This window comes from Micromonospora sp. RL09-050-HVF-A, assembly GCF_019374995.1.
GTDB lineage: Bacteria > Actinomycetota > Actinomycetes > Mycobacteriales > Micromonosporaceae > Micromonospora > Micromonospora antibiotica.
The window spans coordinates 4035456-4092865 of the sequence record NZ_JAGKQP010000002.1; the positions used below are offsets into that span (position 1 = coordinate 4035456).

49 protein-coding genes and 3 pseudogenes (1 of these 52 only partly in view) are annotated in these 57410 nt (G+C 72.8%); 19 read left to right on the forward strand and 33 right to left on the reverse strand.

The window, feature by feature from the left end; all coding sequences use genetic code 11:
- Positions 1 to 275: the beginning of a bifunctional 2-polyprenyl-6-hydroxyphenol methylase/3-demethylubiquinol 3-O-methyltransferase UbiG gene (locus J7462_RS17645; RefSeq protein WP_208567775.1), read on the reverse strand. Its footprint begins 484 nt before the window's first position; only the first 275 of its 759 coding nucleotides appear in the window; its start codon is at positions 273 to 275; its stop codon lies off the left edge, out of view.
- 46 nt (positions 276 to 321) lie between these two features.
- On the opposite strand from J7462_RS17645, the gene J7462_RS17650 reads away from it, so the two are divergent.
- The 4 genes from J7462_RS17650 (at position 322) to disA (ending at position 4969) form a co-directional block, all read left to right on the forward strand.
- Positions 322 to 1161, forward strand: a complete 840-nt coding sequence (locus J7462_RS17650) for a UbiA family prenyltransferase (protein ID WP_219465050.1) — start codon at positions 322 to 324, stop codon at positions 1159 to 1161.
- Positions 1162 to 1303: 142 nt separating this feature from the next.
- On the forward strand, positions 1304 to 2107 hold the full coding sequence (locus J7462_RS17655) for a hypothetical protein (protein ID WP_219465053.1): 804 nt from the start codon (positions 1304 to 1306) through the stop codon (positions 2105 to 2107).
- A gap of 86 nt (positions 2108 to 2193) precedes the next feature.
- On the forward strand, positions 2194 to 3645 hold the full coding sequence (radA, locus tag J7462_RS17660) for a DNA repair protein RadA (protein WP_208567772.1): 1452 nt from the start codon (positions 2194 to 2196) through the stop codon (positions 3643 to 3645).
- Positions 3646 to 3787: 142 nt separating this feature from the next.
- Complete coding sequence (disA, locus tag J7462_RS17665) at positions 3788 to 4969, forward strand: DNA integrity scanning diadenylate cyclase DisA (RefSeq protein WP_208567771.1); 1182 nt, start codon at positions 3788 to 3790, stop codon at positions 4967 to 4969.
- A gap of 56 nt (positions 4970 to 5025) precedes the next feature.
- Here disA and J7462_RS17670 read toward each other — a convergent pair whose 3' ends face one another.
- The 3 genes from J7462_RS17670 to J7462_RS17680 all read right to left on the reverse strand — a co-directional run bounded on the left by J7462_RS17670 (position 5026) and on the right by J7462_RS17680 (position 7126).
- On the reverse strand, positions 5026 to 5754 hold the full coding sequence (locus J7462_RS17670; protein ID WP_219465054.1) for a hypothetical protein: 729 nt from the start codon (positions 5752 to 5754) through the stop codon (positions 5026 to 5028).
- Positions 5755 to 5874: 120 nt separating this feature from the next.
- On the reverse strand, positions 5875 to 6438 hold the full coding sequence (locus tag J7462_RS17675; protein ID WP_219465056.1) for a peptide deformylase: 564 nt from the start codon (positions 6436 to 6438) through the stop codon (positions 5875 to 5877).
- 175 nt (positions 6439 to 6613) lie between these two features.
- Entirely contained in the window at positions 6614 to 7126 is a 513-nt protein-coding gene (locus tag J7462_RS17680) for a glycine cleavage system protein R (protein ID WP_208567768.1), read from the reverse strand.
- Between the two features lie 96 nt (positions 7127 to 7222).
- Here J7462_RS17680 and J7462_RS17685 point away from each other — a divergent pair, with 96 nt between their 5' ends.
- Positions 7223 to 8128 carry an A/G-specific adenine glycosylase gene (locus tag J7462_RS17685; RefSeq protein WP_219465058.1) on the forward strand — a complete coding sequence of 302 codons (906 nt, stop codon included), beginning with the start codon at positions 7223 to 7225 and terminating at the stop codon, positions 8126 to 8128.
- 113 nt (positions 8129 to 8241) lie between these two features.
- On the opposite strand, the gene J7462_RS17690 is transcribed toward J7462_RS17685, so the two are convergent.
- From J7462_RS17690 to lysS, 3 genes are all read right to left on the reverse strand, one after another.
- Positions 8242 to 10767 (reverse strand): ATP-dependent Clp protease ATP-binding subunit, encoded by a 2526-nt coding sequence (locus tag J7462_RS17690; protein ID WP_219465060.1) that lies wholly within the window; start codon positions 10765 to 10767, stop codon positions 8242 to 8244.
- A 476-nt stretch (positions 10768 to 11243) separates the two neighbouring features.
- Positions 11244 to 11588 (reverse strand): Lsr2 family protein, encoded by a 345-nt coding sequence (locus J7462_RS17695; RefSeq protein ID WP_168222573.1) that lies wholly within the window; start codon positions 11586 to 11588, stop codon positions 11244 to 11246.
- Positions 11589 to 11700: 112 nt separating this feature from the next.
- Complete coding sequence (lysS, locus tag J7462_RS17700) at positions 11701 to 13209, reverse strand: lysine--tRNA ligase (protein ID WP_219465062.1); 1509 nt, start codon at positions 13207 to 13209, stop codon at positions 11701 to 11703.
- A 91-nt stretch (positions 13210 to 13300) separates the two neighbouring features.
- Between lysS and J7462_RS17705 the strand changes: the two genes are divergently transcribed.
- A complete protein-coding gene (locus J7462_RS17705) occupies positions 13301 to 14041 on the forward strand; it encodes a class I SAM-dependent methyltransferase (protein WP_219465064.1) in 741 nt (246 codons plus the stop codon).
- 23 nt (positions 14042 to 14064) lie between these two features.
- On the opposite strand, the gene J7462_RS17710 is transcribed toward J7462_RS17705, so the two are convergent.
- The 8 genes and pseudogenes from J7462_RS17710 to J7462_RS17745 all read right to left on the reverse strand — a co-directional run bounded on the left by J7462_RS17710 (position 14065) and on the right by J7462_RS17745 (position 22690).
- Entirely contained in the window at positions 14065 to 14823 is a 759-nt protein-coding gene (locus tag J7462_RS17710; RefSeq protein WP_208567763.1) for a type III pantothenate kinase, read from the reverse strand.
- 93 nt (positions 14824 to 14916) lie between these two features.
- Positions 14917 to 15813, reverse strand: a complete 897-nt coding sequence (gene nadC, locus J7462_RS17715; RefSeq protein WP_219465066.1) for a carboxylating nicotinate-nucleotide diphosphorylase — start codon at positions 15811 to 15813, stop codon at positions 14917 to 14919.
- A 171-nt stretch (positions 15814 to 15984) separates the two neighbouring features.
- The gene (locus J7462_RS17720; protein ID WP_219465068.1) at positions 15985 to 17682 is read right to left on the reverse strand and encodes an L-aspartate oxidase; all 1698 of its coding nucleotides are present in this window, start codon (positions 17680 to 17682) and stop codon (positions 15985 to 15987) included.
- A 73-nt stretch (positions 17683 to 17755) separates the two neighbouring features.
- A pseudogene (locus J7462_RS17725) lies at positions 17756 to 18639 on the reverse strand (septum formation family protein).
- Between the two features lie 100 nt (positions 18640 to 18739).
- Complete coding sequence (gene panD / locus J7462_RS17730; protein WP_208567759.1) at positions 18740 to 19165, reverse strand: aspartate 1-decarboxylase; 426 nt, start codon at positions 19163 to 19165, stop codon at positions 18740 to 18742.
- 31 nt (positions 19166 to 19196) lie between these two features.
- Positions 19197 to 20042, reverse strand: coding sequence for a pantoate--beta-alanine ligase (panC, locus tag J7462_RS17735; RefSeq protein ID WP_219465070.1), 846 nt, complete (start codon positions 20040 to 20042; stop codon positions 19197 to 19199).
- 163 nt (positions 20043 to 20205) lie between these two features.
- Positions 20206 to 21180, reverse strand: coding sequence for a Rossmann-like and DUF2520 domain-containing protein (locus tag J7462_RS17740; protein WP_219465072.1), 975 nt, complete (start codon positions 21178 to 21180; stop codon positions 20206 to 20208).
- Positions 21181 to 21409: 229 nt separating this feature from the next.
- Positions 21410 to 22690 carry a phytase gene (locus tag J7462_RS17745; protein WP_219465073.1) on the reverse strand — a complete coding sequence of 427 codons (1281 nt, stop codon included), beginning with the start codon at positions 22688 to 22690 and terminating at the stop codon, positions 21410 to 21412.
- A gap of 46 nt (positions 22691 to 22736) precedes the next feature.
- On the opposite strand from J7462_RS17745, the gene J7462_RS17750 reads away from it, so the two are divergent.
- The gene (locus tag J7462_RS17750; protein ID WP_219470424.1) at positions 22737 to 23873 is read left to right on the forward strand and encodes an SAM-dependent methyltransferase; all 1137 of its coding nucleotides are present in this window, start codon (positions 22737 to 22739) and stop codon (positions 23871 to 23873) included.
- On the forward strand, positions 23870 to 25039 hold the full coding sequence (locus tag J7462_RS17755) for an NADH-quinone oxidoreductase subunit D (protein WP_219465076.1): 1170 nt from the start codon (positions 23870 to 23872) through the stop codon (positions 25037 to 25039). Before J7462_RS17750 ends, J7462_RS17755 begins: the two co-directional genes overlap by 4 nt.
- Positions 25040 to 25137: 98 nt before the next feature.
- Here the strand turns inward: J7462_RS17755 and J7462_RS17760 are convergent, their stop codons facing one another.
- The 4 genes from J7462_RS17760 to J7462_RS17775 all read right to left on the reverse strand — a co-directional run bounded on the left by J7462_RS17760 (position 25138) and on the right by J7462_RS17775 (position 30013).
- Positions 25138 to 27069, reverse strand: coding sequence for a hypothetical protein (locus J7462_RS17760; RefSeq protein WP_219465077.1), 1932 nt, complete (start codon positions 27067 to 27069; stop codon positions 25138 to 25140).
- Between the two features lie 204 nt (positions 27070 to 27273).
- Positions 27274 to 28278 (reverse strand): glycine betaine ABC transporter substrate-binding protein, encoded by a 1005-nt coding sequence (locus tag J7462_RS17765; RefSeq protein WP_208567753.1) that lies wholly within the window; start codon positions 28276 to 28278, stop codon positions 27274 to 27276.
- 152 nt (positions 28279 to 28430) lie between these two features.
- Entirely contained in the window at positions 28431 to 29153 is a 723-nt protein-coding gene (locus J7462_RS17770) for an ABC transporter permease (protein WP_208567752.1), read from the reverse strand.
- Positions 29154 to 29326: 173 nt separating this feature from the next.
- Positions 29327 to 30013 carry an ABC transporter permease gene (locus tag J7462_RS17775; RefSeq protein ID WP_208567751.1) on the reverse strand — a complete coding sequence of 229 codons (687 nt, stop codon included), beginning with the start codon at positions 30011 to 30013 and terminating at the stop codon, positions 29327 to 29329.
- A 2-nt stretch (positions 30014 to 30015) separates the two neighbouring features.
- Here J7462_RS17775 and J7462_RS17780 point away from each other — a divergent pair, with 2 nt between their 5' ends.
- Positions 30016 to 31011: an ABC transporter ATP-binding protein gene (locus J7462_RS17780; RefSeq protein ID WP_219465079.1), complete on the forward strand. Its 996-nt coding sequence runs from the start codon at positions 30016 to 30018 to the stop codon at positions 31009 to 31011.
- A gap of 68 nt (positions 31012 to 31079) precedes the next feature.
- Here the strand turns inward: J7462_RS17780 and J7462_RS17785 are convergent, their stop codons facing one another.
- From J7462_RS17785 to folP, 7 genes are all read right to left on the reverse strand, one after another.
- A complete protein-coding gene (locus tag J7462_RS17785) occupies positions 31080 to 31580 on the reverse strand; it encodes a hypothetical protein (RefSeq protein ID WP_219465081.1) in 501 nt (166 codons plus the stop codon).
- A gap of 65 nt (positions 31581 to 31645) precedes the next feature.
- Positions 31646 to 31951, reverse strand: a complete 306-nt coding sequence (locus J7462_RS17790; protein WP_088643875.1) for a hypothetical protein — start codon at positions 31949 to 31951, stop codon at positions 31646 to 31648.
- Positions 31952 to 32058: 107 nt separating this feature from the next.
- Positions 32059 to 33273, reverse strand: coding sequence for an ABC transporter permease (locus J7462_RS17795; protein ID WP_208567748.1), 1215 nt, complete (start codon positions 33271 to 33273; stop codon positions 32059 to 32061).
- A gap of 101 nt (positions 33274 to 33374) precedes the next feature.
- On the reverse strand, positions 33375 to 33896 hold the full coding sequence (locus J7462_RS17800) for a DUF3180 domain-containing protein (protein ID WP_374197533.1): 522 nt from the start codon (positions 33894 to 33896) through the stop codon (positions 33375 to 33377).
- Positions 33897 to 33915: 19 nt separating this feature from the next.
- Complete coding sequence (gene folK / locus J7462_RS17805) at positions 33916 to 34443, reverse strand: 2-amino-4-hydroxy-6-hydroxymethyldihydropteridine diphosphokinase (RefSeq protein WP_219465082.1); 528 nt, start codon at positions 34441 to 34443, stop codon at positions 33916 to 33918.
- Complete coding sequence (gene folB, locus J7462_RS17810; protein WP_208567746.1) at positions 34440 to 34799, reverse strand: dihydroneopterin aldolase; 360 nt, start codon at positions 34797 to 34799, stop codon at positions 34440 to 34442. The genes folK and folB overlap by 4 nt, the downstream gene beginning before the upstream one ends.
- Entirely contained in the window at positions 34796 to 35692 is an 897-nt protein-coding gene (gene folP, locus J7462_RS17815; protein WP_219465084.1) for a dihydropteroate synthase, read from the reverse strand. The genes folB and folP overlap by 4 nt, the downstream gene beginning before the upstream one ends.
- A gap of 356 nt (positions 35693 to 36048) precedes the next feature.
- Here folP and J7462_RS17820 point away from each other — a divergent pair, with 356 nt between their 5' ends.
- Genes J7462_RS17820 through J7462_RS17850 form a run of 7 tightly spaced genes read left to right on the forward strand, consistent with a single transcriptional unit; the run spans position 36049 to position 44888 of the window.
- Complete coding sequence (locus J7462_RS17820; RefSeq protein ID WP_091247662.1) at positions 36049 to 36363, forward strand: hypothetical protein; 315 nt, start codon at positions 36049 to 36051, stop codon at positions 36361 to 36363.
- Between the two features lie 13 nt (positions 36364 to 36376).
- Complete coding sequence (locus J7462_RS17825; RefSeq protein ID WP_067302246.1) at positions 36377 to 36739, forward strand: hypothetical protein; 363 nt, start codon at positions 36377 to 36379, stop codon at positions 36737 to 36739.
- A 49-nt stretch (positions 36740 to 36788) separates the two neighbouring features.
- Positions 36789 to 40586: an ATP-binding protein gene (locus J7462_RS17830; protein WP_255597770.1), complete on the forward strand. Its 3798-nt coding sequence runs from the start codon at positions 36789 to 36791 to the stop codon at positions 40584 to 40586.
- A gap of 2 nt (positions 40587 to 40588) precedes the next feature.
- Positions 40589 to 42547: an MFS transporter gene (locus J7462_RS17835; protein ID WP_219465086.1), complete on the forward strand. Its 1959-nt coding sequence runs from the start codon at positions 40589 to 40591 to the stop codon at positions 42545 to 42547.
- 4 nt (positions 42548 to 42551) lie between these two features.
- Complete coding sequence (locus J7462_RS17840) at positions 42552 to 43100, forward strand: hypothetical protein (protein WP_219465088.1); 549 nt, start codon at positions 42552 to 42554, stop codon at positions 43098 to 43100.
- On the forward strand, positions 43097 to 44272 hold the full coding sequence (locus J7462_RS17845) for a M23 family metallopeptidase (protein WP_219465089.1): 1176 nt from the start codon (positions 43097 to 43099) through the stop codon (positions 44270 to 44272). The genes J7462_RS17840 and J7462_RS17845 overlap by 4 nt, the downstream gene beginning before the upstream one ends.
- Before the next feature lie 13 nt (positions 44273 to 44285).
- On the forward strand, positions 44286 to 44888 hold the full coding sequence (locus J7462_RS17850; protein WP_219465090.1) for a hypothetical protein: 603 nt from the start codon (positions 44286 to 44288) through the stop codon (positions 44886 to 44888).
- A 1-nt stretch (position 44889) separates the two neighbouring features.
- Here the strand turns inward: J7462_RS17850 and J7462_RS17855 are convergent, their stop codons facing one another.
- Positions 44890 to 45450, reverse strand: coding sequence for a hypothetical protein (locus J7462_RS17855; protein WP_219470428.1), 561 nt, complete (start codon positions 45448 to 45450; stop codon positions 44890 to 44892).
- A gap of 223 nt (positions 45451 to 45673) precedes the next feature.
- Here J7462_RS17855 and J7462_RS17860 point away from each other — a divergent pair.
- Both J7462_RS17860 and J7462_RS17865 read left to right on the forward strand, forming a co-directional pair.
- Positions 45674 to 48287: pseudogene (locus J7462_RS17860) on the forward strand (FtsK/SpoIIIE domain-containing protein).
- Positions 48288 to 48417: 130 nt separating this feature from the next.
- Positions 48418 to 49059, forward strand: coding sequence for a hypothetical protein (locus J7462_RS17865; protein ID WP_374197534.1), 642 nt, complete (start codon positions 48418 to 48420; stop codon positions 49057 to 49059).
- Between the two features lie 128 nt (positions 49060 to 49187).
- Here the strand turns inward: J7462_RS17865 and folE are convergent, their stop codons facing one another.
- The 4 genes from folE to J7462_RS17885 form a co-directional block, all read right to left on the reverse strand.
- Positions 49188 to 49850 (reverse strand): GTP cyclohydrolase I FolE, encoded by a 663-nt coding sequence (gene folE / locus J7462_RS17870; protein WP_219470430.1) that lies wholly within the window; start codon positions 49848 to 49850, stop codon positions 49188 to 49190.
- A 35-nt stretch (positions 49851 to 49885) separates the two neighbouring features.
- Positions 49886 to 51892: an ATP-dependent zinc metalloprotease FtsH gene (gene ftsH, locus J7462_RS17875; protein WP_219465091.1), complete on the reverse strand. Its 2007-nt coding sequence runs from the start codon at positions 51890 to 51892 to the stop codon at positions 49886 to 49888.
- Positions 51893 to 52317: 425 nt separating this feature from the next.
- Positions 52318 to 52893 (reverse strand): hypoxanthine phosphoribosyltransferase, encoded by a 576-nt coding sequence (gene hpt, locus J7462_RS17880; protein WP_208567737.1) that lies wholly within the window; start codon positions 52891 to 52893, stop codon positions 52318 to 52320.
- A 100-nt stretch (positions 52894 to 52993) separates the two neighbouring features.
- Positions 52994 to 53131, reverse strand: a complete 138-nt coding sequence (locus tag J7462_RS17885; protein ID WP_219465092.1) for a hypothetical protein — start codon at positions 53129 to 53131, stop codon at positions 52994 to 52996.
- Between the two features lie 150 nt (positions 53132 to 53281).
- Between J7462_RS17885 and J7462_RS17890 the strand changes: the two genes are divergently transcribed.
- Positions 53282 to 54247 carry a GlxA family transcriptional regulator gene (locus J7462_RS17890; protein WP_219465093.1) on the forward strand — a complete coding sequence of 322 codons (966 nt, stop codon included), beginning with the start codon at positions 53282 to 53284 and terminating at the stop codon, positions 54245 to 54247.
- Positions 54248 to 54298: 51 nt separating this feature from the next.
- On the opposite strand, the gene J7462_RS17895 is transcribed toward J7462_RS17890, so the two are convergent.
- Complete coding sequence (locus J7462_RS17895; protein ID WP_219465094.1) at positions 54299 to 55927, reverse strand: gamma-glutamyltransferase family protein; 1629 nt, start codon at positions 55925 to 55927, stop codon at positions 54299 to 54301.
- Between the two features lie 415 nt (positions 55928 to 56342).
- Positions 56343 to 57364: pseudogene (tilS, locus tag J7462_RS17900) on the reverse strand (tRNA lysidine(34) synthetase TilS).
- Positions 57365 to 57410: the final 46 nt, after the last annotated feature.

A 57410-nucleotide genomic window follows, 5' to 3' on the forward strand; every position in this document is an offset into this window, starting at 1 on the left:
TGCTCCAGGGCCGACCGGGTGAGATCCACCCCGACGTGCCGGTAGCCCTTGCCGACCAGGTGCGGGGCCATCAGCCCGGCACCGCAGCCCAGGTCGACCAGGACCGCGTCGGGCCGGGACGCCGGTGGCACCAGTGCGGCGCGGGCCCGGGCCAGCCAGTGCAGCATCGCGAAGGCGCCGTCGGGCCGCCACCACTCGCCGGCCAGGTCGTCGTACTGGCGGGGGTCGTTGGGGGGCAGCACCCGGGCACCGTTGGACACCGGACCGTCACGCATGGCATCGAGCGTGGCACGACCGGCCGGTAACGACCAGACTTCCCTTATGTCGCGGACGGTGTTAGGGCTGGTCAGGGCGAGTCATCCGGAACCCGGCCTGGCGGTGACCACGGTGGCCGGACTGCTCGCCGTCGGGGTCGGCCACCGTCCGTCCGGGACGGTGGCCGTGGTGCTCACCGTGCTGGCCAGTCAGCTCGCCGTCGGCTGGACCAACGACGCGGTGGACGCCGGGCGGGACGCCACGGTGGGGCGTACCGACAAACCGGTCGCCGCCGGGGCGGTGGGTCGCCGGACGGTGGTGGTGGCCGCCGTGCTGGCCGCGCTCGCCACCCCGCTGCTGGCGCTGACCACCAACCCGGTCGCCGCGTTCTGGTTCACCCTCGGCCTGGTCTCGGCGCTGCTCTACGACTGGCCGCTGAAGTCCACCCCGGTCTCGGTGCTGCCGTACGCGGTCTCCTTCGGCTCGCTGCCCGCCTTCGTGGTCCTCGCCCTGCCGGGTGCCCCCGCGCCACCGGCCTGGCTGGTCGTCGCGGGGGCCTGCCTGGGTGCCGGCGCGCACTTCGCCAACGTGCTGCCCGACCTGGCCGACGACGCCCGCACCGGGGTGCGCGGGTTACCGCACCTGCTCGGCGCCACCGGGAGCCGGCTGGCCGCCGCCGGGCTGCTGTTCGCTGCCACCGTCGCCCTGGTCCTCGGGCCACCCGGGCCACCGTCGTGGGTCGGCTGGTCGGCCGTCGCGGCGGCCGTCGCGGTGCCGGCCGTCGGCTGGTACGCGGGCCGCGCCGCCACCCGTCGCGACGGCCGCTCGGCGGCCGCCTTCCGGGCGGTGCTGGTGGTGGCCCTGATCGATGTGGTGCTGCTGGTGGCGAGCGGTCGGGTGATCTGAGCGGCACCCGCCCGGGTGGCGGCACCGGGTCCGTGTGCGGTCCTCGATCAGCCCCAACTACCCTGGAGCGCGGTCTGCGCGGGTATGACCACCCCGCGCCCGGGGCATGCACCGGGTGGGGATCGTGACGAGGAGGACCGACGTGACGCGCTCGATCAGGGGTTCCCGGCGGGCCACCCTGCTGCTGGTCGGCCTGGCGGGGGCGACCGCCCTGCTGGCCACGGGCTGCGGGGCGGGCCAGGTGTCCGAGACCGCCAACAAGCAGCCGTCGGTCCAGGGTGTGAACGTCCAGACGTCGGACAACGCCTACAAGGTGCGCGGCCTCTACGTCGCGTACCCGGGTGACAGCGGCCTCGCCGCCGGTGCGAACGCCGCGCTCAACGCGGTGATCTACAACGACACCCGGGACCCGGTCACCGTCACCGTCACCACCGACAGCGCCCGGCAGATCGTGCTCACCGGGGCCACCGGCTCGGCCAGCCCCTCCGGTTCCGCCTCCCCGGCCGAGAGCGCCTCGCCGTCGGGCAGCGCCTCCCCGGCGGAGACCACCTCCCCGGACGGCAACGCCTCCCCGTCCGAGGGTGCTTCCCCGTCCGAGGGTGCTTCCCCGTCCGAAGGTGCTTCCCCGTCCGAAGGTGCTTCCCCGTCCGAAGGTGCCTCTCCGTCCGCGCCCGCCGGTCAGCCGGCCCGGATCGAGATCCCGGCGCTGAGCTACGTGCAGCTCAACGTGCAGAACGGCCAGCACCTCCAGCTCATCGGGATCAACGAGGCCCTGCGCACCGGCCAGCAGGTCAACCTGACCTTCGACTTCGGCGGCGGTCGTACCGTCAGCACCCCGGTCCCGGTCGGGGTGCCGCTGAGCCCGGCGCCCCCGGCCTCCCCGATCGTGCACCGCGAGGGTGGCGAGGAGAGCGGCCAGGAGGGCAGCTCCGGCCACGGCGGCTGACCCCGCGAGCGAGACACCGGCACCGCCGGCGTGGCGACGACCACGCCGGCGGTGTTTTCGTCACCGGTGAGGGTTAGCGTCCTGGGGTGACCACCCCCCGATCGACTCCCGCCCGTGGCGCGTCCGGCGCGTCCCGGAGCCGGGCCGCCCGTGAGCCCCGCCCCGCCTACGCGTGCGACGCCTGCGGCCACCAGCCACCCAAGTGGGTGGGCCGCTGCCCGGAGTGTGGCGAGTGGGGTTCGGTGGTCGAGTGCACGGTCACCGGCCCGGTCGTCTCCGGTCGGGTGGTCAGCTCCCGGATGCCGGCCGAGCCGGCCCGACCGATCGCCACGATCAGTGCCGCCCCGGCGCGGGCCCGACCCACCGGGGTCAGCGAACTCGACCGGGTCCTCGGCGGCGGCCTGGTCCCCGGCGCGGTGGTCCTGCTCGCCGGGGAGCCCGGGGTGGGCAAGTCCACCCTGCTGCTCGACGTGGCGCAGCAGTGGGCGGCCACCGCCGGCAGCCCGTCGCTGGTGGTCAGCGGCGAGGAGTCGGTCAGCCAGGTCCGGCTGCGCGCCGAGCGGATGGGGGCCCTGCACGAGCAGCTCTGGCTGGCCGCCGAGAGCGACCTGAGCGCCGTGCTGGGCCACCTCGACGCGGTCAAGCCGGGCCTGCTGGTCCTCGACTCGGTGCAGACCATCTCCACCACCGGCAGCGAAGGGGTGCAGGGCGGGGTGACCCAGGTGCGGGCCGTCACCGCCGCCCTCGTCGCGGTCGCCAAGGAACGCGGCATCGCCACCGTGCTGGTCGGCCACGTCACCAAGGACGGCCAGGTCGCCGGGCCCCGGGTGCTGGAGCACCTGGTCGACGTGGTGCTGCACTTCGAGGGCGACAAGCATTCCTCGCTACGGATGGTCCGGGGCGTCAAGAACCGGTTCGGCGCGGCCGACGAGGTCGGCTGCTTCGAGATGCACGAGGGGGGCATCAGCAGCCTGGCCGACCCGTCCGGGCTTTTCCTCACCCGCTATTCCGAGCCCGTCCCGGGCACCTGCGTCACCGTGGCGATGGAGGGGCGGCGGGCGCTGCTGACCGAGGTGCAGGCACTGATCGGCGCTACGGTGGCCGGCTCGCCCCGGCGTACGGTCTCGGGGCTCGACGGGGCCCGGTTGGCGATGGTGCTGGCGGTGCTGCAACGCCGCACCGAGCGGCTGACCCTGCACGACCGGGAGGTCTTCGCGGCCACCGTCGGCGGGATCCGGGTGGTCGAGCCGGCCGCCGATCTCGCGGTCGCACTGGCGGTCGCCTCCGGCGGGCTCAACCTGTCCATCGCGCCCCACCTGGTGGCGATCGGCGAGGTCGGGCTGACCGGTGAGGTGCGCCGGGTCGGAGCGGTCCCCCGGCGACTCGCCGAGGCGGCCCGGCTGGGCTTCCGGACGGCCCTCGTCCCCACCGGATGCGGCCCCGAGAGCACCGGCGCCGGCCCGGACACCATGCGGGTGATCGAGGTCACGGATGTCCGGTCGGCGCTCCAGGCGGTCGCCCGCGCATCCGCTGAGTGACGGACGGTGGCGAAGCGCCGGGGACCGGTCAGGCCATACCGGACAACGCCCGCCAGGTCAGGCGGGTGGGAAAATCCGACGCCGTGGCACATCACAGTAACCACGAGAGCACCCACCGCAGGGCAGTCCGTAGACTGTGCGCGTGCCGACCGACCGCGACGCCGCCAAGCCTGCCGGCGCGACGCCCCACACCCGCGCCGCCGCCGTGGGCTCACCCACCCGTCCGATCAGCGTGAGCGTGGCCGGGGCCACCGGCAGTGCCGGTGATCCGCTGCGGGCCAACCTCGCCCTGATGGCGCCCGGTACCGCGTTGCGCGACGGGCTCGAACGCATCCTGCGCGGTCGTACGGGCGCACTGATCGTCCTCGGCTACGACAAGGTCGTCGACGGGATCTGCACCGGTGGCTTCCCGATGGACGTCGAGTTCTCCGCGACCCGGGTCCGCGAGCTGTGCAAGATGGACGGCGCGGTGGTGCTGTCCAGCGACGGCACCCGGATCGTGCAGGCCGGGGTGCACCTGATGCCCGATCCGTCCATCCCCACCGAGGAGTCCGGCACCCGGCACCGCACCGCGGAGCGGGTGGCCCGGCAGACCGGCTACCCGGTCATCTCGGTCAGCCAGTCGATGCGGATCATCAGCCTCTACGTCAACGGGCAACGGCACGTCCTGGACGACTCGGCGGCGATCCTCTCCCGGGCCAACCAGGCCCTGGCCACCCTGGAACGCTACAAGCTCCGCCTCGACGAGGTCTCCGGCACCCTGTCCGCGCTGGAGATCGAGGACCTGGTCACCGTCCGGGACGCCGTCGCCGTCGTGCAGCGGCTGGAGATGGTCCGCCGGATCGCCGACGAGATCGCCGGTTACGTGGTCGAGCTGGGCACCGACGGCCGCCTGCTCGCCCTGCAACTCGACGAACTGATGGCCGGTGTCGACGCCGACCGTACCCTAGTCATCCGCGACTACCTGCCCACCGGCCGCAAGTCGCGCACCCTCGACGAGGCTCTCGTCGAGTTGGACCTGCTCGGCGCGACCGAGCTGATCGACCTGGTCGCGGTCGCCAAGGCGATCGGTTACCCGGCCGCCTCCGACGCGCTCGACGCGGCGGTCAGCCCCCGCGGGTTCCGGTTGCTGGCCAAGGTGCCCCGGCTGCCGGTGGCCATCGTCGACCGGCTGGTGCTGCACTTCGGCAGCCTCCAACGGCTGCTCGGGGCCACCGTGGAGGATCTCCAGGCCGTCGAGGGGGTCGGCGACGCGCGGGCCCGGGGCGTACGGGAGGGGCTGTCCCGGTTGGCCGAGGCGTCCATCCTGGAACGCTACGTCTGACCGGGGTGGGCCACCCGGGCTGACCGGCTCGTCGGTGCCGGTCGGCACCTCCGGGATCAGCCGGTGACGACCAGCTTGACCGGCTCGCTCAACTTGGTGCCCACCCGGGCGAAGACCTGGTAGGTGCCGGCCGGCGGGTTGGGGCCCGAGGCCACCCCCTGGCTACAGCGGCTGGCGTCCATGCCGTTCCAGGTGAGCTGGTAGGTCCGTTCGAAGCCGGGGGTGAAGGACTGCACGTCGGAGCCTTTGCCGGTGCCGCAGGTGTCCGAGGACCAGACCTTCTCCGCGCCGGACTTGATGAACAACTCCTGCACGTCCGCACCGACGTCCCGGCTACAGGTCCGCTGGGACGTATTTTTGATCTTGAGGGTCAGGTCGACCGGGGCACCCTGGCGCACCTCGGCCGGGAGCGCCACCGGGGTCACCTGGACCTCGCTGTTGGTGCAGGTCCCGTCGTCCGCCCGGGCCGGATTCGTCGGCGCAGGCGGAGCGGCAGACGGCGCGCTGTTCGTGCCCGGCTCGGCGCTCGACGCGGCCGACGAGTCCGGCGCACCGGCCGCACCCGACGGCGACGCGGACCCGGGGGCCGGCGACGCGACCGTCGGGGAGGCCCCGCCCGCCGCCGGGGCCGACGTCGGACCCCCGGCACCCCGTGTGGTGCCGGTGTCCCCCGATCGGGTACACGAATAGAGCAGGACAACCAGGAAGAGAAGCCCCGCTCCGAGTACGACGGCGCGACGCCGCCAGTACACGGCGGAGGGCAGGGGACCGACCGTCAGACGCATGATGCCCCCACCGTAGCGGCGTGACGCACGAGGACCGACCACGACTCGCCGGGCATCGGCCGGCGGCGGGGAAACCGCACTCCACTCACGACAGTCACCCGAAATCCGCCCCGACCCGCGTCACAGGTAGACCTTGCGCTGATACACCGCGTGCGCGCTGGCCACCCGGTCCAGGAAGAGCAGCCCGGCGCAGTGGTCGATCTCGTGTTGCAGGGCACGGGCCTCGAAGCCGTCGGTGACCAGCCGGACCAACGCGCCGCTGCCGGGCAACGCCCCCTCGACCACCAACCGGCTGGCCCGCTTCACGTCACCGGTCAGATCCGGCACCGACATGCAGCCCTCCCGGCCCGGCTTCCAACGGCTCGCCTCCACCACCCGGGCGTTGCAGAGCACGAACGTGCCATGCACCGTCACCGCCTTGGGGTGACCGGTCACATCCACCGCGAACACCTGCGCACCCACCCCGACCTGCGGTGCCGCCAACCCCACACAGCCAGGCGACACCCGCATCGTGGCCACCAGGTCGGCCGCCAGCCGGACGGTCTCCTCGGTGGTCGGGTCGACCTGCGGTCCCGGCCGGCTCAGCACCGGCTCGGGGGCACACACCACCCGACGCACCTCCCCCGGCACCCCCAACGCCGCCGGAGTCCAGCCACCGAGCCCGGTGTACGGTTCCTCGCTCACGGGTTCACCTCGGTTCGCGACTGCGGGGCTCGCAAACCCGGCTCACTCCTCGCGCTCACAACACCCACCCGCGCTCGCGACTGCGGGGCTCGCACAACCCGCTCACTCCTCGCGCTCACAACACCCACCCGCGCTCGCGACTGCGGGGCTCGCAACCCCGGCTCACTCCTCGCGCTCACAGGAGGTCCGGGTCGGCGGGGCGCAGGGAGAACCCGACACCCAGGTCGGCGGCGACCCCGGCGAGTCGGACGGCCAGGTCGTCGGCGCTGCCCGGCGGCAGGTCCACCTCGGCCACCACCACGTAGAGCGGACCGGCCAACCGGGTGGAAAGATCCGTCACGTTGCCGCCGCTCTCGGCGACCACCCGGGTCATCGCCGCCACGATGCCCATCCGGTCCGCGCCGTGCACCGCCAGCACGTACGGCTCACCCGCCGGAGCCGTCGTACCGTCCGGGGTGACCGCGCGTACGGTGGCCAGGAGTTGGCCGTCGGCGGCCAGCGGCGTCAGGGCGGCCTCGACCTCGGCGGCGGCCGGGCCGACACAGATCAACGTCATCGCGAAGTGGCCGCGCAACCGGGTCATGGTCGAGTCGGTGAGGTTCGCGCCGAGCCGGGCGAGCACCTCGGCCACGTCGGCCACGATGCCGGGCCGGTCCCGACCGATGACGGTGATCGCGAGCTCGCTCATCCGGGCATTCTGCCCGATCCGCCCGGCGGTCCGGTGACGCCCCGCCCGGCCCGCCCAATCAGCGGGAAGGCATCGCGTGACATCATCGTCGGCGCGATGACTGAACCGACCTTCACCACCCTGGTCAGCCGGTGGTACGAGCAGAACGCCCGCGACCTGCCCTGGCGGACGCCCGGCATCGGGGCCTGGCCGATCCTGGTCAGCGAGGTCATGCTCCAACAGACGCCGGTGGTGCGCGTCCTGCCCGCCTGGCACGCCTGGCTCACCCGCTGGCCCGATCCCGCCGCCCTCGCCGCCGACACCCCGGCCGAGGCGATCCGGATGTGGGGTCGGCTCGGCTACCCCCGCCGGGCGGTACGGCTGCGCGAGTGCGCGGTGGCGATCGTGGAGCGGCACGGCGGGCGGGTGCCCGACCAACTGGACCAGTTGCTGGCGTTGCCCGGCATCGGGACGTACACCGCGCGGGCGGTCGCCGCGTTCGCCTACGGTCAGCGGCACCCGGTGGTCGACACGAACGTCCGGCGGGTCGTCTCCCGGGCCGTCGCCGGTGCACCGGATGCCGGCCCGGCCACCACCCCGGCCGACCTGGTCGCCTGCGCGGAGCTGCTGCCGGTCGAACCGGCCGCCGCGGCCCTGGCCAGCGCAGCCTTCATGGAACTCGGTGCGATCGTCTGCACCGCCCGTTCACCGCGTTGTCCGGCCTGCCCGGTCGAGGCGGTCTGCGCCTGGCGGGCCTCCGGCCAGGCGGCGCCCACCGGGCCGACCCGCAAGACCCAGCGGTACGCGGGCACCGACCGTCAGGTGCGCGGGCTGCTGCTCGGGGTGCTCCGGGACGCCACCGGCCCGGTGCCGCACCAGCGGCTCGACCAGGTGTGGCACGACGACGTGCAACGGGCCCGGGCACTCGCCGCGCTGGTCAAGGACGGCATGGTGGAGCCGGTCGGCGAGGAGCATTTCCGGCTCATCGGGGATGGTCCCGCCACCCAACCGATTCCCGGCTGACCCGCCCCCGCCGAGGGCTGCGCTGGCCGACGGCAGGCAGAAAGGGCGACGGCCCGGTGGCTCGCGCCACCGGGCCGTCGCCCTCGTGCTCTGTCCTACCGACCCGTCAGGTCCTACTCACCGGCGGTGGCGGTGCCACCCAGGTCGGCCGGGACGGCGTCCGGCACCTCGTCCGGGCGGTCCGAGCCGTGGAAGACCAACTTCGACTTCTCGATGTCCTCCGGGTCCCCCTCGCAGTCCACCACCACGATCTGACCGGGGGTCAGCTCGTTGAACAGGATCCGCTCGGAGAGGTTGTCCTCGATGTCACGCTGGATCGTCCGACGCAGCGGACGGGCCCCCAGCACCGGGTCGAAGCCCTTCTTGGACAGGTACTTCTTGGCGTTGTCGGTCAGCTCCAGACCCATGTCCTTGTTGCGGAGCTGGCCCTCGATCCGCTGGATCATGATGTCCACGATCGAGAGGATCTCGTTCTGCCGCAGCTGGTGGAAGACGATGGTGTCGTCGATCCGGTTGAGGAACTCGGGCCGGAAGTGCTGCTTCAGCTCGTCGTTGACCTTCTGCTTCATCCGGTCGTAGGTGGACTCGGAGTCCTCCGACTGCTGGAAGCCCAACGACACCGCCTTGGCGACGTCCCGGGTGCCCAGGTTGGTGGTCAGGATGATGACCGTGTTCTTGAAGTCCACGATCCGACCCTGGCCGTCGGTGAGCCGGCCGTCCTCCAGGATCTGCAGCAGGGTGTTGAACACGTCCGGGTGGGCCTTCTCGATCTCGTCGAAGAGCACCACCGAGAACGGCCGACGACGGACCTTCTCGGTCAGCTGGCCACCCTCGTCGTAGCCGACGTAGCCGGGAGGGGCCCCGACCAGGCGGGAGACCGTGTAGCGGTCGTGGAACTCGGACATGTCCAGCTGGATCAGCGCGTCCTCGCTGCCGAACAGGAACTCGGCGAGCGCCTTGGACAGCTCGGTCTTACCCACACCGGACGGGCCGGCGAAGATGAACGAGCCGGACGGCCGCTTCGGGTCCTTCAGGCCGGCCCGGGTACGCCGGATCGCCTTCGACACCGCCTTGACCGCGTCCTCCTGGCCGATGACGCGCTTGTGCAGCTCGTCTTCCATCCGCAGCAGCCGGGAGGTCTCCTCCTCGGTCAGCTTGTAGACCGGGATACCGGTCCAGTTGCCCAGGACCTCGGCGATCTGCTCGTCGTCGACCTCGCTGACGACGTCCAGGTCACCGGCCTTCCATTCCTTCTCCCGCTGCGCCTTCTGCCCCAGGAGCTGCTTCTCCTTGTCCCGCAGCTGGGCGGCCCGCTCGAAGTCCTGCGCGTCGATCGCGGACTCCTTGTCGCGGCGCACCTGGGCGATCCGCTCGTCGAAGTCACGCAGGTCTGGCGGCGCGGTCATCCGGCGGATGCGCATCCTGGCCCCGGCCTCGTCGATCAGGTCGATCGCCTTGTCCGGCAGGAACCGGTCGGAGATGTACCTGTCGGCCAGCGTCGCGGCAGCCACCAGGGCGGCGTCCGTGATCGAGACGCGGTGGTGCGCCTCGTAGCGGTCCCGCAGGCCCTTGAGGATCTCGATGGTGTGGGCCAGCGACGGCTCACCCACCTGGATCGGCTGGAAACGACGCTCCAGAGCGGCGTCCTTCTCCAGGTGCTTGCGGTATTCGTCGAGGGTGGTCGCGCCGATGGTCTGGAGCTCACCACGGGCCAGCATCGGCTTGAGGATGCTCGCCGCGTCGATCGCGCCCTCGGCGGCACCCGCACCGACCAGGGTGTGGATCTCGTCGATGAACAGGATGATGTCGCCCCGGGTGCGGATCTCCTTGAGCACCTTCTTGAGGCGCTCCTCGAAGTCACCCCGGTAGCGGGAGCCGGCGACCAGGGCACCGAGGTCGAGGGTGTAGAGCTGCTTGTCCTTGAGCGTCTCGGGCACCTCGCCCTTGATGATCTTCTGGGACAGGCCCTCCACCACGGCGGTCTTGCCGACGCCGGGCTCACCGATCAGGACCGGGTTGTTCTTGGTGCGGCGGGACAGCACCTGCATGACCCGCTCGATCTCCTTCTCGCGCCCGATCACCGGGTCGAGCTTGCCCTCACGGGCAGCCTGAGTCAGGTTACGACCGAACTGGTCCAGCACGAGGCTGGTCGACGGGGCGGCCTCGCCCGGCGCGGTGCCGGCGGCGGCCGGCTCCTTGCCCTGGTAGCCGGAGAGGAGCTGGATCACCTGCTGGCGGACCCGGTTGAGGTCGGCGCCCAGCTTCACCAGCACCTGGGCGGCGACGCCCTCACCCTCGCGGATCAGCCCGAGCAGGATGTGCTCCGTGCCGATGTAGTTGTGGCCGAGCTGCAGCGCCTCGCGCAGGGACAGCTCCAGCACCTTTTTGGCCCGGGGCGTGAACGGGATGTGCCCGCTCGGCGCCTGCTGGCCCTGGCCGATGATCTCCTCGACCTGCTGACGGACGCCCTCCAGGGAGATGCCGAGGCTCTCCAGGGCCTTGGCGGCGACGCCCTCACCCTCATGGATCAGGCCCAGCAGGATGTGCTCCGTACCGATGTAGTTGTGGTTGAGCATCCGGGCCTCTTCTTGGGCCAGGACGACAACCCGTCGCGCTCGGTCGGTGAACCGCTCGAACATGCCCTCGTGCTCCTCACGTGCCGTGCGCCTCGACTGCGAGATCTTGGCGGGGCCGGTGCGCGGACGTCCGGGACGGGCGTCCGCACCTCCTTACTCTATCGCCGCTGACCGACTCCGCTGAGGTCGTGTCTCCTCGTACCGAGCCGTTCCGACGTCGTTTTGACCAACCATCCGCGCTCAGGAGGTGTTCCGGCACCCCAGCCTGTACGCGCAGAGCGAAATTCACCCGGGGTGCGCAACGCCCTCCGGGGGGTCCCGTGGGTTGTCCACAGGCTGTGGACGAAGTCTCCACCGCCTGTGGACAACGCCTGCGGACCCGGAGAACTTCCCGCCCCCACACCGCCCGCAGCCCCACCCACCGGCCCCCGACGGCGGGTGACGTCGGCCGGGCCCGACGGCCGCCGGGCTGCTACCCCGAGACGGCGACGCCGGCCCGGAGGGGTGCTCCGGCCCGGCGTCGGTTCGCCACTGACAGCTCAGCGGGTCGCGTGGTACTCGTCGACGATCTCCTGCGGGATACGACCCCGGTCGGAGATGTCCTTGCCGTTCTTCTTGGCCCACGACCGGATCGCCTTGTTCTGCTCGCGGTCGGCGGTCGCGCCGCCCCGGCCCCGGGCGGCCCGGCCACCCACGACCACGCCGCCCCGGCCGACCCGGGTGCCGGCAGCCACGTACGGCGCGAAAACGTCCCGCAATTTGTCGGCGTTGGAGTTCGACAGGTCGATCTCGTACTGAACGCCGTCGAGGGCGAACTTGACGGTCTCGTCCGCGTCCCCGCCGTCCAGGTCATCGACCAGCTTGTGAATGATCTGCTTGGCCACGTCCCACATTCCTTTCGAGCAGGGTGCTCCTGCAATAGGAGCACGATAACCCCCCCGACGCTTGCCGCGTCAATAGGACGCCGTAACGACCCGGCAAAGGTCTCACCGGAGGCTACTCGGGGCGGACCAAGGGGAAGAGGATGGTTTCCCGAATTCCCAGCCCCGTCAGCGCCATCAACAGCCGGTCGATTCCCATTCCCATACCCCCGGCCGGCGGCATTCCGTACTCGATCGCCCGGAGAAAGTCCTCGTCCAGCCGCATGGCCTCGTCGTCGCCCCGGGCACCGAGCTGCGCCTGCGTCACCAGCCGCTCCCGCTGCACCACCGGGTCCACCAGCTCCGTGTACGCGGTGCCCAGCTCGAAGCCGAGCACGTAGAGGTCCCACTTCTCGGCCAGGCCGGGCTCGGTGCGGTGACCCCGGGTCAACGGGCTGGTCTCCTCCGGGTAGTCCCGCACGAAGGTCGGCGCCTGGAGGCTCGGCACCACCAGTTCCTCGAACAACTCCTCGGCCAGCTTGCCCGGCCCCCACTTCGGGTCGACCGCGAGCCCCACCTTGTCGGCGTACTCCACCAGGCGGGTCCGTTCGGTGCGGACCGTGACCTCCTCGCCGAGCGCCTCGGAAAGCGCCCCGAACAGGGTCACCGACCGCCACTCGCCACCCAGGTCGAACTCCCGACCGTCGGCGTGGGTCACCGTCGTCGAGCCGCTGACCGCCACCGCCGCCTGCTGCACGAGATTACGGGTCAACGCCGCCATCGTGTCGTAGTCGCCGTACGCCTGGTAGGTCTCCAGCATCGCGAACTCCGGCGAGTGCGACGAGTCGACTCCCTCATTGCGGAAGTTGCGGTTGATCTCGAACACCCGGTCGACCCCGCCGACCACGGCGCGCTTGAGAAACAGTTCCGGCGCGATTCGCAGATACAGATCAGTACCGAGCGCATTGCTGTGGGTCACGAATGGGCGGGCCGCCGCGCCGCCGTGCAGCAACTGGAGCATCGGCGTCTCGACCTCGATGAATCCCTGACCGTGCAACGAGTCACGCAGGCTGCGTACCGCCGCGGCCCGGGTCCGGACCATCTGCCGGGCCTGCGGACGGACCACCAGGTCCACGTAACGCTGCCGGACCCGGGCCTCCTCGCTCAGCGGCTTGTGCGCCACCGGCAACGGGCGCAGCGCCTTGGCGGTGACCGCCCACTCGTCGGCCAGCACCGACAGCTCACCGCGCCGGCTGGTGATCACCTCGCCGGTGACACCCACGTGGTCACCCAGGTCGACCAGGCGCTTCCAGGCGTCCAGCCGCTCCGCGCCGACCCGGTCCAGGGAGAGCATCGCCTGCAACTCGGTGCCGTCGCCGTCGCGCAGGGTGGCGAAACAGAGCTTGCCGGTGTTCCGAACGAAGATCACCCGGCCGGTGACCGAGATCCGGTCCCCGGTCGCGGTGTCGGTGGGCAGCTCGGCGTACCGCTCGCGCACCTCGGCCAGGGTGCTGGTCCGGGGGTAACCGACGGGGTACGGGTCGATGCCCTCGGCGAGCATCCGGTCCCGCTTCTCCCGGCGGACCTTCATCTGCTCGGGAAGGTCGTCGGCGGGGTCCACTGGCACGGCGTTCTGCTCGGTCACGGCACGCTTCCTCGGCTAAGGGAGTTCGACTGGGTCAGCCCATGAGCGTACTCATGCCCCCGAGCGGCCGTTACGGGATAACCTGCCCGGCATGGTCGAGCACACCCGGGCACGGTCCTTCGGTACGGTCGCCGCCGACTACGACCGGTTTCGACCCGGCTATCCGGCCGAGGCGCTGCGCTGGGCGCTGGCCGGCGCGGGTGCGGTCGCCAGCGTGGTCGACCTGGGTGCCGGCACCGGCCTGCTCACCCGTGACCTGCGGGCCCTCGGCCACCGGGTCACTCCGGTCGAACCCGACCCGGCGATGCGGGCCCGGCTCGACACGGCCGTTCCCGGGACCACCGCCCTCGCCGGCTGCGCCGAGGCGGTCCCGCTGCCCGACGCGAGCGCCGACGCGGTGCTGGTCGGCCAGGCCTACCACTGGTTCGACCGGGAACGCGCGCACGTCGAGATCGCCCGGGTCCTCCGGCCGGACGGCATCTTCGCCCCGATCTGGAACATCCGGGACGAAACGGTCGGCTGGGTGGCCGAGCTGGGGCGGATCGCCCAGATGGGGGAGAACGTCAGCGACCTGACGGTGAAGGTGACCACCTTCGGTGCGGCCTTCGGCCCGGTCGAGCTGGGCCGGTTCACCCACCGGACGACCGTCACCTCCGACGAGGTCCTCGGGCTGTTGCGTACCCGCTCACACTGGTTGGTCGCCGCCCCGCAGCAGCGGCAACGGCTGGAGCGGGACCTGCGCGAGTTGTTCGCCACCCACCCCGACCTGGCCGGCCGGGAGACCGTCGAGCTGCCGTACCAGACGCTGGTCTTCCGGGCCCGGCGGCGCTGAACCGCCGCGACCGGCCGTCGTGATCAGGTGTTGCGTTCGTAGACCATGCGCAGCCCGATCAGGGTGATCATCGGCTCGTGGTGGGTGATGGTCCGGCACTCGCCGATCACCACCGAGGCCAGCCCGCCCGTGGCGATCACCGCCCGGACCTGGCCCAACTCCTCGGTCATCCGCTCGACGATCCGGTCGACCTGCCCGGCGAAGCCGAAGTAGAGGCCGGACTGGAGACACTCCACGGTGTTCTTGCCGATCACCGAGCGGGGCTTGTTGGCCTCCACCTTACGCAGCTGGGCGGCGCGGGCCGCCAACGCGTCGAAGGAGATCTCGATGCCCGGGGCGAACGCCCCACCGAGGAACTCCCCCCGACCGCTGATCACGTCGAAGTTGGTGGTGGTGCCGAAGTCCACCACGATCGACGGACCCCCGTAGAGGGTGTACGCGGCCAGCGTGTTGACCACCCGGTCCGCGCCCACCTCCTTCGGGTTGTCGATGGCCAGCTGCACACCGGTGCGGACCCCCGGCTCGACGACCACGCTCGGCAGGTCGGCGTAGTAACGGGCCAGCATGGTCCGCAGCGAGCGCAGCGCCGCCGGCACCGTCGAGCAGGCGGCCACCCCGGTGATCTCCACGGCGTCACCGGCGAGCAGCCCCCGGAACATCAGACCCAGCTCGTCCGCTGTCGAACGGGCGTCGGTCTTGATCCGCCACGAGTGCACCAGCTTGTCGCCGTCGAAGGTCGCCAGCACGGTGTTGGTGTTTCCGATGTCGATGCAGAGCAGCACGCACGCAGCCTAGACGCCGACCGGCCCACCGCAGGCGAGCAGTGGGCCGGACCCGCTGCCCCGCACCGACGGGTAGCCGGCGGCCCGGCCGGCTCACCGCTCGCGCAGGTCCAGGGCGATGTCCAGGATCGGCGAGGAGTGCGTCAGGGCACCCACCGACAGGTAGTCCACCCCGGTCGCCCCGTACTCGGCGGCCACCTCCAGGGTCAGCCCACCGGTCGCCTCCAGCTCGGCCCGGTCGCCGACCGCCGCGACCACCTCGCGCAGGGTCGCCGGGGACATGTTGTCCAACAGCAGGAAGTCCGCGCCCGCCTCCACCGCCTCCACCGCCTCGGCCGGGGTGTCCACCTCGACCTGCACCGGCACCTGCGGGAAGGTCTGCCGGACCCGACGGAAGGCCGCCCCGACACCACCGGCGGCCAGCTTGTGGTTGTCCTTGATCATGGCGACGTCGTACAGGCCCATCCGCTTGTTGGTGCCACCGCCGGCCCGGACCGCGTACTTCTCCAGCATCCGCAGGCCCGGGGTGGTCTTGCGGGTGTCCAGCACCGTCGCCTTGGTGCCGGCCAGGGCGTCCGCCCAGGCCCGGGTGTGGGTGGCCACCCCGGACATCCGGGAGAGCAGGTTCAGCGCGGTGCGCTCGGCGGTGAGCAGCAGCCGGGTCGGGCCGGTCACCGTCGCCAGCACCTCACCCCGGGCCACCCGCGCGCCGTCGTGGGCCACCACCACCACCTCGACGGTACGCTCCGCAGCGCTCACCTCGCCGACCAGCTCGAACACCGCCGCCGCCACCGCCAGCCCGGCCACCACCCCGGCCTCCCGGGCCACCAGGTCGGCGGTGTCGGTCTGCCCGGCCGCAATGGTGGCGACGCTGGTGACGTCGACGAAGTCCGCCCCCAGATCCTCGGTGAGCGCGTCGACGATCACCCGCCGGACCCGCTCCGGGTCCAACCCGCCCGCCGTCAACGCCTGTCGCGTCGGTTCCCGCACTGTATTTCCTTTCGTTCGCCACTGCGGGGCTCGCAAACCCGGCTCACTCCTCGGACTCACCCGCCCCCCTTCGTTCGCCACTGCGGGGCTCGCAAACCCGGCTCACTCCTCGGACTCACCCGCCCCCCTTCGTTCGCCACTGCGGGGCTCGCAAACCCGGCCCGCTCCGGGTCAGGGCAGGCCCTCCCAGCGTTCGGTGAGGTCACCCCCGGCACCGACGGCCGCGACGAGATGACCGCGCCACCGCTCGTCGGCCGCCGGGAAGTCCTCCCGCCAGTGGCAGCCCCGGGTCTCCTGGCGGGCGTACGCGGCGGCGACCAGGGCGGACGCCACGGTGACCAGGTTCGTCGCCTCCCAGCCGGCGGTGCCCGGCCGACCCTGGCCCTGCCCCAGCTCGGTCAGGGTGGCGGCGGTCGCGGCCAGGGTCGACGCCGACCGCAGCACCCCCGCGCCCCGGGTCATCGCCCGTTGCAACGCGGGCACCCCCTCGGCGGGCAGCACCCCACCCCCGCCGCCCACCCAGGCACCGGTCTGCGCCGGTTGCGCCTGCTCGGGCAGCCCGGCGGCGATGTCCTCGGCGATCCGGCGGGAGAAGACCAACCCCTCCAGCAGCGAGTTGCTGGCCAGCCGGTTCGCGCCGTGCACGCCCGTGCAGGCGACCTCGCCGCAGGCGTACAGGCCGGGGATGGAGGTCCGGCCGCGCAGGTCGGTGCGGACGCCACCGGACGCGTAGTGGGCGGCCGGGGCGACCGGAATCAGATCCGTCGCCGGGTCGACCCCGATGGCCAGGCAGGACGCGACGATGGTCGGGAACCGCCCGGCGAGGAAGTTCGCGCCGAGGTGCCGGGCGTCCAGATGGACGTGGGCCGCGCCGGTGGCCAGCAGCACCCGGTGGATGCCCTTGGCCACCACGTCCCGGGGGGCCAGCTCGGCCAGTTCGTGCTGGCCGAGCATGAACCGCTTGCCGTCGGCGTCGACCAGGTGGGCGCCCTCACCGCGCAGCGCCTCCGACACCAGCGGCTGCTGGGCCAGGCCCGCGCCCGGCACCCGGGCCTGCTCCGGCACGATCAGCGCGGTCGGGTGGAACTGCACGAACTCGACGTCGGTGACCGCCGCCCCGGCCCGCATCGCCAACGCCACCCCGTCACCGGTGGAGACCGCCGGGTTGGTGGTGGCCGAGAAGACCTGCCCCATCCCGCCGGTGGCCAGCACCACCGCGCGGGCCAGCAGCGCGCCGACGCCGTCCTCGCTGCCCTCGCCCAGCACGTGCAGGGTGATGCCGCAGGCCGGGCCGGGAGAGTCCGGGTCGTCGCCGGGGGCGCGCAGCAGGTCCAGCACCAGGGCGTGCTCGACCAGGCGGATCCACGGGTCCCGGCGCACCGCCGCGTGCAGGGCCCGCTGCACCTCCGCCCCGGTGGCGTCCCCACCGGCATGCACGATCCGGTCGGCCCGGTGCCCGCCCTCCCGGGTGAGCATCAACGAACCGTCCGGGTTGCGGTCGAACTCCGCGCCGATGCGCATCAGTTCCCGCAGCCGCAGCGGCCCCTCCTCCACCAGCAGCCGCACGGCCGCCGGGTCGCAGAGTCCGACCCCGGCGATCTCGGTGTCGCGGGCGTGCGCGGCGGGCGAGTCGGCCGGATCGAGTACGGCGGCGATGCCGCCCTGCGCCCAGCGGGTCGACCCGTCGTCGATGTTGACCTTGGTGACCACGGTGACGTGCAGGCCCGCCTCGCGCAGGTGCAGCGCGGCGGTCAACCCGGCCACCCCGGAGCCGACCACGATCACATCGGTGGTCTCCACCCAACCGGGCGCGGGAGCAGCCAACAGTCTGGGCAGGGCCGGCAGGTCGACGGTCGGCGGGAGTTCCATAGCCACAGTCAACCCGAACGATCCTCGCGACGGGCGGCGGGGGCGGGACGAGTGGTTTCGGCTACCCCGTCCGCTACTTCGTCCGCACCGGCAGGGCGGCCGGTCCGCCACCCTTCAGCGAGGCGGTCACCGTCCGGTCGCTCAACCACAGGTAGCAACGGACCCCCCGGTCGCCGACCCGCCACCGGCCCGGCCCCGGCGGACGCACCACCACGCCGCTGCGGAAACGCAGGTCGGCGTCGTCCGGCACACCCACGTAGCGACCCAGCAGGCTGCGGCAGCCGGCGTACAGCGGCAGCCAGTCGACGTCCTTGACCGGATAGGGCCGGTCGGGGCCTTCCAGGCGCCCACGAACTCCGCCTCGTGGACGGTCGAGCACTCCACCGGCACCAGCACCTGCACCCCGGCACCCCGGCCGCTCTTGGCCCGCTGACAGCCCAACCGCAGCGGCGACGGGCCCTTCAACGCGTCCCGCAGGCTGCCCGTACGGGTGACCACGGTGGCCGCCGCCTCGACGGTGGTCACCTCGCTCAGGTCGCACCGGAACCAACGGGCCCCGGCCGTCCAGCCGAGCGCGGTCGGCAGCGCCACCGCCAGCCGCAGCCGGCCGGCCCGCCAGTCGTCGCCCAGGTAACCGGCGGCCCGGGTGTCGCACTCGGCGAACGCACCCCGCAACTCCGCCGAACCGGTGACCGGCGCGACGACCCGCTCGCCCGGCAACGCGCCCACGTGCACCGTCTCCACCCGGTGCGGCACCGCGCAGTCCACCGGCGCGTACGCCGCCAGGGCGACCGTGTCGGTGAAGTCGGCGACCTGACAAACCCCCGCCTCGGGGGTGAACGGCCCGGCCGGCGGCAGGGCCGCCCAGTCGTCGGTGAGATCGCCGTCGAGGCCGCCCGGCGCACCGCAGCCCGCCAGGACCACACCCACCGCCAACGCGGCGATCAAGACCCTCATCGGACGACGCAACGCGGCCTCCCCCAGCCGACGACCGTCAATCCGACGGTCAGTCCAGGGTAACCAAAAATGACCTTCCGGTAACAGACCGGAATTCCGGTCAGCCCACGACGGCGAGCGGACTCGGCACCGGGTCCCCGGCCGTCCCCGGGGCCGCAGCCGCCGGATCGCCGCCCAGCTCAACCACCCTGTTGTCGGCGTCCACATGGACCACCCGGGGGCGGTACGTCCGGGCCTCCGCGTCGTCCATCTGACCGTACGAGATCAGGATCACCAGGTCGTTCGGGTGCACCAGGTGCGCCGCCGCGCCGTTGATGCCGATCACCCCGCTGCCCCGCTCCCCCGGGATCACGTACGTCTCCAGCCGGGCCCCGTTGGTCACGTCCACGATCGCCACCTGCTCGCCCGGGAGCAGGTCGGCGGCGTCGAGCAGATCCTGGTCCACCGTCACCGAGCCGACGTAGTGCAGGTCGGCCTGGGTCACCGTCGCCCGGTGGATCTTCGACTTGAGCATGGTCCGGAACATCGGCTTGCCTCTCGACAGGTGGTGTGCGTGGTCAGGAGCGGGGGGCGAGGTCGATCGCCAGGTTGTCGATCAACCGGGTGGTGCCCACCCAGGCCGCGATCAACAGCCGGGCCGGGCCGGCGACCGGCCCCGGCTCCAGATCCGGATCGGTGAGCACCAGATAGTCCAGTCGCACACCCGGCACCTCGCCGAGCACCCGGTGCGCGGCGGCCAGCACGTCACCGGCGTCCGCGCCCCGCCCGGCGGCGTCCGCCCCGGCCCGCAGCGCGGCCGAGAGGCTCAACGCGACCTGCCGCTCGTCCGCCGACAGGTAGCGGTTACGGCTGGACCGGGCCAGCCCGTCCGGCTCCCGTACGGTCGGCACACCGACCACCTCGACCGGCACGTCCAGGTCCCGGGCCATCCGACGGACCAGGGTGAGCTGCTGGTAGTCCTTCTCCCCGAAGAAGGTCACGTCGGGCCGGGTGAGCTGGAGCAGCTTCAACACCACGGTCAGCACCCCGTGGAAGAAGCCGGGCCGGCTCTGCCCCTCCAACTCCTCACCGGGCTGACCCGGGTTGACCCGGACCGTGGGCTGCCCGTCCGGGTACATGTCGGTCACGGCCGGGGCGAACACCAGGTCCGCACCGGCCCGCCGGCACACCTCCAGGTCGGTGTCGAGGGTGCGCGGATACCTGTCGAAGTCCTCGTTCGGGCCGAACTGCAACGGGTTCACGAAGATCGTCACCAGCACGTGGTCGGCCCGCTCCCGGGCCGCCCGGATCAGCGCCTCGTGCCCCGAGTGCAGCGCACCCATCGTCATCACCACACCGACCGTGCCGGCCAGCCCCGCCCGGGCCTTCGCCAGCTCCACCCGGGTGTGCACCAGTTCCGTCACTGAACCGCCTTCCGTTCGCGACTGCGGGGCTCGCAAAACCGGCTCACTCCTCGCACTCACCAACCCGCCCTCCGTTCGCGACTGCGGGGCTCGCAAAACCGGCTCACTCCTCGCACTCACCAACCCGCCCTCCGTTCGCGACTGCCGGGCTCGCAAAACCGGCTCACGCCGCCACCTCGCGGTGGATGCCGGCGAGCACGTCGAGCAGGGACTCGGCGTCGACCGGGCGCAGCCGGCCCGCCGCGATCGCCCGGTCCGCGCTCCGTCGGGCCAACGCCAGATAGGGGGCCACGGATTCCGGCGCGGTCTGCGCCAGCCGGGCCAGGTGCCGCCGTACGGTGCCCGCGTCGCCACGCGACACCGGGCCGGTGAGCGCGTCGTCGCCGAGCCGCAGGGCGTTCTCCAACGCCGCCCGCAGCAGCGGGGCCAGCACCTTCTCCGGCTGGGTCACCCCGGCGTCCCGCAGCCGGTCGGCCGCCTCGTTGACCAGGGTCACCAGGTGGTTCGCGCCGTGCGCCAGGGCCGCGTGGTAGAGGACCCGGTCGGTCTCCCCCACCCACTCCGGCACCCCGCCCAGGTCGGCGACGAGCCGGGCCGCCGCCGCCCGCAACTCCACCGGGGCGGTCACCCCGTAGGAGATGCCGGCCAGCCGGGACAGGTCGTCCGGCGTACCGGTGAAGGTCATCGCGGGGTGCAGGGCCAACGGCCGGGCACCGACGGCGGCGGCCGGGGCCAGCACGGTCAGGCCGTGCGCGCCGGAGGTGTGCGCGACCACCTGGCCGGGGTGCAGCGCCCCGGTGTCGGCCAAACCAGCGACCACACCGGCCAGCGCGTCGTCGGGGACGGCGAGCAGCAGCAGGTCGGTGGCCTCCCGGGCGACCGAGGTCGCCGACCGGGTCACCGCGTCCGGCAGGAGCAACGCGATCCGGGCCCGGGTCGCCCCGGAGACGCCGGAGGCGGCGACCACCCGGTGCCCGGCGGCGACCAGTGCCGCCCCGAGCACCGCACCCACCCGGCCGGCACCGACCACACCCACGGTGAGCTGGGGGGGAAGGACGAACGGGACACCGGGTGCGGCGGGGCCCTGCGGTACGGCGACGCCGGGGGCAGCCGGACGGGGGCGCAGCGGTGCGCTCATGGCAACGATCCAGTCCTCGAAGGGGGTACCGGTCGATCGCAAGTATGCGCCGGGGGCAGGGAACCCGAACAAGGATGTGTGAAAACCTTCACCGACCCCGGGCACCGGGTGGCCCGATGGCGGCAGCTCACCCGGTGCGGCGGCCCACCCGGTGCGGCAGTTCACCGGGTGCGGCAGCTCACCGGGTGTGGCGGCCCACCCGGTGCGGCAGCTCACCGGGTGCGGCAGCTCACCGGTGGCCGGCCAGGAACCCGGCGTCGACGAACTTGACGTTGGTGTCCGGGCGTACCCCGTCGTCCCCGTCCGGCGTCGTCGGGGTGTTACGGCCGTCCTGCACCACCAGCAGCCCGCCCGGGAAGCCCGGCAGCGGCGTCGCCGTCACCGCCGCCCCGTCGCACTCCTGCACGCCGTCGACCCGTCCGTCGACCACCGCGAACCGCCCGGTCGGCCGGTTGGTGACCCGGTCGTAGGTGAAGAACGTGTCGTCGCCCTGGCTGGACACGACGAGGGTGCCCGCGTCCCGACCGGTGGGCAGGATCGTCAGCCCCTCCACGTCCTGGGCGATCCGCCCGCCGAAGCCCGGGTCGGCGGTGTCGTCGGCCACGCAGTCGTCGGCCGCCGGGTCGAAGACCGCCGGGACGCCGTACTCGCGGACCCGCTCCACCGACCGGGGTACGCCCACGAACCGGCCAGCGACCAGCCGGGTCCGCCACAGGCCGACCTTCTCCTGCGCCAGGTACACCACGCCGGTGGCCGGGTCCACCACCGTCCCCTCCACCTGCGGGCCGTCCCCCGGGTCGGTGCACGGCGACCAGGCGGAGCCGTCCGGCAGGGTGAACGTCGACGGCAGCACCAGCCGCCCCACCGGCCGGTAGCTGACCTTCCCGGCCCGCTCCACCAGCCGGAACACCCCCACCTCCGGGGTGCTGCGCCGGCTCACCACCGCGTACGCGGCCCCGTCCCGGTCGGTGAACGTGCCCAACCCGTACGCGGTGCGTTGGGTGTTCACCTCCGCCTGGTCCCGGCTGAACGCGAACGGCGGCTGCGGCGCGGTCACGTCGACCAGCCGCCGCGACACCGGATCGATCCGGTAGAACCGGAGCTGGTCGCGTCCCCGGTCGGTGACCACCGCCAGGTCGACCGGCCGGCCCGCCAGCCGGAAGCCGCTGACCAGGTCGACGTTGTTGAACCGGCCCGCCTCGTCGTCCGGGCCGGGTGCCGGCGGGGTGGCGATCGCCTGCCGCTCCCGGGCCCGCAGGTCGTACACCCGCAGGCCGCCGTTCTTGGCGGTGATGACCACCAGGCTGCCGGCCCGGTCGGTCGGGTGCACCCAGATCGCCGGATCGTCGGCGTCGGCGTCGCCACCGGCGGCGTCGGCGAACAGGGCGGGTGTCTCGGCCACCGCCCGGACCGCACGCGGCACGTCGTCGCGGGCGGGCGCGGCGGCGGCACCGGTGGTCGTCACCAGCAGCGGTACGACCGCCAGCGCGGAGATCACGATTCGTCTCATGCCCGCAGACCGTAGGGTCGGCACGGTGACGGACGCTGAACACGGGATGAACGCGATTCGCTGGCGGTACGCCATGGACGCCGCCCTCTACGGGCCGCGCGGCTTCTTCGTCTCCGGGTCCGGCCCGGCCGACCACTTCCGGACCAGCGTGCACGCTTCTCCGGCGTTCACGGCGGCGGTGTTCCGGCTCGTGTCCCGCCTCGACGCCGCCCTCGGTTTCCCCACCCCGTTCGACGTGGTGGACGTGGGTGCGGGCCGGGGTGAGCTGCTGCGCGCCCTGGCCGCCCTGGCCCACGGGTCGGCGACGCCCGGCGCGGCTGCGACGCCGCTGGCCCACCGCCTACGCCTCACGGCCGTGGAACCGGCCCCCCGCCCGGCGGACCTGCCGCCCGACATCGCCTGGACGACCGAACCCCCGGCGGGAATCACCGGCCTGCTGACCGCGACCGAATGGCTGGACAACGTCCCCCTGGACGTGGCCGTCCCCACCGGCACCGGCTGGCGCTACCACCTGGTGGACCCGAGCACCGGCGAGGAGACCCCCGGCCCCCCGCTGACCCCGGAAGACCTCACCTGGCTGACCACCTGGCACCCCACCCCAATCCCCACCCCAACCCCGGCCGCGCCCCCCACCACCGCCCCGGTGATCAAGAGGTTTGCGTCAACGGAGGGGCCCGAACCTGACGCAAACCTCTTGATCACCGGGCGGGGGGAGCGAGGGGGACGGGTTGAGGTGGGGCGGAGTCGGGACGAGGCGTGGGGGCGGGCCGTCGGGCGGCTGCGGCAGGGGGTGGCGTTGGCCGTGGACTACGGGCACCTGCGCGAGCGGCGGCCGGTCGACGGGACGTTGACCGGGTACCGGAACGGACGGCAGGTGCCTCCGGTGCCGGACGGGTCGTGCGACATCACCGCGCACGTCGCCATGGACTCCGTCGCCGCCGCCGGTGCGCAGGTCGCCGGGTGTGCGTACACGCTGGTGTCGCAGCGGGAGGCGCTGCTCGCGCTCGGGGCCGACAGTGGGCGACCGGCGCTGAGCCTGGCCGGCAGCGACCCCGCCGGGTACGTGCGGGCCCTCGCCGCCGCCTCGGCGGTGGCCGAGCTGACCGACCCGGCCGGACTCGGCGGGCACCACTGGCTGCTCCAGCCGGTCGGCGTCGCCGTCGATGCGCTCATGGCACGATGACCGGCATGACCACGGACACCGGTGAACTGCGCGAGCTGACCGTCGGCACCGGGGCCGGCGGGGAGCAGCTCGGCACCGACATGGTGCTCAACATCGGCCCGCAGCACCCCTCGACGCACGGCGTGCTGCGGCTGAAGCTGGTGCTCGACGGGGAACGGGTGGTCGCCGCCGAACCGATCGTCGGGTACATGCACCGGGGTGCGGAGAAACTGTTCGAGGTCCGCGACTACCGGCAGATCATCGTGCTGGCCAACCGGCACGACTGGCTGTCGGCGTTCTCCAACGAGCTGGGTGTGGTGCTCGCCGTCGAACGGCTCATGGGCATGGAGGTGCCCGAGCGGGCCACCTGGCTGCGGATGGCGCTGGCCGAGCTGAACCGGGTGCTCAACCACCTGATGTTCCTCGGCTCGTACCCGCTGGAGATCGGCGCGATCACCCCGGTCTTCTACGCCTTCCGGGAACGGGAGACCATCCAGGCGGTCATGGAGGAGGTCTCCGGCGGCCGGATCCACTACATGTTCAACCGGGTCGGCGGGCTCAAGGAGGAGGTCCCCGCCGGCTGGACCGGACGGGCCCGCGCCGCCATCGGCGAGGTCCGCCGCCGGATGCCCGACCTGGACCGGCTGATCCGACGCAACGAGATCTTCCTGGCCCGTACCGTCGGGGTGGGGGTGCTGTCGGCCGCCGACGCCGCCGCGTTCGGGGCGTCCGGGCCGGTCGCCCGCGCCTCCGGGCTCGACCTGGACCTGCGCCGCGACGACCCCTACCTGGCGTACGACCAGCTCGACGTGCCGGTGGTCACCCGCACCGCGGGCGACTGCCACGCCCGCTTCGAGGTGCTGCTCGACCAGGTGTACGCCTCCCTCGACCTCGCCGAACAGTGCCTCGACCGGGTCGACCGGCTCACCGGGCCGGTGAACACCCGGCTGCCCAAGGTGGTCAAGGCCCCCGAGGGGCACACCTACGCCTGGACGGAGAACCCGCTCGGGATCAACGGCTACTACCTGGTCTCGCGGGGCGAGAAGACGCCGTGGCGGCTCAAGCTGCGCACCGCGTCGTACGCCAACGTGCAGGCGCTGGCCACCCTGCTGCCCGGCTGCCTGGTGCCCGACCTGATCGCGATCCTCGGCTCGATGTTCTTCGTGGTCGGCGACATCGACAAGTAGACCGGGGCCAACACCACACCCGGGCCCGACCTGGTCCGGCAACGGGGGCCTGATCCGGCCCTGCCCGGCAACGTGGGCCCGACCCGGCACCCGGACGGTCAGCGCCAGTGGCCGCCGGCGCGCGGGGCGTCGTCCTGCGGGGGGTAGCCGTACCGCTCCTCGCCGTCGGACTGCTGGTGCCCGCGTGGTTCGGGGTCGGGGGTACGCCACGACACCACCGGCTCCCGGTCCCGCCATTGCTCGGCCGGTTGCCCGCCCCACCGCTGGTCGTCCACGGGAGCGGACCGGTCCGCAGCCGCCGGTCCGGACCGCCCGGACCGGTCCACAGCGGACTGCCCGGTGCGCGTGGACCAGTCCGGCGACGGCTGTCGTACGCCGCCCGGCCACTCCTCGCCCGGCGGGACGGCCCGCCCCGGCCGCTCCTGGGCCGGCTGGGCAACCGACGCCGACCAGTCCGGTGCGGACGGCGCGGGCTGGGCGGCCCCGGCCGACCACTGCTCGGCCGGCCGGTGACTGCGCGCCGGCTCCCGCCACTGCTGCGGCACCGGGACACCACCCGCCGGCAACGCCGGGCGGCCCTCCGGCGTCGACCGTCCGCCACCCCACCGCTCACCGGTCCGCGCCGGCTCCTCCCGGTAGGCGTCCTCCTGCCGGTACGGGTCCTCCTGCCGGACCGAGGCCCACCGGTCGGAGTAGTGGTAACCGGCGCCGTCGGCGTGCACCTCCGCCCGGCGCTCCCCGACCCGCAGCTCCCGGGCACGCCCGTCGTCGCGCACCTCGGCCCAGCGGTCACCGGCGCGTACCTCGCGGGCCGGCGGGTCGGCCCTGTTCTCGGCCCACCGGTCACCGGCCGGCACCTCGGGCGCGGACGATTCGCCACGGGTCTCGGTCCAGCCGGACCGGCCGCCGGACGACCTGACGCCGCCCTCCCCACCGACCGGGGACCACTCGGGGCGGGGCTGCTCGGGACGGGACCACTCGGTGCGGGCCGGTTCGGGACGGGGCTGCTCGGGACGGTCGTCGGCCGGGGCACCCCACGAGGGGCCGGACGCGGCCGGCCAGGCCCGCTCGTCGCGGGACGGCGGGCGGGACGCCCGGGACCGGTCGTCCGACGGGGCGGACCAGTCCCGGCCGGGCGGCTCCGCCTGACCCGACCAGGGGTGCTGCGGCTCCCCACCGGCCCAGGACGGCTGCTCCGCGCCAGGCGTCCAACGACCGGCGTACCCACCGCCGTAGCCGCCGGCCGGATCGGGACCGTCGACGACGGTGTGCCGGGTGGTCACGTGCACCGTCTCGGTGTGCCGCACCACGCCGAGCGGACGCGACGTCGACTCGGCACCGGGCACCGGGCCACGTGGTTCGCGAGCGGACGCCCCGTACCCGCCGGGCTGGCCGGGCTGGCCGGTGGTCGGGCGGTCCGGGGCGTACCGGCGGCCGGACGCTGCGGGGGTCTCCCGGTCGGCGGCGACCCGGCCCCGGCCCGTCGCGACCGGCTCGGCGTCATCCGCCGCGCCCCAGTCCGGCGGGCTCTCCTCGGCGACGGCCCGCCGACGGCCGACCGGGACCTCCGGCGCCGGTTCGACGGCCGGGACCCGGGCCCGGCCCGCACCGACGGCCCGATCCTCGACGGCCGGCGGGTCGCCGGCGGCCGTCGCCAGATCGGCTGTCACCGCATCCAGCCGGCGACGCAACGCGGTGACCTGCTCCTCGGCCCGCTGGGACTGGTCCAACGCCTGGTTGCCGCGCTGGGCGGCGGCGACGATCTCGCTACGCAGCTCGCGCCGCAGCTGCGCCAGCTCGTCGAGCACCTCCGCGTCGGACGACCGGGTGCCGCCGTCGGCCCGCAGTGCGATGGAGAGGCCGATCAGCACCACGGCGGTGATGGCCAGCACCGCGGCGAACCGCAGCGGACCGTTGCCGTCGGCGAACAACAGGATCAGCGCGGCGATGGGCGCGAACGCCACCCCGATCCAGAACAGGACGGTCAGGAGCTGCGGGCTGCGCTTCTCGGAGACGACCGGGGAGGGCATGGCTGTGCAGCCTACCGAGATGTACGCGGGCTGGGAACGGTCCCAGGGCAGAAATGCCCCGATCTCGGCCGGTACGGCGCAGCGGGCCCGGCTGACCTGCCCCGTGCACCGAGGTCGTCGCCGCACCCGTAGACGGGGAAGGTGAGAAACGACTCAGGACGGGCCCGGTCGCGGTCGGGGGGAGCCGACCGCGACCGGGAACACTCAACTGGTGGCGAGCGCGCCGTCGGACGAGAAGACCAGGCCCACGCTGGCGGTGCCGGTCTTCAGCGCGTTCTTGGTCTGCGGGCCACCGGCGTCCAGCGAGCTGAACGAACCGGCCTTGAAGTCGTAGACCTCGACCAGACCGGCCTGGCACTTCGGCCGCTGCGGGCACTCCGGCGGGCCGGCCAGCACGGTGTCCTTGCCGGAGCACTTGGCCGCCAGGTCGGAGAGGGTCTTGAGGGAGTACTTGTCGGCGAACGCCTTGGTCACCGCGAAGGCGTTCTGGTCCTGCGCCGAGGACGGGGTGCCGAACGTGATGCCCGCCTTGTCACCCTCGGACTTCAACGCGCTGACCGTCTTGTCCAGCTCCGGCGAGGAGACCGGGGTGGCGTCCTTGCCGTTGGCCTTGGTGTTGAGGAACTCCGCCATGGTCGCCGCGTACTCGGGGACGACCTGGATCTCGCCCTTCTCCAGGCTCGGCCCGTACAGCTCGCGGTTGCCGATCTGCTGCACCTTGACCTGGTAGCCGGCCGCCGTGAGGGCGATGTTGTACAGCTCGGCCAGGGTCTGACTCTCGGAGAAGTTGCCCGCCCCGACGACGATCTGCCCACCCGGCCCCTTGGCGATGCCGGTGGTCAGACCCGTGGCGACGGCGAACTCCTCGGCCGCCGCCTTCGGCGTCTTGCGGTCCACGTCGACGGCCTTGTTGAGGGCGATCAGCTTCGGGGTGTCCAGCGCGGCGGAGACCTTGTCCAGCGCGGCGAGCAGCTGCGGGTTCGCCACCTTGGCGTTGACCGCCGGAATGATGTTGTCGGTGTTCTGGAGCTTCTTGTCGTCGTCGAGGACGACCAGCTGCTCACCGGCGACCGGGGCGCAACCCGCACCGCTCGCGCCCTGCTCCGGAGCATCGGTGCCGGACGAGCCGGCGTCTCCGCACCCGGTCAACAGACCCGCCATGGTCAGGGCGCCCACCGCACCCACCGCCAGCCGTGTCCGTACGCGCATCGTGCCCGCCTTCCGTGTCCCGGCACGGCCCGGGCAGGGCCGGCCGCGTGTCCGACGGGCGACGGCCGCCGCCCGCGGGTTCAGCCAATATCCTTCCGGACCGACCGACAAACTCTGAACCGCTTTCGTAACGTGATCGTCACGGAAAGGGATCAGTTCCCCGCCGTGGCGTCCGCCGCCCGCCGGTTCGCCACCCGCCGGGTACGCCGCAGCGGTCGCGGAGTCACCACCCGCTCGACCAGTGCCAGCAGCCCCTCCGCCGCCAACGCCAGCCCGGCCACCAGCACCCCACCGGCGATGATCTGCCCGCCACCGGCCGCGATGTCCAGCCCGAAGCCGGCCCGGATGATCTGGCCCAGCCCACCACCGTTGACGAACGAGGCCAGTGCCGCCGTCGCCACCACCTGCACGGCGGCCGTCCGGAACCCGGCGGCCAGATACGGCACCGCCAGCGGCAACTCCACCCGCCGCAGCACCTGCCACCCGGACAGCCCCATCCCGCGCGCCGCGTCCCGGGCCTCCGGGTCGGCCTGCCGCACCCCGGTGTACGCGTTGGCCAGCAGCGGCGGCACCGCGAACACGGCCAGGGCGACCACCACCGCCGGACGCCCGAATCCGAGGAAGGTCAGCGGGAGGATGGTGAGCAGCGCCAGCGTCGGGATGGACAGGGTCAGGTTGGAGATCAACACGACCGCTCCGCCGCCGCGCCCCGAGTGCCCCAGCCAGAGACCGACCGGCCAGGCCACCAGGCAGCCCAGCAGCACCGCCGCGACGGACATGCTCAGGTGCTCCCCGACCCGGTCGAGCACCCCACCGGGATTGGTCCAGTTGAGCGGGTCGTTGAGCCAGACCACCGCCTGCTGCACCGGGTTCACTGGATATGCCTTTCGTTCGCGACTGCGGGGCTCCGCTGCGCTGCACTCCTCGCGCTCACCGGACCAACCTTCCGCTCGCGACTGCGGGGCTCCGCTGCGCTGCACTCCTCGCGCTCACCGGACCGACCTTCCGTTCGCGACTGCGGGGCTCCGCTGCGCTGCACTCCTCGCGCTCACCGGGGACGGCTCCGCAGCCAGGGGGTGAGCAGGCGGCCCACGCCGGCCAGGATCAGGTCCAGCACCAGGGCCAGCAGGACGCAGAGCAGCGTGCCGGTCATGATCTGCGCCTTGTAGAAGTTGTTCTGGAAGCCGGCGAAGATCAACTGCCCCAGGCCACCCCGACCGATCACCACCCCGACGGTGACCAACGCGACGGTGGAGACCGTGGCGAGGCGTACCCCGGTGAGGATGCCGGGCAGGGCCAACGGCAGGTCGATGCGGAACAGCCGGGCCCACCGGCCGTACCCCATGCCCTCGGCGGCGTCGCGCACCTCCGGGGGCACCTGGTTCAGCCCGGCCACCGCGTTGCGGACGATCACCAGCAGCGCGTACAGCACCACCACCGTCAACACGGTCACCGCGCCGATGCCCAGATAGGGGGCGATGAACGCGAACAGGGCCAGGGAGGGGATCGTGTACAGCACGCCGGTCAATGCGAGAATCGGCCCAGCGAGACGGCGGTACCAGTAGGCCACCACCGCCAGCGGCAGGGCCACCAGCGCGGCGAGCAGCACGGCCCGGCCGGTCAGGGAGGCGTGCTCGCGCAGCGCGGCGAGAATGGTGTCAGAGTTGTCCCGCACGTACTGCCAGGAGAACCACGGATTACCCGGCTCGGCCCGGTAACTCAGGTGGAAGGACACACGTGGACGTTACCCCCGGGGGCACCGGCGACGCAGGACACACTGCCGCCTCGATCACGCTCGACGGCATCCGCAAGCGGTACCCCGACGGCACCGACGCCGTCCGCGAGCTGAGCCTGGAGGTGCCGGCCGGCGAGCTGGTGGTGCTGATCGGCCCGTCCGGCTGCGGCAAGTCGACGGTGCTGCGGATGATCAACCGGCTGATCGAGCCGACCGGCGGCCGGATCATGCTCGGCGACGAGGACATCACCCGCGTCGACCCGGTGAAACTGCGGCGGCGGATCGGCTACGTCATCCAGAACGTGGGGTTGTTCCCGCACCAGACGGTGACCACCAACGTCGGCACCGTACCCCGGCTGCTCGGCTGGTCGAAGGAGCGGATCCGGCAGCGCAGTGGCGAGCTGCTGGAGCTGGTCGGGTTGGACCCGGCCCAGTTCGGACGCCGCTACCCGCACGAGCTGTCCGGCGGGCAGCGGCAACGGGTCGGGGTGGCCCGCGCGTTGGCCGCCGACCCGGTGGTGCTGCTGATGGACGAGCCGTTCTCCGCCGTCGACCCGATCGTGCGGACCCGGCTGCAGGAGGAGTTCCTCCGGCTCCAGGCCGAGGTCCGCAAGACCATCGTGCTGGTCACCCATGACCTCGACGAGGCAGTCCGGCTGGGCGACCGGATCGCGGTGCTGTCCGAGGGCGGCCGGCTGGAGCAGTACGACACCCCGGCGGCCCTGCTCGGCACGCCCGCCTCGCAGTTCGTCCGGGACTTCGTCGGCGCAGACCGGGGCATCCGCCGGCTGGCGGTCACCCCGGTCACCCGGGAGGTGCTCGACGGGGAGGCCACCGACGCCACCCTGCCGGAGCTGCCGCTGGGCCGCTCGGCGTACGACGCCCTGGCCGCGATGCTCACCGCCGGCACCGACGCGGTCCTGGTCACCGCCGACGGCCGGCCGGCCGGCACGCTCAGCCGCGCCCGGGTCCTCGATCTGGGGCAGCCCGGCAGCTAGCCGGCGTGGAAGTGCCACCCGGACCCGGTCCAGCGGGTCGGTGCGGGGGCGGGCCGGCCGCCTACGGGTCAGGCCCGGCCGCCCAGGCTGGCCAGCCCGATGATCCAGCCGGCGAAGAAGCCGTAGCCGGCACCGGTGCCGGTGGCCTCGAACGCGGCCTGCAGCGGTCCGTCCGTGGTGAGTAGCGCCGCCACCAGGGTCGCCGCCGCCCCGGCCAGGGTGTACGCGGCCCAGCCGGAGAAGAACTGGCTGGCCGAACCCGGCACCCGGGCCACCTGGCCGGTCGGCAGCAGGTAAAGCAGCGCGGCGGCGAACACCAGCAGCAGGATGGCCCGCAGGTCGGTGGCGAGCACCCCGTGCGCCGGGTCCGCCGACTCGACCCGCCAGGCCGGCCAGGCGAGCAGCCGCAGATACCAGCCACCGGCGGAGTTCGGGTCGGTGTGCGCCTCGGCCCAGCTCACATACCACGGGCTGCCGCAGACGCCGACGAGGATCAGCGCGGCGAGGGTGCCGGTGCCGGCGGCGGTGCCGTACCCGCGCACGGTGCGGGGACGTTGGGTGAGGGCCATGCGGCGGGAAGTGCCCGACCCGCCCCGACCGGCAAACCTCTCCCGCCAGCCGGCGACGCGACCGCTCAGTGCTTCATCAGGTAGTCGATGAACGCGGCCCGCAGCAGCGGCGCGGACTCCTCGTAGCCGTGCCCGGTCAGCTCCCGCCACAGCGCCGCCGCCTCGTCGATGGTCGGCCCGACCGAGTTGGGCGCCCCGTCGAGCGCGGCGGCCTCGTCGGCGTTCGGCAGGTGCCGCAGCACCGACCAGAAGAAGCCGACGTCCCGCCGCTCCCGGGCCCGCGCGAAGGCCCGCTCCCGCAACTCCTCCGTAGAGAGGGCGTCGAGCTGGTCGAAGGTGTGGCCGGTGCCGGCGGAAGGAGTCTCGGTCATGCCCGCGAGCCTAACCGGCGAGATCCTTCCCGGCCCGTCGTCCACGCCCGCCCGTACGGTCGCCACCGGTCCGGGCCCCGCTGGGATGGTCCGCCGCCCGATCGGGGTCACCGTTCGTCGGCGTCCCAGCGCGGCGGGCCGCTCTGCCAACGGGGGGCCTCCCAGGGGTCGGGCGGGGTGTCGGCGTCGGTCGTCCGCTCCGGCAGCGCCGGGGTCCAGTTGCGCGCCTCGCCGGCCGGGGGCATCGACCACCCGGAGCTGATCGCCCCGTCCCGCACCGGCGGCAGCTCCACCGGCTCACCCCGGGCCGTCCGGGGTCGGCCCCACGTCTCGACCATCCGGGTGACCACCAGGCCACCCGCGAGCGCCACCCCACCGACGGCCCACCGGTCGGTCGGAGCGCCGGTCCCGGTCGCCCAGGCCAGATAGGTCACCACCAGGGCGACCGCGAGGAGGGCACCGAAGATCCCGCCCCGCCGGCCGTACGCGCTGGCACCGCCGAGCATGGACACGCCCACCGCGAGCACCGTCCAGTCCAGCCCCGACCCCGGCGTCACCGGGCCGGTCGCGTTGGCGGCGACGAGCACCCCGGCGAGCGTGGCGAGCACGGTGGAGGCGGTCAGCGCGGCGGCGGTCACCAGGGCGGCCGCCATCCCGCGACGCAGGGCCGGATCGGCCACCGGCCGGAACCGGCCGACCAGCCGACGTACCGCCCGGATCGCGCCGAACGCTCCGAGCAGGACGGCCACCGCGGCGAAGCCGGCGAACAGGTAGTAGGCGTTGCGCCGGGGGTCGTAGTCGGCCTGCACCGCCACCGGCAGGGTCCACCGCTCGATCCACACGATCATTCCGGCGGCGGCCGCGAGGCTCGCCGCCCAGCCGGGCACGTGCAGCACCACCACCGCCCAGGCCAGGGCCAGCCCACCCAGGGCGGCGGCGACCAGGGCCGGCACGACCGCCGTGGACACCCCCCGGTCGCCCTGCTCGGCGAAGTGCAGCGCGGCGGCCAGCGCGACCGGGCCGATCGCCAGGTTCACCGCTGCGGTACGCAGGCTCAGCCCGGCGGCGACGACGAGCAGACCCAACGCGACCGCGTCGACGAGCAACCGGCGCAGGCCCGCCCCGCGCAACGCGTCGGGGTTCTCCCGCCAGAGCAGGTAGGCCAACGCGACGAGGGCGAGCAGCAGCACCAGTTCCCAGACCACGTGCACGCCCAGCCGGTCGCGGCCGGGCTCCCCGTGCGTCGGGTCGTCGAAGACGGTGTCCAGTGCGGTCACGGGCACCTCTGCCGACGCCGCCCGGCCCGGTTCGTCGTACACCATGCGGTGCGCCTCCCAGGTGACCGGCCGTCCCCGGTGACGGCTGACTGTTCTCCGGTCGCCAGGCACCGTACCCGCGCGCAGGGCCGGGCGTAACCCCTCGGTCAGCGGCCGGATCGGTCCTGCCGGTCGTCGGCGTCGTCGTCGGACTCGGGGACCCGGCAGGAGCGTTCGAGCCAGAGCGCGGCGGCGACCAGTGCCAGGGAGGCGAGCGCGCCGGCCCCGGCGGCCGGCCGGTCCTCGATCGCCGCGTTGGTCGGCTCGACGAAGAGCCAACCGGTCAGCCCGGCGTAGAAGCCGAGGAAGATCGCCCCGGCCAGCGCGGACGCCTTGGCCAGCACCACGAACCGGGCCACCAGCAGCGGGTTGACCGGTTCCCGGCCGGGCTTGCGCTCGATGCGGCCCCGGGTGTTGACCGCCGCGTACGCCTCGAGCACGGCCAGCGCGGCCAGGGTGACCACCGGCAGCCAGGGCAACCGGGGGATCCCGCTGTAGTAGAAGCTGCTGATCAGCAGCCAGGCCAGGGCCGCGGCGGCGAGCGCGGCGACCACCAGGGTCGAGAACCGGGTGGGGCCCATCCTCGACCCGTCGGGTTCCTGGTCACGGGGCGGTCGGGGCGCTGTCATGCCGGCCGGCTCCACTGGTTCATAAGTCCGACTCTAACGTCAGATCGGGGCGCGGGTTCAGTTCCAGGGCGTCACCGGCGACCGGTTCGGCGTTGAGCAGGTCGGTGAGCCAGCCGTGGCCGGTCAGTCGCCCGTGCGGGTCGATGTCGATCCACGGTCGGAGCACGAAGGCACGCTGGTGGGCGCGGGGGTGCGGCAGGGTCAGCTCCGGGTCGTCGCTGAGCACCGGCTGGCCGCTGTCGTCCCAGACGGCGACGACGTCCACGTCGAGGGTGCGCGGGCCGAACCGGCGGGCCGGGTCGCGGACCCGACCGGCGGCCCGTTCGGCGGCCTGCGCGCGGGCCAACCAGTCGCCCGGGGCCGCCGCCGGGTCGGCGACCATCACCGCCGCGTTGAGGTACGCCGGCTGGTCGGCGTCCCCCCAGGGGGGCGTCTCGTAGACGCCGGAGAGCACCAGCACCGTGTCACCGAGGCGGTGCACCGCGGTCCGCAGGTGGCCAAGCCGGTCGCCCAGGTTGCTGCCGATCGACAGCACCGCCCGGGTCACCGGGTACGCCGCAGGGTGACCGACACGTCGGCGAAGGGGTGCGGGATCGGGGCCTCGGGTTTGTGGACGGTGACGGTGGCGGCGGTGACCAACGGTTCGGCGAGGCAGACCGCGAGCAGCCGGTCGGCGAGCGTCTCGATCAGGTTGACCGGCTCGCCGGTGAGCACCGCGACCAGCCGCTGCGCCAGCTCGCCGTAGTGGACGGTGTCGGTCACCTCGTCGGAGCGGGCGGCCGGGGCGAGGTCGAGTTCGAGGACGGCGTCGACCACGAACTCCTGCCCCTGGGCGCGTTCGAAGTCGTACACGCCGTGTCGGCCCCGGGCCCGCAGGCCGGTCAGGGCGATCCGGTCGGTCATCGTCGTCCTCCCTCTGCCCGGCCGGCGTGGGCCGGGTCCTTCCCGATGGGGGTGGTGGCGAGCCGGGGGTGGCCGGTGGCCGACCAGACGGCGAGCGCGTCGACGGTGCCCAGGACGTCGTGCACGCGGACCCCCCAGGCGCCGGCGGCCACGGCGAGCACGCTGGTGGCGACGGTGGCGGCGGCCCGGCCGTCGGTGTCGCGGGGGGTGCCGTCGGGTGCGGCGAGCAGCCGCCCCAGGTAGGACTTGCGGCTGGCCCCGAAGAGCAGGGGGAGGCCGAGTTCGAGCAGTTCCGGCAGGCGGGCGCTGAGTTCCCAGTTGTGCGCGGCGGTCTTGGCGAAGCCGAGCCCGGGATCGATCACGAGCCGGTCGGCGGCCACCCCGGCGGCCAGCGCGTCGTCGACCCGCTGGGCCAGCTCGGCCCGGACGTCGGCGACCACGTCGGTGTACGCGGCCAGCTCGGCCATTCCGCGCGAGTGTCCCCGCCAGTGCATCAGCACCCAGGGGCAGCCGGCGTCGCGGACCACCCGGGCCATGTCGGGGTCGGCCAGTCCGCCGGAGACGTCGTTGACCACGGCGGCCCCGGCGGCGACGGCCGCCTCGGCCACCGGTGCCCGGGTGGTGTCGATGCTGACCGGCACGCCGGCGGCGGCGAGTTCCCGGATCACCGGCAGCACCCGGGCCGCCTCGGTCCGTGGGTCGACCCGGTCGGCGCCCGGTCGGGTGGACTCGCCACCGACGTCGACCAGGTGCGCACCCTCGTCGCGCAGTCGCACCCCGTGTGCGACGGCGGCGTCCAGATCCGCGTACCGGCCGCCGTCGGAGAAGGAGTCGGGCGTGACGTTGAGGACGCCCATCACCACCGGGGCCTGCGCCCGTACCAGATCGGTCACGACTAGACGGTACCGGTCGCGCCGGGGCGTCCCGGGAACCCCCACCGGCCCTCTCCACGGCCGGACTGACGTGCCGATTAGAACAGGTGTACTATCGGTCTTCCGGGCCGAATCGGGTCGACTCTTCGCGGCTTGTCGCAAAGGGGGGCGGCCCGTACGCTGTGGAATTGCCCAGCATCAAGAGATGGCGAAGCCTGGAGGGAGGGCCAAAGCGGGAAAATCCCCCCAAATCTCGCCACTCTCCGTGGTGGGAGACCCGCACCGCGTCAACGATGCCGTGCACAGTGAGCACATTCCCGCCAGGCTTGCCTACTGCACCACCGCGGCGCCGCCGGCCGCGTTATGGGGAGGTTCCAGTGATCGCCTTCGAGCTGATGGAGACGACGTCGTCCGGCGTCGCGCAGGTGCTGCACACCCTGGCGACGGCGCCACTCGCCGAACCAGCCCCCAAGGGCATCGACACCAACGGTGTCGTCACCTTCTTCGCCAGCAAGATCGCTCCCATCCTGCTCGCGGTGCTCGGGGTCATCTTCATCGGGCGGGCCAGCCGGGGTGAGATCTCCAAGGTGCTCACCAGCTCGGCCATCGCGATCGTCGGGCTGGCCTTCATCGCCGGCGCGGCCACACTCTTCTTCATCGGTGACTATCTGATCGATCTGATCTTCGAATAGGCGCGGGCGAGACATGCGGCTGCGCACCGACGACGACATCTACCGGGCCCGCCTGGTCTACCTCGGGCCGCCCGGCTACACCCTTCCGGTCCACCTGCCCTACGCCCAGTACGGCCTGTTCATGCTGCTCGTACCCCTCTACATGTTCATCCACTGGCTGTTCACGTTGCAGGTCGAGCTGTTTCCCGCCTGGGAGATCGCGCTCGCCATCGTGAGCACCTCGTTCATCTTCCGGTACGTCGACCCGGACCGGCCGGCGCGGATGGTCATCCGCACCGCGCTCACCGACTGGCGACGCACCCGGGAACCGGCCGCCGAGCTGCGGGACCCCCGCCTGGTCGGCAGCCGGATCAGGATCCGGGAGGAACTGGCATGACCGGGTGTACCCGCATCGGGCAGTCGGACCACATGGGTGAGGCGGTCGAATGAGTCGCTCTTCCACGCCGGGTTTCCCGGCCGGACGACACAGCGCCCCACACGGTAACCGTGCGCGCTCGTTCGACTACCCCCAGGAGGAGTTGCGGGACGACGAGCCGTACGACCCGACCCTGCTCACCGGCCCGGGCAAGGTCGGCGTCTTCCAGGCACCCCGCCCAACCCCCGGCGGGGCACCCCCCCAATCGAGCCGGTCTCCGCCGCGCCGATGCTGGTGGGTGACGGCACCGACATCGACTCCCCCTTCCTCGATCTCTTCGGCGGCGGTCCACGCCCCGGCACCCCCCGGCACCCGGTGGGCCGCCCCCGGCACCGCCGCGCGGCGCGGCCCCGGCCGGCAGCCCCAGCCCGCCCCGCACCGAATCGCCGCCGCGTCGACGCCACCGGCGGCGATCGAGGCGCAGGCGCCTCCGGCGGCCATCGAGGCGGCCCCGCCGACCGAGCGACCGGCCCGTACCCGGGTTCCACACCAGCAGGGCGACCGGTCGGCGGTCGCCGGTGACCGGCCGACCGAACCACCGCAGCGGGCACCGCGCCGCGTCCCGGCCGAGTTGTTCCCCCGGGACACCGGCGAGCCGCTCACCGCCCGCGAAGCGGCCGAACGGGCCCGCCGGGAAGCCACCGAACGGGCCCGGGAAGCCGCCGACCGCAGCCGCCGGGAAGCGGCCGAGCAGGCCCGGCGGGAAGCCGCCGAACAGGCCCGCCGGGCGAGCGCCGAAGCAGCCCGACGGGAGGCGATCGCGCAGACCCAGCGCGAAGCCGCCGAACAGGCCCGACACGAGGCCGCCGAGACGGCGCAGCGGGAAGCCGCCGAGCAGGCCCGCCGGGCGGCGGCCGACGCGGCCCGGATCGAGGCCGCCGAGCGCAGCCGGCGCGAGGCCGCCGAGTCGGCCCGGCGGGACGCCGACGAACAGGCCCGAAGGGCCGCAGCGCTGACGGCTCGGCCCCGCCCCACCCCGGTGGAGTCCCCGCCGACGACCTGGCCCGACCACGTCGAGCCGGTCTGGCCGGAGACCACCGACCCGGCCTGGCCGGAGCCGGCCGAACCGGTCCGCGTCGAGTCCGTGACCGCGCCGGCCGGCGCGCTGACCGCCGAACCGACCCGGCGTGCACTCGTCGAGCCCGACCCCACCGAACCCGGCCCCCGCGAACTGGCCGCGCCGAGGCAACGTGCGGCGAGCCGCCGGACCGAGGCGACCAAGCCCGTCCGGGTACGCCCCCCGAAGATCAAGTTCGGTGACCGGGACCCCTCGATCGACCTGGCGATCACCGAGATCGCCGGACACCTGACCTTCACCCCCAACACGGTCACCGCCTGGTACTGGCTCCCCGAGGTCCGATGGGCGTTCCGCCCGGACGCCGAACGCGAGGCGCTGCTCTCCGCGATCTCCGAGCAGTACGCCGGCCTGGCCGGTTTCCGGCTGCACCTGCGCCGCACCACCCGGCCGTTCCCGGCCGACGAGTGGGCCCGCACCATCGACGCGCACACCGCGTCACCGCTGCCCGACGTCCCCGGCACACCCGGCTGGGCCGACCACCTGGTCGCCGCACAGCAGCACCTGATGTCGGTCAACCACGCCGAGGGACAGACCTACCTGGGGGTCACCTTCGCCCGTCGCTCGCTCGGCGACTCCCTCACCGAACGCCTGCTGCGCGCCTTCGGCAGGGGCACCGCCGACGGGGAGCGTCGCAAGCTGGGCCGCACCGTCGAGCAGTTCGACGAGGTGCTGGGCAGCTTCGGCATGCGGGGTCGGCGGGTCACCGCACAGGAGCTGGAGTGGTTGCTCTACCGCTCGGTGGCGCTGTGCATGGCCCCGCCCGGCACGCTCTCCCCGGTTACCAACGGGCGGTGGGAACGCGGTGACCTGCTCGCCCTCACCGAACAGGTCGAGCGGTACCGCACCCCGTACGGCACCACGGTCAAGCTGGTCAACCGGATGACCGGGGAGGAACGGCACGTCGCCGTGCTCGCGGTCGGCCGGATGGAGCCGTTGGAGATCCCCGAACGGCACGAACCGTGGCTGCACTTCCACGAGCGGCTGCCCTGGCCGATGGAGATCTCCACCCGGGTCGACATCCTCGGCTCCGGTGACTCCTTCCGTAACCTCGAACACCGGCTGCGGATGATCCGCTCGCAGCAGCTCGACTACGCCGAACACGGCATCGACGCCCCGCCCGAGCTGGAGCGGCTCGCCAAGCGGGCGCTGGTGATCGGTGACGAGATGACCACCGGCCTGCCGGTCGACTCCGCCCGGGCGCACGGCTGGCACCGGATCGCCGTCGGCGGCCGGACCCGCGAGGAGTGCATGGAACGGGCCCGCCGGCTCATCCAGCTCTACTCACGCGAGCTGCGCATCTCGCTGCAACACCCCAAGAACCAGGACTGGCTGGCCCGGGAGTTCATCCCCGGGGAGCCCATCGCCAACACCGGCTACGTCCGCCGGATGCCGGTGCCGCTGCTGGCCGCCGCGCTCCCCCAGGCGGCGTCCACCGTCGGTGACCGGCGGGGCGACCTGATCGGTCGTACCGCCGGGACCTGCCGCCGGCCGGTCTTCCTCGACCTGCACTTCCCGATGGAGGTACGCGAGCGGTCCGGCCTCGCCGTCTTCGTCGCCGAACCCGGCGGTGGCAAGTCGACGCTGCTCGGCGCGCTCGGCTACCTGGCCGCCCGGCGGGGGGTCCAGGTCACCCTGCTCGACCCGTCCGGCCCGTTGGCCCGGCTCTGCGCCATGCCCGAACTCAAGCCGTACGCCCGGGTGCTCAACCTGACCGGCTCGGAACCGGGGACGCTGGCCCCGTACGCGCTCATCCCCACCCCGCTGCGCAGCGAGTTCAACAGCGGCGCGGCGGGTGACCGGGAGTTCGAGATCGCCGTCTCCAACGCCCGGGCCGAGCGACGCATGCTGGTGCAGGACATCTGCATGATGCTGGTGCCACCGCAGGTGGCCAGGGAGGCGTCCACCGCCACCCTGTTCCGGCACGCGGTACGCCAGGTGCCCGCCGAGGAGACCTCCACCCTGGACGACGTGGTCGCCTGCCTGCAGGGGCTCGACGACGACGCCGGCCGGGAACTGGCCCACCTGCTGCTCGACACCGCCGAGATGCCGCTGGCCATGCTCTTCTTCGGCCGCCCGCCGGAAGGGCTGCTCGGTGCCGACGCGGCGCTCACCGTGATCACCATGGCCGGTCTCCGACTGCCCGACCTCAAGATCGAACGCGAGTACTGGTCGGCCGAGGAGGCGCTGGCGCTGCCGATGCTGCACACCGCGCACCGCCTCGCCGTACGCCGCTGCTACGGCGGGTCGATGTCCTCCCGCAAGCTCGTCGGCCTGGACGAGGCGCACTTCATGGAGGGCTGGCGCTCCGGCCGGTCCTTCCTGGTCCGCCTCGCCCGCGACTCCCGCAAGTGGAACCTCGCCGCCCTGGTCGCCTCACAGAACCCCAAGGACATCCTCGGCCTCGACGTCCAGAACCTCGTCTCCACCGTCTTCGTCGGCCGGATCGCCGAGGACACCGAGATCGCCTCCGAGGCGCTCCGGCTGCTCCGGGTCCCGGTCGACGACGGCTACGAAGCCACCCTGGCCTCCCTGTCCGCCGTCGACACCACCTCCGCGACCCGGCTCGGCTTCCGCGAGTTCGTCATGCGGGACGTCGACGGCCGGGTGCAGAAGGTCCGGGTTGACGTGTCGTACGTCGAGGGGCTGCTGGACCACCTCGACACCACCCCCGCCGCAGCCGCTCAGGCCGCCGGGATACTACCGACCGTCCTGGCTGATCTGGAGGCGTGACAATGGCGAGGACCCGGGCACGGATCACGGCGCTCCTCCTCGCACTCGGCGTACTCGCCGGTGCCACGATCGCCTGGCCGGTGATCGGGGCCACACCGGCGTACGCCGCGACATCCGTGACGGCACAGGCCGCGGCGGATCTCTGCACCACCAAAGAGTGGCAGGCCGACTTCCGCGCCTGTGTGAAGAAACTGAAGCAGGTCAGCGAAACCGAGGTGGACTGCCGCAAACCACCGGTTCCCTCAGCCCCCGACTCCGGGCTGGCCGGCTGGTTCGCCTCCCGGCCCGACGCGTCGAAGCTCCCCGGGCCGAAGGGCCTCTACAGCGACTACGGCTACGGCGGCTACAGCTTCAACACGTACGACGTCGATGGTGGCTGCGCCTCCACCGTCCTGCATCCGGACTACAAGTTCACCACGACCGTCGCCAACGGCGAACTGATGATGGCCACTGCGGTGGTGGGTGCCTCGAACGCGCTCCGGGAGCGCGCCTGGGATCCACGGTCGATGTGGAACTGGGCGGACCCACTGGTGGAGAAGGCGACCAAGGCCGTCTACCAGAAGGTGTTCAGCGTCTTCGGTATCGTGACGCTCTGCGTGGTGGGCCTCTACCTGCTCTGGCGTTCCCGTCAGTCGGACATGAGCAACGCGATGACCACCGCTGGCTGGGCACTGCTGGTGATGGTCGCGGTGACCGCGCTCGCGGCCTGGCCGGTGAAGTCCGCCAACATAGCTGACGGCACCCTCATCACCTCCCTCGGCGTCGTACACGACGCCGTCGGACCTGCGACCCGTGACATTCCACCGGACCGATGCGTCCTACCGAACCCGGATGCATGCGTGGACAAACGGCCCCCTGCCGTCCGTGCCAGCGACACCGCCACCGAATCGATGTTGTACCGCAACTGGCTACGTGGGGTCCTCGGTTCGGCGGACAGTGACACCGCGCAGAAGTACGGGGCGGCCCTCTACGACGCCAAGTCGCTCTCCTGGGAGGAGGCGGAAAAGCTCCGGCAGAACCCCGCCACCCGCGAGGCCACCATCAAGGCCAAGCAGCAGCAGTGGATGACGGTCGCCGAGCAGATCAAGGCCGAGGATCCCGAGGCTTACGAGTATCTCCAGGGCAGCCGGGACATGGACCGGATCGGTTCCGGGTTCATCGCGGTGCTCGCCTCGCTGCTCTTCGCCATGTTCGACCTCACCGCCTCGTTGTTGGTGTTGCTCGGCTTCATGATCTTCCGTTGGGCGGTCATCGCCGCACCGATCCTGGGCACGATCGGCCTGCTCCGCCCGGCCAGCGCCGGGTTGCGGCGGCTTGCGAACGCCGTGGTCGCCGCCGTCTTCAACATCGCCATCTTCGGCACCGGGGCGGCGATCTACCTGTTCGCCGTCGACCTGATCATGAGCACCCCCACCCTGCCGGGCTGGCTTCAGGTGGTGCTGGTCTGGCTCTGTGGTGTGGTCGGTTGGTTGTTGCTCCGGCCCTACCGGAGGATCACCCAGCTCGGCGGCAAGGACAGTAGTGAGGCGGTCGGCTCGGCCGGGTCGTGGCACCGCCGGTTCTTCCGGGACATGCGCGTCGCCGCCCGCCTCGACGTGGCCGAGCCGGGAGGTACGGCCGAGCCGAAGCTCACCCGGCGGCGCGGGGCCGCGCTGGAACCGGTCACCCTGCGTCCTGAGGCCAGACGCGAGGACCCCAGCCACTCCACGGTCAGCACGCCGGCGCAGCGGGAACGCCCGGATGGACGCGAGCGCGCCGACGAGACCGAGGCGAAGCCACCGTCGCGGGAGACCAGCCGGCCGACGGCCGCACCCCGCCCCCGGCGCCGCACCCCGGCGAGCTGGACCGAGCCGGACGTACCGGAGGAGGCCCCGTCCTTCGTGGTCTACCGACCCGGCTCCGCCACACCCGCACCGACACCGGTGAAGCCCAGCCCCCGTATACGCTCCGAGGCCAGGTGACGCGATGCGGCGAGCAGTCGAATTCCTCTTCACGCGACTCATCCGGTCGCGACTCGGCATCGCACTCGTGATCGCCGTGCTGGTGCTCGGGGTGATCGGCACGGCCCGCCTGGTCTCCGGTCCCGATGACCTCAGAGCGGGACTCAGCAGCCGCCCACGGGAACCGATCACCACCGTCGATCCGGAAGAGGGTGACGACGGGGTCATCGCCACGCCGTCCCCGGAGTCACCGCGTACCCGACCCGGTGAGTTGACCCCCGAGCAGACGGCCACCCGGTTCACCACTGCCTGGCTGGGCGGGTCCACCACCACTGCCGAGCAGTGGCAGGCGGCTCTACGGCCGATGTCGACGCCGGAACTCACCGAGAAGTTGACCGGTGCCGACCCGGCCGGGGTGCCTGCTGTCAAGATCGCCGGCGCTCCGACGCTGCGTCCCCGGACGGCGGTCTTCGCGGAGGTTCTGGTTCCCTTGGAGGGCGGACGGCTGCGGCTGGAACTGGTTGCACCCGACGGCCGTTGGTTGGTGGATGCCGTGGACTGGGAGCGGGAATGACTGCCGAGCTGTCACCGACCGGAGCCCCACGCCGCCGGGTCCGGGTAGGTGCCGTCGCCGCCGCACTGACCGGCGTTTTCGCGCTGCTCTGCTGTGGTGGCGGCAGCGCCGCGTTCTTCCTGACCAATCTCGGTGGCGACCAGGAAACCCTGGTGTCGAACGAGCAGCAGTGCGATGACGAGCACCGGGTCAGTGTCACCGGCAAGATGCCCCGGATGTCGGTGTACGGGGCCACTCAGATGCGTAATGCCGCAGTCATCATCAAGGTCGGTCAGGAGATGAAGGTTCCGCCCCGGGGCTGGGTGATCGCGGTGGCGACGGCGATGCAGGAATCGGCGTTGCGCAACCTGTCCAACAGCACCGTCGCCGGTTCCAGTGGCATTCCCAACGAGGGGGTCGGGTCTGACCACGACTCCCTCGGCCTGTTCCAGCAGCGGGCCGGCTGGGGCAGCGTCACGCAACGGATGAGCCCCGACTATGCGGCCCGCAAGTTCTACGAAAAGCTGCTGAAGCTCGACGGTTGGGAGCGGATGCCCCTGACCCGGGCCGCGCAGAAGGTGCAGATCAGCGCCTACCCCGACGCGTACGCAAAGCACGAGGACGTCGCCAGTCAGATCGTCAACGCACTGGCAGGTGGGGCCGCCCGGACGGTCCAGATCGCCGACCGGTCGGTGTGTGACCGGGCCTCCGCGCGGACCATCGCCGCTTCCGGATGGACCGCGCCGATCGAGGGCGGGGTCGGCTCCGGCTTCCGTACCGCGAGTCGACCGCGACACAACGGCGTAGACATCGGCGCACGCAAGCGCACCGAGATCCATGCCGCTGCCACCGGTCGGGTGCTCGTTGCCCGCTGCGATCCGGACCACGCTGGCAATCTCAGCTGCAATGTCGACGGCTTCCCCGGAAAGGGAGGGTGTGGCTGGTTCGTCGACATCCTGCACGCCGGTGGCTTCGTCAGCCGCTACTGCCACATGATCGAAAAGCCGCGGGTGACCCCCGGGCAGCTCGTCAAGGCCGGTGAGGTGATCGGCCTGGTGGGCAGCAGTGGCAACTCCTCCGGCCCACACCTGCACTTCGAGGTGCACGTCGACAGTGACCGTAGCTTCGCCGGTGGGATCAACCCGGTGCCGTTCATGCGGCAACGTGGTGCACCGCTGAACGGCTCGGCATGAGACCGACGCGACGATGAGCGGACCGCTGCCGGACCCCTTCGCCGGCCAGCCCGACTGGGCACCGCTACCGCCGAGGCCGATAGAGATCGTTCCCGCCACCAGCCGGGTCGAGCTTCGTGGCCGCCGCGTCCTCGTCGGGCTTCCGGGCCTCGGGTGGCGGGGAGACCTACGCGCCGACGAACGGGTGGTGCAGGGCAGCCGCACCTACGTGCCGATCATTCCCGAACACGAGTGGTACCGGGCAGAGTCCGACCAGGTCGAAGTTTTCGCCCCGCTCGTCCCCGTGGAACGGGTCTGGGTGGAGACCCTCAGGGCCCGCCCATCGACCGCTGATGCTGGTCGTGGCCAGGGCATTCGTCTGGTCTCCCTGGACGGACCGACACACCCCGCCCCCACCCCGGTCTTCGAGACGGATGCGGTCAACGGCCGACGGGTGGTGCACGTCGAGGACTCCACGGAACACCGCGATCTTCGCGCGGTGACCGAGTCGTACTCGGGTGCCGACGGCGACATCTGCGTGCGGGTCACTCCGGAACTGGAGTGGTACCGCTGGGCCTGGCGCGGACAACCGCCCACCACCCTTGAGGTTCCGGTCCACCTGCTGTGGATCGAATGAACTAAATCCTCTTGGTGGCTTCGCAGACTCTCCAATGGTCTTTTAACCGGGTTTGAAAGCGCCAACGTTGCCGGTCGGTCTGAGAGATGCCGTCCACGGCGGCTGAGAGAATGAGGTCGGTCTCCACTTGCGCACTTTCGCCCTCTCGTTTGATCAAGAGGGCACCCCAACTGACCGTGAGGGTGGTCGCGAAACGGCGCTCCCTGTCGCGTAGGTCGTCACGTAGCGTTCGAAGTTCGGCAAGGCCGTCTGGGTTCCCCTCGCACACAAGGAGTTCTGCGCGGGTGTCGTTCTCATTGACCAGAAACTCGCGAAGGTAGTTGTCCACCACGACGTCCGGGGCGCTGCGGTCGGGGGTGGCGGCCCGCTCGTACAGCACGTAGCCGGTCACTCCGGCCCCCACACAGAGCAACGCCAACACCCCGCCGACGACGGTGAGGACGGTCCGGAGCCGGCGAGGCCGACGCGGCGGCACCGGCAGCGGCGCAGGGGGTGCCGACTGGTCCGGTGGGGTCCGCTGCGCCGGTACGCGGGACACCTGGGAACCGGCGGGGGGCTGCACTGATTCCACCCCCTGAGGCTATCGGCTGGCCGCCTCGTACCCAATGCCCCGGAAGCTGCAGATCGTGACAGGACGACCCCGGCAGGTGAGAGTTCTCCACCATTCGCGACAAGCCCGGCGCATCGCCGTCGTGCATCCCGGGGGAGCGGCCCGGGCTGGGATACGGTCTGCAGTCGGGGGTATCCAACCTCGAAGGAGGGGTGGACACGCCTCGGAAAGAGGGGTGGACGCGGTGGCCGGTCCGAAGGCTCGTACGAACCGCGCCGCAGCCCTGCACCGTCGGGCCGCCGCCACCGTCGCCGCGGCCACCGTCGTCCTCGACGAGATCCGTCCCGCCCCCGCCGACCAGCGTCGCCAGTACGAACTGGCGGACCGGCTGCGCAGCGCCGCCGCCCTGCTCGCACCGGGGTGGGCCGGCGTCCCGCTGGAGACCGTGTCGGCGGACGCCCCGTGTGGTGAGGACAATCCGCCCTTCGTGCGGATCGGGGTGGCGGCACCGTTGGAGGATGCCCGTTTCCCGGCCCTGGTGCCGTTGTTCGGGTCGGGGCACCTGACGCTCGACGCGGACGCCCGGGACCTGCGGGTGCGCGGCCTGCTGCGGGCCGTACTGCTGCGGGTGCTGGCGGCCATCCCCGCAGGTTGCCTGCTGGTGCGCGGCGTCGACGGCACCACCAGCCGGCCCGGCGCGGGCGTCGCCCCGGGCGGTAGCCGGGGCGACGGCGTCGGGTTGGGGGGCGACGGCGTCTTCGCTCCGTTCGCGGCGCTGGTCGACGCGGGTCTGCTACCGCCTCCGGCGGCGGACGTGGCCGGGCTTCGGTCGGTGCTGACCGAGGCAGAGCAGTGGGTGTCTCCGGGTGCCGGTCGTCCCCGTCGGCACGACCGGACCCTGTTGCTGGTGATCGCCGGGTTGCCCGAGTCGACCGGGTCGAGCGACCTGGACCGGATCGTGGCGCTGGCCGAGCGCGGCCGGGGTGCCGGTCTGCACCTGGTGGTGGCTGGTTGGCCGGTACTGGGTCGGCCGCCGTTGCCACAGGCCACGCCGGTGCGGCTACGCACCTCGTACGCGCTGGTGGGTGATCCGCCAGGCAGCCCGTTCAGCGGACCGGGCACCGAGTCACCGGGTGGGCTGAACTGTCCCGTCCTCGTCGACGAGGATCCCGGTCCGGAGCTGATCGGGGCGGTGTGTCGTCGGCTGGCCGACCAGGTGGAGGCGGGTTCCCGGTTGGGTCTGGCCGAGTTGTTGCCGCCCGGGGATGCCGAGTTGTGGACGACGACGTCGGTCGACGGCCTGTCCACCACTGTCGGGGATGCCGGGGGCCGGCCGGTCACCGTGGGCTTCACCGAGTTGACCCCGCACTGGTTGGTCAGTGGCCGGTCGGACGCGGGTCGGTCGGCGTTCCTGACCACCGCCCTGCTCGGCCTGACCGCCCGGTACGGCCCGGACGAACTGGCGCTGTACCTGGTGGACCTGGGCGACGGCGAGTCGTTCGTGGAGTTCCTCCAGACCGAACGGGACCGGTCGTGGTTGCCGCAGGTCCGCGCGGCGGGTATGGCCGCCGACCCGGAGTACGTCCGGGACCTGTTCGACCAGTTGGCGGCGGAGATCCACCGACGGGAGGAGGCGGCGGCGCGGGCCGGTGGTCAACGGTTCGCGGAGCTGCGTGACCATCAGGTGCTGCCCCGCATCGTCTGTGTCCTCGACAATTTTCCGCTGCTGTTGTCGGATCGGGATCCGGTGGCTGCCGAGGTGCTGGCCCGGTTGGACGGGCTGGCCCGCTCGGGGCGGGGTACGGCGTCCACCTTGTCTTGGCCGGGGCTGGTGACCTGGGTGTCGGTGCGGGGTCGGCCCCCGGGACTCGGTGCTGGGGCAGTTCCCGGTGCGGGTGGCGCTCGCCGGGGGCAGCGCGGTGCTGATGCCGACCAACGATGCCGCCGCCGGTCTGGCGGTGGGTAGCGCGGTGGTGAACACGGCCGGTGGGCTGGGTGGTCCACGCGGCGCGACCCGGGGGCACGAGCGGTTGGTCCGGTTCCCCGATCCGCACGACGCCCCGGAGGTGGTCGAAGGGCTGCGGCGTCGCCTGTTCGCAGCGCGGCCGGAGGGTGCCGTACCGCCGGTGGTGTTCGCCGGGTGGGCCCGGCCGTTACTCGGTAACGACCCACGGATGCGGGCCGCCGTCGCCGGGCGGTCCGGTGCCCCGGCGGCGCTGCTGGGTCGGGCGGTCGACGTGGCACGGACGACCGTGGCGGTGCCGCTGGGTCCGGTGGCCGGGCGCAACCTGGCGGTCCTCGGGCCGGGCCTGGCGGCGGCGGCGCTGCTGGCGACGGCCGCCCGGAGCGTCGCCGCGCACCACCCGCCGGGCGGCGCGGAGTTCGTGGTCGCCGCGCTGACCGAGGGGTCCGCCCCGCTGGCCGCCGCGCTCGCCGCCGAGTTGGGTGGGTGTCACCGCGTGTCGACGGTGGACGGGCCGGGCCTGCTGACCGCCTCCACCGGCACCGGCCCGACCTATTTCGTGGTGTTCGGGGTGGACGTACCCAATGCGGAGGAGCTGCCGCCGGAGCGGCTGCGCACGCTGCTGCGGGAGGGCCCACCGGCGGGTCGGCACCTGTTGGGCTGGTGGCGGACGGTTCCGCCGTTCGCGGGGTTGGTGGAGCCGGACGACGAGGTGGGCAAGCTGGCCGCGGTCGCCACCGTCGACGTGCCGGGTGCGCAGCTCGCTTCGCTCTTCGGCCATCCGGTGCAGTGGCGTCCCCGACCGGCCCGGGTGGTTCTCTGGGACAGTGCCGACGACCGGGGCACCGTCCTGGTGCCGTTCGCCGACGAGGAGGAAACCTCGTGACCGGCCGCGTGGGGAACGGGTACGGCCTGACCGGGCGCGGCCTGACCGCGAGGGACCGACCGCCACGGGGGCCGCAGCTGGGCGACCGCGAGGGGGACCTGGCCGTGACCTGTCGTGCGGAGCGTCGGGCGTGAGCATCGATGACGCGGTGACGGTGGCACCGGTCCGGCAGCGGCCCGCCGGTGAGCCGGCCCCGTCGATGACCGCAGCGTGGACCGAGTATCTGGCCGCCGCCCGCCAGCTCGACGGGGTACGCCGGGGTGCGGCGACGGCTGCCGCGGCGCAGTCCCGCGCCGTGGAGGCGGCCCGTGCGGAGTTGGCCGAGGTACGCGCCCGGTTGGTGCCGCAGCAGGCGAGGCTGCGCGAGTTGGGTGTACCGGCGATCTCGTTGGCCCCGACGCCGCCGGAGCTGACCGAGGCCACCAGGGTGATGCTGGGCGGTCCGGCGGCGGTGCTGGCCGGACTGCGTACGGCCCAGGGCTGGGTGGAGGGCGCGGACGCGGCGTTGGCCGCGCGCGGTGCGCCGCGTCCGGCGGCCTGGCCACCCCGGTGGCGCAACCTGCTGGTGTACGGTCCGCTGGCGCTGATCGTGCCGGTGGTGCAGTTGGTGCTGTTCCTGACGGTCGACTCCGGCCCGGTGAGCGTGGCGGCGCTGGTGGTGGGCCTGCCGATGCCGGCGGCGGCGTTCGCGGCCGGCTGGGTCGGGATCAGCCGGCTGTTCCCTCCGGGACCGGACGGGAGGTGGGAGCGTACCCCCGGCTGGGGCTGCTGACCTGCCTGGTGCCGGCGGTGGTGACCACCGCCGGGATCATGCTGGCCCTGCTGGCCGGCTGACCGCCGGCCCCGGCCCGCACCGCTGACCCCGGCCCGCACGCCAGCTCAGGGCTCAGGGCTCAGGGCTCAGCGGGGGATGATCAGTGACATCGCCTCGGCGCGGGACTTCGCGTCGTGTTGGAGCACGCCGCGCACGGCGGAGGTGATGGTCTTGGCGCCGCTCTTCTGGATGCCGCGCATGGCCATGCACATGTGCTCGCATTCGAGTATCACGATGACGCCGCGCGGTTGCAGTCGGCTCATCAGCAGGTCGGCGATCTGCGAGGTGAGCCGCTCCTGCACCTGCGGACGCCGGGCGAAGACCTCGACCAGTCGGGCCAGCTTGGACAGGCCGGTGATGCGACCGTCGGGGCCGGGGATGTAGCCGATGTGCGCGCTGCCCCGGAACGGCAGCAGGTGGTGCTCACAGAGGCTCATCATGTCGATGTCCCGGACGAGCACCAACTCCTCGTGGTTGGCCTCGAAGGTGGTGCTGAGCACCTGGGCCGGGTCGACCCGGAGGCCGGCGAAGAGTTCGGCGTACGCCCTGGCGACCCGGGCGGGGGTCTGCTGGAGGCCGTCGCGGTCGGGGTCCTCCCCGACCGCGATGAGGATCTCGCGGACCGCCTTCTCGATCCGGCCGAGGTCCATGGTGTCCTCGATCGGACGACCGTTGAGCTTGCCGCTGATCAGGCGGGCGGCGACGTAGTCGAGTGTCTCGTCTCCGGGCTCGGTGGACGAGGCGGCCAGCCCCGCGTTGTCGGGGCTGGCCGCGGCGTCGGTGTTCAGTGCAGACCGTCCGAGTTGTTCGAGGAGCCGCCGACGGAGATGCCGTCCGCGGTGGCTTGCGCCTTGAGCTTCTCCTTCTCGGCCGGGGTGAGCACCGGCGGCTCAGTGGAGGGCAGGCGCTTGCCGAAGCCGTTGTACGGGGCCATCGGCGGGCGCTTGACCACCCGCGAGCAGATCCGGGCCATGTCGGCGGTGGAGAGGGTTTCCTTCTCCATCAGCTCCAGGACCATCCTGTCCAGGACGTCCCGGTATTCCACCAGGATCTCCCAGGCCTCGTCGTGGGCCAGTTCGATCAGGGCCCGCATCTCGCCGTCGATCTCGGCGGCGACCGAGTCGGAGTAGTCCCGCTCGTGGCCCATGTTGCGGCCGAGGAACGGCTCGTCCCCGCTGGTGCCGTACTTGATCGCGCCGAGCTTCGAGCTCATGCCGTACTGCGTGATCATCGCGCGGGCCAACTGGGTGGCCTTCTCGATGTCGTTGCCGGCGCCGGTGGTGGGCTCGTGGAAGACGAGTTCCTCGGCGGCCCGACCGCCCAGCGCGTACGCCAGGGTGTCGATCATCTCGGCCCGGGTCTGGGTGTACTTGTCCTCGGTCGGCAGGACCAGGGTGTGCCCCAGCGAACGCCCCCGGGACAGGATGGTCACCTTGTGCACCGGCGCGGCGTGCGGCAGCGCCCAGGCGACCAGCGCGTGCCCACCCTCGTGGTACGCGGTGATCTTCTTTTCCTGGTCGCTCATCACCCGGGTCCGGCGCTGCGGCCCGGCGATCACCCGGTCGATCGACTCCTCCAGCGAGTCGTTGCTGATCGCCCGCTGTTCCTTGCGGGCGGTGAGCAGCGCGGACTCGTTGATCACGTTGGCCAGGTCGGCCCCGGAGAAGCCGGGGGTACGCCGGGCGACCGCGTCGAGGTCGACGTCGGGGGTGAACGGCTTGCCCTTGGCGTGCACCCGCAGGATCGCCTTGCGGCCCTCCATGTCGGGGGCGTCGACGGGGATCTGCCGGTCGAACCGGCCCGGACGCAGCAGCGCCGGGTCGAGGATGTCCGGCCGGTTGGTGGCGGCGATCAGGATGACCCCGCCCTTGGTGTCGAAGCCGTCCATCTCGACGAGCAGCTGGTTGAGGGTCTGCTCCCGCTCGTCGTGGCCGCCGCCCATGCCGGCGCCACGGTGCCGGCCCACGGCGTCGATCTCGTCGACGAAGACGATCGCCGGGGCGTTCGCCTTGGCCTGCTCGAAGAGGTCGCGGACCCGGCTGGCGCCGACACCGACGAACATCTCCACGAAGTCCGAGCCGGAGATCGAGTAGAACGGCACCCCGGCCTCGCCGGCGACGGCGCGGGCCAGCAGCGTCTTACCGGTACCGGGCGGGCCGAAGAGCAGTACGCCCTTCGGGATCTTGGCGCCCAGGGCCTGGTATTTCGCGGGGTTCTGGAGGAAGTCCTTGATCTCGTGGAGTTCCTCCACCGCCTCCTCGGCCCCGGCCACGTCCGCGAAGGTCGTCTTCGGGGTGTCCTTGGTGATCATCTTCGCCTTGGACTTGCCGAAGTTGAGCACCCGGGAGCCGCCACCCTGCATCTGCGACATGAAGAACAGCAGCAGGAGCACGAGCAGCGCGATGGGCAGCAGGTTGACCAGCAGGCTCACCCAGATGCTGTCGGACGACACCTTGGCGTCGGCCGGGCCGGTGACCCGGTTGGCCGCCTTGGCCTCGAGGACCTCGTTCCAGACCTGCTCGCCGGCCTGGTACGGGAACTGGGCCTCGATCCGGTCGGTCGTGGTGTCGCCGAACTTGGTCTTCTCGGCCAGGTTGAGCTGGAGCGTCTGCTCCTTGTCCTGGAAGACGACCTTGTTGATCTTGGCGGTGTGCAGTTGGTCGAGCGCAACGGAAGTGTCCACCCGGTGGTAGCTGGGACCAGCGGTGAACAGCTGACTGAGCACAACGGCGCCGAGGATGACCAGGATGATCCAGACCACCGGTCGGCGGAAGAAACGCGTACGTTCCATGCTGTTGTCGAGCGCCGAGGCGCCCGCATCCTCCTGATCGACGTCCTGACCGTCTGAATGGTGTCGCCGCCGGAGGCGGCGTCGAGCCGCCGTGCGGGCCGGCCTCGACCCCGGGGCGCGCGAACTGCCGCACCGCGGTCATTCGACGGTACACCGTGCGCGCCAGGTGCGAGCTTGCGAGCCCCGCAGTCGGGCACATTCGTGACCCCGAGTTGCGAGCCTGCGAGCCCGGCGCCCGCGTGGACGGCGAACCGGGGTCTCAGCCGACGTGGCGGGGAACTGCGCACCGGCTCCGTCGACCGCCCGGTCACGCGGGTCGGGGTGCCGGGCGCGGAGCTGCCCCCACGCCACCCGTCCCTACCGTAGTCGGATTGGCTGGGAGCCCGCTGAACGTCCGCTCGATGACGACCGATACGAGCGGACGTTCAGGCCCGGGCGTAGACCTCGGGCTTGAGCACACCGACGTACGGCAGCTCGCGGTAGCGCTCGCCGAAGTCCAGGCCGTAGCCGACCACGAACTCGGTGGGGATGTCGAAGCCGACGTACTTCACCGGGACCGTGACCTTCACCGCCTCCGGTTTGCGGAACAGGGCCACCACCTCGACGCTGGCCGCCGACCGGGACTCCAGGTAGCGCAGCAGCCAGGACAGGGTCAGACCGGAGTCGACGATGTCCTCGACCACCACCACGTGCCGACCGGCGATGTCCCGGTCCAGGTCCTTGAGGATGCGTACCACGCCGGAGGAGGTGGTGCCCTGGCCGTACGAGGAGATGGCCATGAAGTCCAGCTCCACGGGTGGACCCTGGCGGCCCAACGCCCTGGCGAAGTCGGCCATGAACATGACCGCGCCCTTGAGTACGCAGACGAGCAGGAGCCCGTCGGTGACCCCGGCATAGTCCGCCGAGACCTGCTTGGCCAGCTCCGCCGTTTTCTCGCGGATCTGTGCCTCGGAGATGATCACGTGATCGATGTCGGCGTCGTACCAGGAGCCGTCAGCCATGCTCCTAGCCTGCCGTACGCCGGCCGACCCGCGTCGGCGGGGCCGCACCTTTCGGCGCGACCCCGCCACGGTTTTTTCCGGCACACCGGGAGCAACCACCTCAGCAGGCGTGGGACCGCCAGCGGCGACCGTCCTCGGTGGGCTTCCAGTCGGCGGAGTCACGGGTGTCGGCGGTCAGGCCGACCGCCGAGGCGACGGCCAGCGCGACGACGAAGAGCAGGAACAACAGCAACTGCATGGCGGCGCTCACTTTCCGGGGATCTGAGTGGTTTTCGCCGCCGGCGCGCACCGGACTGCTACCAGTTTCCGCCCCCACCCCAGCGCCGGACAGTGGCAGTAATGCCATGCCCCCTCGATTTTCTGCCACTCCTGCGGTTACCCTCGTCACATGATCCGATCGGTGGCCGTCATCGCACTGGACCAGGTGGCCGTCTTCGAGCTGGGCGTGCTCACCGAGGTCTTCGGCACCGACCGCACCGACGACGGTTTCCCCGGCTACCGGTTCACGGTCTGCACCGCCGACGGCGACCCGGTGCGCACCGCCTCCGGCTTCGGCCTCACCCCGCACGCCGACCTCGCCCCGGTCGACGACGCCGACCTGGTCGCGGTGCCCGCGTACACCCACGGCGACGGTGAGCTGCCCGAGACGGTGCTGGCCGCGCTGCGCCGCGCCGCCGACCGGGGGGCGTACGTGTTCAGCGTCTGCTCCGCGGCGTTCGTGCTCGGTGCGGCCGGCCTGCTCGACGGCCGGGAGTGCACCACCCACTGGAAGTACGTCGACGAGCTGCAACGCCGCCACCCCTCGGCCCGGGTCCGGTGCAACAGCCTCTACGTGGCCGACGGGCCGGTGCTGACCAGCGCCGGCACCGCCGCCGGCATCGACGCCTGCCTGCACCTGGTACGCCAGGAACACGGTTCGGGCACCGCCACCCGGCTCGCCCGGCGGATGGTGGTCCCGCCGCACCGCGACGGCGGCCAGTCCCAGTACGTCGAGGCGCCGATCCCGGCCACCCCCGACGCCCCCACCCTCGAACCGGTGCTGAGCTGGCTGGTGGGGCACCTGGACCGGCCGACCACCGTGGACGAGCTGGCCGCCCGCGCCGGCATGTCACCGCGGACCTTCGCCCGCCGGTTCCGGGCCGAGACCGGCACCACCCCGCACGACTGGCTCACCAACCAGCGGGTGCTGCTGGCCCGCCGGCTGCTGGAGGAGACCCGGCTCAGCGTGGAGAGCGTCGCCGGCCGCTCGGGTTTCCCCGACGCCGCCGCCCTGCGCCACCACTTCGCCCGCCGGCTCGGCACCACCCCGCAGGGCTACCGCACCACCTTCCGCGACCGGGTCCCCACCGCCTGAGCCCACCACCGATCCGGCACGGACCACATCACCGACCGGACGCGCCGACGATCAGTAGCCCAGTGCCGCGCCGTCCACCCGGGGCTCCGCGCCGACCACCCAGCCGCCGGCCGGGTCACGCCACAGCGCCTGGCCGTACCCGAAGACCGACGGCTCGTCGGCGACGGTGACCTCGTGGCCCCGGGCGCGCAACCCCGCGACCAGGCCGGGCTGCGCCGCGAGGGCCGGCTCGACGAGCAGGGTCCGGCCGGCGTGCCAGTACCAGCGGGGAGCGTCCAGGGCGGCCTGCGGATCGAGGCCGGCGTCGACGGTCGCGGCGACCAGTTGGACGTGCCCCTGCGGCTGCATGTGCCCGCCCATCACCCCGAACGGCCCGACCGGTGCCCCGGCACGGGTCAGGAAGCCCGGGATGATCGTGTGGAAGGGCCGCTTGGCCGGCCCCACCACGTTGGGATGACCCGGGTCGAGCCGGAAACCGGTACCCCGGTTCTGCAGGGCGAAACCGTGGCCGGGCAACACCACCCGGGAGCCGAACCCCAGGTAGGTGGACTGGATCAGGCTGACCATCAGGCCGTCGGCGTCGGCCGTGCAGAGGTATACGGTGCCGCCCCGTTCGGGCGTGCCGGCCACCGGGTCGCCGGCCCGGTCGGTGAGCAGCGCCCGCCGCCCCGCCAGGTAGCCCGGGTCGAGCAGGCCGGCGGTCGGCACGTCGGCCCGGTCCGGGTCGGCCACGTGCGCGTGCGCGTCGGCGAAGCCGAGCTTGACCGCCTCCACCTGCCGGTGCACCCGGTCCACCGGGTCGGCGACCGGGTCGAGCCCGTCGAGGACGCCCAGCGCCTGCAGCGCCGCCAGCCCCTGCCCCGGCGGCGGAAGCTCCCACACCTCGTGCCCCCGGTAGCGGACGCTGACCGGGTCGACCCAGGTCGAGGTGTGCGCGGCCAGGTCGGCGGCGGTGAGGAAGCCACCGGTCCGGGCGGCGTGCCGGTCCAGGGCCGCCGCGATCGCACCCCGGTAGAAGTCCTCCGCGCCGCTGGCGGCGATCAGCCGCAGCGTCCGGGCCGCCGCCGGATTGCGCCAGCGTTCACCCGGCCGGGGTGCCCGACCCGCCACCGTGAAGACCCGGTCGAACTCGGTGAACTCGGCACCCGTCGGCACCGGCTGCGCCAGCGCCCGCGCCCAGGTGGCGGCGGTGCCGGTGGAGACCGGGTGGCCATGCTCGGCGTACCCGACCGCGTCGGTGAACAGGTCGGCGAAGGGCAGCACACCGAACCGGTCGTGCAGGTCCCGCCAGCCGGCCGGCGCACCCGGCACGGTCACCGGCAACCAGCCCCGGGCGGGCATCGCCGGCCCGGCCGCCTGCGCGCCGCCGAGCGCCGCCACCGGTTCCGCCGCCGCCCCGCCGGTGGCGGCCAGCACCACCTCCCGGGTCAGCCCGGCCGGTGACCGCCCGGCGGCGGCGAGACCGTGCAGCCGGTCGCCGTCCCAGACGATGGCGAACAGGTCACCACCGATGTCGTTGGACGGCGGCTGCACCACGGTCAACGTGATCGCGGTGGCCAGCGCCGCGTCGACGGCGTTGCCGCCGCGCCGCAGCACGGCCAGGCCCGCCGCCGCCGCGAGCGGGTGGCTGGTCGAGACGGCACCGTGCGGGGCGAACAGGGCACTGCGGGGGTACGCCATCAGCCCTGTCTACCGCACCACCCCAACCCACCCCCACGGGTACGCGGCCACGCCGCTGCGCGGGCGCCTCGACGCTCGGCGCTCGACGCTCGACGCTCGACGCTCGACGCTCGGCGCTCGGCGCTCGGCGCTCGGCGCTCGGCGCTCGGCGCTCGGCGCTCGGCGCTCGGCGCTCGGCGCTCGGCGCTCGGCGCTCGGCGCTCGGCGCTCGGCGCTCGGCGCATCATGATCAGATTGCGAAAATGGAGACGACATGCCGGCCCGAATGCTCAAAACGCAATCTGATCACTCCCCCGCCCCCGGCCACCCTGCCTGAGGCGCACTCGGCCAGCCAACGGATCCCCGCTCGGGACGCGCCCAGCCAACGGGTCCCCCACTCGGGCGCGCCCAGCCGACGGACCCCGATCGGATGTGCTCAGCCGACGGGCAGCAGCCGGCCGCCCCGACGGCCGACGCGTACCCCGCCGGGCAGCGCCGTCGCACCCTGCCCCCGCCAGGCGGTGACCAGCGCGTCCAGCGCGTCCACGTGCCGGTGGGAGAGCGCACCGGGTGGGGCCCCCAACTCCCGCGCCCAGGCGTGCAGCACCCGGCTGCGGACCGCCCCCGGCAACCCGGCCAGCGCCACGACGGACAAGCCCCCACCGTCCCGCAGGGGAGGCCGGTCGACTGCCGCCCCGTCGGATGGGGGTGGCGGGGTGGCGAGGGCGGCGGCGGCCAGGTCGTCCAGGGCGGCGGTGTCGGCGGCGAGCAGTCGGGCTGTCCGGGCCAGATTGTCCAGGACCCCCTCGCCGAGGGCGGTGACCAGGGCCGGCAGCACGTCGGCGCGGACCCGGGCCCGCGCGTACGACGGATCGGTGTTGTGCGGGTCCTGCCACGGGGTCAGGCCCGACGCCGCGCACGCGTCGCGGGTCTGTGCCCGGGTGACGTCGAGCAGGGGGCGCAGCAGCGGCACCCCGGCCAGGTCCCGCCGGGCGGGCATCCCGGCCAGCCCGCGCGGGCCGGCCCCCCGGGCGAGCGCCAGCAGCACCGTCTCGGCCTGGTCGTCGCGGGTGTGTCCGAGCAGGACGGCACTGGCCCGATGCCGGCGGGCGGCGTCCGAGAGCGCCTGGTAGCGGGCCTGCCGGGCGGCCGCCTCGGGGCCCCCGGCCGGCCGGCCACCGTCACCGGCACCGCCTCGACCGGATCGAACCCGACGCTCGCAGCCCAGTCGGCGACGGCGGCGGCACGTTCGGCCGACCCGGCCTGCAACCCGTGGTCGACGGTCACCAGAGCGGCCCGCCGCCCGAGCCGGGACGTCACGAAGGCGGTGGCGACGGCGAGGGCGAGCGAGTCCGGCCCGCCCGAGCAGGCCACCAGTACCGGCCCGTCAGCGGGCAACCCGGCCAGGGCACGGCGCACCGCGACCCGGAGGGTGGCCACCGACGGCGCAAGGGCCACCCCGGGCGGGGCACCGCGAACGTGCCGTCCGGCCACGGTCGGGTCG

Excerpts from the sequence above, each read along its gene's own strand:
- J7462_RS17685 (WP_219465058.1), top strand. The coding sequence starts at position 7,223 with ATGACTGAACCGACCTTCACCACCCTGGTCAGCCGGTGGTACGAGCAG.
- J7462_RS17845 (WP_219465089.1), top strand. The coding sequence starts at position 43,097 with ATGACTGCCGAGCTGTCACCGACCGGAGCCCCACGCCGCCGGGTCCGG.
- J7462_RS17650 (WP_219465050.1), top strand. The coding sequence starts at position 322 with ATGTCGCGGACGGTGTTAGGGCTGGTCAGGGCGAGTCATCCGGAACCC.
- J7462_RS17830 (WP_255597770.1), top strand. The coding sequence starts at position 36,789 with ATGAGTCGCTCTTCCACGCCGGGTTTCCCGGCCGGACGACACAGCGCC.
- J7462_RS17790 (WP_088643875.1), bottom strand. The coding sequence starts at position 31,951 with ATGACCGAGACTCCTTCCGCCGGCACCGGCCACACCTTCGACCAGCTC.
- J7462_RS17795 (WP_208567748.1), bottom strand. The coding sequence starts at position 33,273 with ATGGTGTACGACGAACCGGGCCGGGCGGCGTCGGCAGAGGTGCCCGTG.
- panD (WP_208567759.1), bottom strand. The coding sequence starts at position 19,165 with ATGTTCCGGACCATGCTCAAGTCGAAGATCCACCGGGCGACGGTGACC.
- J7462_RS17740 (WP_219465072.1), bottom strand. The coding sequence starts at position 21,180 with ATGAGCGCACCGCTGCGCCCCCGTCCGGCTGCCCCCGGCGTCGCCGTA.
- J7462_RS17840 (WP_219465088.1), top strand. The coding sequence starts at position 42,552 with ATGCGGCGAGCAGTCGAATTCCTCTTCACGCGACTCATCCGGTCGCGA.
- J7462_RS17760 (WP_219465077.1), bottom strand. The coding sequence starts at position 27,069 with ATGCCCTCCCCGGTCGTCTCCGAGAAGCGCAGCCCGCAGCTCCTGACC.
- J7462_RS17705 (WP_219465064.1), top strand. The coding sequence starts at position 13,301 with ATGGTCGAGCACACCCGGGCACGGTCCTTCGGTACGGTCGCCGCCGAC.
- J7462_RS17690 (WP_219465060.1), bottom strand. The coding sequence starts at position 10,767 with ATGTTCGAGCGGTTCACCGACCGAGCGCGACGGGTTGTCGTCCTGGCC.
- hpt (WP_208567737.1), bottom strand. The coding sequence starts at position 52,893 with ATGGCTGACGGCTCCTGGTACGACGCCGACATCGATCACGTGATCATC.
- J7462_RS17850 (WP_219465090.1), top strand. The coding sequence starts at position 44,286 with ATGAGCGGACCGCTGCCGGACCCCTTCGCCGGCCAGCCCGACTGGGCA.
- J7462_RS17825 (WP_067302246.1), top strand. The coding sequence starts at position 36,377 with ATGCGGCTGCGCACCGACGACGACATCTACCGGGCCCGCCTGGTCTAC.
- J7462_RS17800 (WP_374197533.1), bottom strand. The coding sequence starts at position 33,896 with ATGACAGCGCCCCGACCGCCCCGTGACCAGGAACCCGACGGGTCGAGG.
- J7462_RS17745 (WP_219465073.1), bottom strand. The coding sequence starts at position 22,690 with ATGAGACGAATCGTGATCTCCGCGCTGGCGGTCGTACCGCTGCTGGTG.
- J7462_RS17765 (WP_208567753.1), bottom strand. The coding sequence starts at position 28,278 with ATGCGCGTACGGACACGGCTGGCGGTGGGTGCGGTGGGCGCCCTGACC.
- J7462_RS17670 (WP_219465054.1), bottom strand. The coding sequence starts at position 5,754 with ATGCGTCTGACGGTCGGTCCCCTGCCCTCCGCCGTGTACTGGCGGCGT.
- J7462_RS17895 (WP_219465094.1), bottom strand. The coding sequence starts at position 55,927 with ATGGCGTACCCCCGCAGTGCCCTGTTCGCCCCGCACGGTGCCGTCTCG.
- J7462_RS17720 (WP_219465068.1), bottom strand. The coding sequence starts at position 17,682 with ATGGAACTCCCGCCGACCGTCGACCTGCCGGCCCTGCCCAGACTGTTG.
- folB (WP_208567746.1), bottom strand. The coding sequence starts at position 34,799 with ATGACCGACCGGATCGCCCTGACCGGCCTGCGGGCCCGGGGCCGACAC.
- J7462_RS17750 (WP_219470424.1), top strand. The coding sequence starts at position 22,737 with ATGAACGCGATTCGCTGGCGGTACGCCATGGACGCCGCCCTCTACGGG.
- J7462_RS17680 (WP_208567768.1), bottom strand. The coding sequence starts at position 7,126 with ATGAGCGAGCTCGCGATCACCGTCATCGGTCGGGACCGGCCCGGCATC.
- J7462_RS17785 (WP_219465081.1), bottom strand. The coding sequence starts at position 31,580 with ATGGCCCTCACCCAACGTCCCCGCACCGTGCGCGGGTACGGCACCGCC.
- J7462_RS17755 (WP_219465076.1), top strand. The coding sequence starts at position 23,870 with ATGACCGGCATGACCACGGACACCGGTGAACTGCGCGAGCTGACCGTC.
- J7462_RS17885 (WP_219465092.1), bottom strand. The coding sequence starts at position 53,131 with ATGCAGTTGCTGTTGTTCCTGCTCTTCGTCGTCGCGCTGGCCGTCGCC.
- J7462_RS17835 (WP_219465086.1), top strand. The coding sequence starts at position 40,589 with ATGGCGAGGACCCGGGCACGGATCACGGCGCTCCTCCTCGCACTCGGC.
- ftsH (WP_219465091.1), bottom strand. The coding sequence starts at position 51,892 with ATGGAACGTACGCGTTTCTTCCGCCGACCGGTGGTCTGGATCATCCTG.
- J7462_RS17890 (WP_219465093.1), top strand. The coding sequence starts at position 53,282 with ATGATCCGATCGGTGGCCGTCATCGCACTGGACCAGGTGGCCGTCTTC.